Raw genomic sequence first — 57,671 nt, 5'->3', positions numbered from 1 at the left:
ATCATTGTTTTTAAAGGTTTCCCAAACACTCTCAGCCATGGCCGGACGCAGTGATTCAAAGTTCTCCTTGGTTACTGTACCCACCACCATGTGGTAGATGTCCTTGGTGGCCACGATTTTCACCTTCATTTTGTCGATAAAGGTGTGCGGCACATGGCAGTCGGCACAGGTGGCGGGAATGGTTTGGCCGTCGCCGTAATGGGCAGAGGCCTGGTATTCCTGGACTATGGTGTCCATTTTCAGGTGACAGCTGAAACAGAACTCGTTGCGGTTGGACAGCACCATCATTCCCTGAAATGATGCCCCCGCCGCGACCAGCACGAAGACCCCGATGGGGACTCCCAATGCCAGCGGTCGTCTCAACCAGCGCCACAGGCGCTGCACCCGAGTGGGTTTTCCCTGTTCACTCACGAGGAAATCCTCCCTGTGAAGAAGGGGCGGGCTGCCGCCCCTTCAGGCCTTATTTACTCTCGCCCAAATAACGGGCTTTAAAGGCTTTTTGGGCCTCGAGACGGGCTTTCTTCAGCTCTTCCGGTTCATTGCCGGTAAACCAGGCGTGTTCAGGGCGTGACAGGATCTCATCCAGCACCTTGCGGGCACGCTCGGCGCCTTCCTTATTGCCGGCGTGTTCGGCCTTTTCGACAACTTCGAGGTACTGAGGCACCATTTCAACATAGAAACGCTCAGCCACTTCAAACATGCCGTGCCACTGGGCGTAGTCCGGTGCCTGCATGGCGGCGCCGTGACGGGCGCGGCGACCTTCGTGATGCCACAGGTAGAACCAGGTCCACTCGATTTCTTCATCGAAACCTGTGTCAGTGAGCATGCCTTCGGCCTTGAGCGTGGCCATCAGCTTCTTACCGGGAGAGGCAAACTTGTCGTTATACAGGTTCACCAGCGAGTCAAACTGCTGATAGAAGCTGTCGACCATCGACTTGGTGTGGCAGGCCTGGCACACATCCATCATGTCCTGGCGGCGCTCTTCCCATGGCTTAACCTGTTTGCCCTTGGCTTTGGCGGCGGCATCGACCTTTTCAGACACTGCAGGGCGCAAGGTCCAGCTGATCCTATCGCCCACATCGTGGGTAACCGGCTGCTCGCGGGTGGCAGACATATGGCAGGTGGCACAGGTAGGCGCGGCGTCGTAGTCTTCACCCACGATCCATTTGGCGGATTCGAGGTTCATCCTATCGACGTTGGCATAGAAGTTAATACCGTGCTTGGACTCGTCATAGACTTCTTTTTGCGGATGATCCGGGCCAAGGTGGCATTTGCCGCAGGCCTCGGGACGACGGGCCTGTACCATGGAGAACTCGTGACGCTGGTGGCAGGCACTGCAGGCGCCGATGGAGCCATCGGGGTTAATCCGGCCAATACCTGTGTTGGGCCAGGTGGTAGGATCCAGATCGCCGTTTTCCAGCACCTTAACTTCGGAACCGTGGCATTGCCAGCAGCCATTGACTGCCGCAGGGGACTTACCGTTGAAGGTCATGGCGCCTTCAACCACTTCGGCAAGGAAGTTGTCCAGTGAGCCCATGATTTTACCTGCGTCGGCGTGGTGGCTCTTGGTGAACTCTTCCACTTCCTGGTTGTGACACTGGCTGCAGTCTTTGGGGGACACAATCACCGCAATGCTGAAGCCTTCGTGCTTGATGGCATCTTTATCCGTTGGGTCTGCTTTGTGGCACTCGTAGCAGCCAACATTGGCGCCGTAGTGTTTGGAGCGGCCCCACTGGGCATAAAGGGAAGGGTTCTTTTCTTTGTGACATCCTGCGCACTGGGCGCTTTCGTCACTGAGGGTTTTGAAGGGTTTGAGCACCAGCGCCTTGGGTTCGGCCTGACTGGCGGGGGACAGACTGAGGCTTAGCGCGGCTATCGCCGGCAGGAGCAGCGACAGGCACCGTCGCAGGTTTCGCGAATAATCCATATACAGTTCCTCAAATGCATTCCTGTTAACTCACTGTTTTATTTATATCTTGCTAATACATTGCTAACTCTGTGTGGCAGCAATGTTGACAATGTAAACCTGCAAAAAAATTGCATCTTGATTTAAATCAATGCGGACTGGATGAGGGGGTGAGCGCGATCACAAAAGGGTGATTATTTATGCGCATTAGCATGGAATGCGGAAAACTTTGAGCCAGCGTTGGTATTGGCCTGCACTGTGATGTCAGGCGACATGGTCTGTGCAGAAAGGATTTGCCTAAAGTTGGCTAAGATAATGCTTGTTAAGCAAAAAAGTTGAGTAAAAGTTGTGGGTGGCTTTTTGGCAAAAGGCGCGAATTAATCAAGAAAAGCCGTGCCCTCATCAGAGTGGAACTGAATAGGGCGGAGCTGAAAGAGCTTAACAGCACTGAGCTAAATGAGCAGACCAGGTCTTAATTGAGCAGACCAGAGCTGAACAAGCGCCATCAACCAATGGCGACACAGGACATGGCGGCACAGATAAAGGTGGCACAGATAAAGGTGGCAAAGAATACGGCAGCAGAGAAACAAAAAACCGCCGCAGATGCGACGGTTTTCACCTCAGCAGTATTAACTGCCGTCGGCAGGGGTTAGCCTGCGGGGCTTAGAGCACGCCGCGGCGGACCTGATCGCGCTCGATAGACTCGAACAGCGCTTTAAAGTTACCTTCACCGAAGCCCAGGTTATTCTTACGCTGGATGATTTCGATAAAGATAGGACCAAACAGGTTCTTGGTGAAAATCTGCAGCAAATAGCCAGACTCATCGCCGTCTACCAGAATTTGGTGATGCTTGATGCGTTCACGGTCTTCAGTGACCTGGGGCAGTTTTTCGAAGATGGTGTCGTAGTATTCAGGAATAATGTCCAGTGTCGCAATGGACGAGCCTTCCATTGCATCCAGCGAGGCCACGATATCGCGGCTGCGGAACGCCAGGTGCTGAACGCCTGGGCCATTGTATTCACGCAGGTATTCGTCAATCTGGTTACGATCGTCGCCTTTACCTTCGTTGATGGGGATGCAGAAGCTGCCGTCGGGTGAACGCAGCGCGTAAGAGATCAGTGCAGTCTGCGAGCCCTTGATGTCGAAGTAGCGCACTTCGGTAAAGCCAAACACGTCTTTATAGAAGTTTGACCACTGCTCCATGGTGCCCTTGTAGACGTTGTTGGTCAGGTGGTCGACTTCCATAAAGCCTTTTTCCTGCACAATCACAGGCTCATCCAGGTCTACAAAGTCGGTGGCGTAGATGTTGTCATCACCGAAACGGTCGATGAAGTAAATCAGGCTGTCACCAATGCCGTAAATGGCTGGGTAGGGCAGGTCTTTCACTTCATCCGGGGCGGCCTTGGCGCCACGCTCAACCGCGTGCTTGTAAGCGTACTCGGCATCTTCCACGCGCCAGCCCATAGAGGTGATGGCCGGGCCGTGAGACTTGGCAAAACCGGCCGAGAAACCGGCGCGGTCGCGGTTCATCAAAAAGTTGATGTCGTTTTGCTGGTAATAGTAGATGTCCTTTTCCTTGTGCTTTTTCAGCATGGAAAAACCAAAGTCCAGAAACACCTTGTGCATGAAATCGTTATCGGGCGTTGCAAACTCGGTAAATTCGATGCCGAGCAGGCCCAGTGGATTGGTTTCGCTTGCCATTGTCTTGTCCTCTTTCAATGGAATGCTGCCTGGAATTGTTCTGATTAGTCTTCGAGCCAGGAGCGGTTGTAATCGGGTGCCATGCAGTTTTTCACGTGTTCGGTTAGCTGCAGTGGCGCAAAGGTGTCTACCATCACGGCGTACTCGTAGGTGTCCTTCTTACCGATGGACGCCTCGGTGCGGCCAGGCTGCGGGCCGTGGGCCACGCCTTTCTGGTGCAGGGTGATGTAACCGGCTTCAATGCCGGTGCGGCTCATAAAATCACCGTCGACGTAATAGAGCACTTCGTCGCTGTCGATGTTGTTATGGTAGTACGGGGCCGGGATAGCCTGCGGGTGGAAATCATAGGGGCGCGGTACAAAGTTGCAGATAACGAAGTTTCTGGCCACAAACAGCAGGTGATCCGACGGCGGCAGGTGGATTTTGCCCACCTTGGGCGCGTATTCGGTGATGTTGAAGGCCCAGGGATAGACAAAACCGTCCCAGCCCACCAAATCAAAGGGATGCCATTCGAGCTGAGTCAGCTGATACTTATCGCCAAACTTACACACCAGCGGGAAGTTTCCGCGCTCAACCACGGCGTCTTTTAGCTCGGGCACGCGGATATCGCGCTCGCAGTAAGGGGCAGATTCCAGCAGCTGACCGTATTCGTTACGGAAATGCTTAGGGATCTCCACCATGGTGAAAGATTCAATCACGAACAGGCGTACATTGCTGTAATCGTTGAACTTGAGCTGATAAGTAGTGCCGCGCGGGATAACCAGATAGTCCCACTTTTTCACTTCAAGCTCGCCATATTCCGACAGCAGCACACCGTCGCCTTCATGGACAAACACCACTTCATCGGCATAGGCGTTGCGGTAAAACTCATCCGTGTCAGCAGTTACCTTGGCGGTGTAGAGCGCCACGTCTGAGTTAAAGAAAATCTTGTTGCGGGCAGAGAAGAAATTGCCTTCACCATCGGCCAGACGTGAGTCCAGCTTATAGTTCTGTACCAGCGAATCGACCCAGGTATCGCCGTGGGTCAGTGACATGGGGGCCACTTCCAGCGCCTTGGTGGGCATATTGTGGTGGTACTTGTTGGAATAGATGTTCGAAAACCCGTGGGTAGAGAACAGCTCTTCGCGGTAAAGCTCTCCATTTTCCTTGGCAAACGCGATATGGCGCTTGTGCGGGATCTGACCTTGCTTCACATAAAATGGCATTTGTTTTTATCCTCTGTTGGGCTCGCAGTGGCCCATTTACCCGCCGAATTGGCGCTATATGTGATCTGGGTATCAATTTAGTTGCCGACTTGTGCAAAAAAAAGAATAATTAATCGGTAATCACCATCTAAAAATTAGATGGTAAATTTGGCGTTACGCTTTTGTTCATTGTCTGACCCGGGAGAGGGCCGATGCGCATCGATGTGGATGCCTTTAAGGTATTGGAAGTACTGGTGGAAGAGGGCAGCTTTGCCAAGGCGGCAGAGCGGCTGCACAAGGCCCAGTCGGCGGTGAGTTACCAGATTAAAAAGCTTGAGCAGCATCTCGGGGTTAGCCTGTTATCCCGGGAGCAATACCGCGCAGAGCTCACCGCCGAGGGGCGGGTGATTTTGGCCGAGGGGCAACGGCTGTTATCGCATCTTGCCAATATTGAGCATCTGGCGAGCCGTTTCAGTGAGGGTTGGGAGCCCAAGCTTGAACTGGTAATCGATGGCGCCTTGCCGATGGAGCCGATTATGACCGCGCTCAAGCGCATGGCCGAGCATCAAATTCCCACCAAAATTCAGCTTAATATGGAGTTCCTTGGCGGGGTGCAGCACAGATTTGAGCGCGACAATGCCGACTTGATGCTGGTAAAAGACTATCGCACCGGCCCCTATTATTACGCCAAACCCCTGCCGGCGATCACCAGCGTGTTGCTGACGGCGCCCCATCACCCGCTGGCGGGCCGTAAAGCCCTTACCCTCACCGAGCTGCAGCAACACGTAGAGCTGACCATCGAAGACTCATCGCCAGCCAAAACCTACCGTGACGAGCTGCAGTTTGGTGGCGATAAAGTCTTTTATCTTTCTGGTTTTATTATGAAAAAGAACGCGCTGCTGAAGGGGCTTGGTTTTGGTTGGATGCCAGACTTTTTGGTGCGCGATGAGCTTAAAGCGGGTCTGCTTACTGAAATTGATTTTGTTGGCGGCAGCCGTTACACCTTCGTGCCGCAGTTGGTGTCGACCCTGGAGCGCCCTCTGGGCCGTGCCGGCCGGCTGTTTACCGAGTTGATTTTGGAAGAGTTTGCCAAGGAGCCCATGGGGATCCCCGAAGGCCTGGGTTAACAGATTGCAAAGGCTGCATACACAGTTATTTACATTTCCTCGCTGACAGGTGACATATTATGTCGTATGGTGAGCCACATCAGTCAAACGTCATATGGGGAAAAGGATGATGAGACGTTGTCACGAAGTGGACTATGAAATTCGCGGCGAAAGCATGCAGCTGGTGGAAGTGGAGCTGGATCCCGGTGAAACCGTGATTGCCGAAGCGGGCGCTATGACCTACATGGAAGAGGGCATTCAGTTTGAAGCCCGCATGGGCGATGGTTCGCAGCCTGAGTCCGGCTTTTTCGGTGCCCTGATGGGCGCGGGCAAGCGTATGCTCACTGGCGAGAGCCTGTTTATGACCCACTTTACCAACCAGGGTCATGGCAAGCGTCGGGTGGCGTTTTCAGCGCCATATCCCGGTACCTTGCTGGCACTGGATATGGCCGAGCTTGGCGGCGAGCTTATTCTGCAAAAAGACAGCTTTCTGGCAGCAGCCTTGGGAACGCAAATCACCATGACCTTTAACAAGCGCCTGGGTACCGGTTTCTTTGGTGGTGAAGGCTTTATCATGCAAAAGCTCAAGGGCGATGGCATGGCCTTTGTGCACGCCGGAGGCACCCTTATCAAGAAGGAACTCAGGGGCGAGACACTGCGGGTGGATACCGGCTGTTTGGTTGGCTTTACCCCCGGCATTGATTACGACATTCAGCGCGCAGGCTCGCTTAAATCCATGGTGTTTGGCGGTGAAGGGCTGTTTCTGGCCACACTGCAAGGCCATGGCACCGTATGGCTGCAAAGTCTGCCGTTCTCGCGCATGGCCGACCGTATTATTGCCCATGCGCCCTCGGCTGGTGGTTCGAGCCGTGGTGAGGGTTCGGTGCTTGGCGGTCTTGGCCGCATGCTGGATGGTGATTGATACCCTGGAGCGCAGATATATAAAGGGAGCCGGATGGCTCCCTTTTTACCTTGGTGTGATAGGCAAGCTATCGATATTACTCGTTGATAATATCTATAATTTTGCGGGTTTTATCGTGGATCTTAAACAGCGAATCGTCGATACGGATGGTCACGGCGCCATCGATACCGATTGGGCCAACCCGCACGCCACGGTCATAGATGTCCAGATCCAGAATATCGCCGCGGCTATACTTTTTCTGCCAACCGGGAGGCAGTGGCTCGCCCTTGGCAACCTTCTTTTGCAGGCCGGGAGGCAAGTCCTTTCCATCTGAGCGGTACTCATTGTAGGACTTATCTTTATGATCCTTGTGCTCTTTATGGTCCTTGTCATTTTTGGCCATCGCACCTGTGCTGAGTGCTGTCGCCAGCATCAAAAACATCCATTTGTTTTTCATCGGGACTCTCCTGAACCTCAATTGAGGGACTGATTAAAGGGATTCACCAGCCATCTGGTGGATTAGCTGCCAGTGAACCTCATCCACAGGCTGTATGCTCAGCCGCGACCCTTTTTGTACCAACAGCATATCGGTAAGCGCCGGGTGGGCCTTAATGGCGCTTAAGGTAACGGGTTTGGCAAAGCGCTTGATAAAGCGAATATCCCGCTGCAGCCAGCGGGGCGACTCTGGTGTGGATTTGGGGTCGTAATAGGGCGACTCGGGATCCCAGGCGCTGGCATCGGGATAGGTTTCTCCGGCGACTTCGGCAATGCCGACCACCGCCGGCACCTTGCAGCTGGAGTGGTAGAAAAATACCCTGTCGCCAATTTGCATTGCATCTCGCATAAAGTTGCGGGCCTGATAGTTGCGAATGCCATTCCAGCCTTCGGTTTGATTCGGTCTGGCAGCCAAATCATCGATGCTGAACTCATCGGGTTCGGACTTCATCAGCCAATAATTCATCAAAAATCTCGTCGCTTTTTTACTTAAGCTCCCAGTTTACGGCGGCTTTGGGCAACGGCAAGGTTTTTTGTTCCGTTCAGCCAATGTTCAGTCCTTTTAGCCGATGCTGGCGCTGGTACGAATTATGCCTGCTTTAGATTGAGCGGATAACACTGTTGACCGGAGGTATGTATGAGACTCGAATTCAACAGCAATGGTTTTGGTCTGTATCGACCTTTTCTATCCTGGCTGGCGGCTGGAGAACACGAACTGTCCGGCGGCGATGCCAGCGCCTTTCTGTCGGCCCTGCGGGCTTCTTCCCTTGAGCTGGTGGGGTTTGACTGGAAAGACTGGTACGAGCGCACTCATCTGGTCGACAACCCGACCTACCTGGAAACGGCGAGCTTGCACGACTGCCGGGTGATTTTGAGCGCCATGCTGAGGCTTGAGCGATTCAGCCCCGGCGTTGTGGAAAATCTGCGCCGCCAGGGAGTACTCTGTGCCCTGATGGCGCGTTTGGATGCCCTGTGGCAGCTTGAGTCGGCCCACGCCTGAACGCTTCGCGCTTAAAGATGTTGGCAAAGCCGACCGGCTTCGCCGCTTTTGGGCGATTCGCCTGACAAGTCAGACAATCGCTTTCTCGCAAACCTTTATTCGGCAACGAACGGCAGCGGGCGCGGGGTGGCGTTGTTACTTGGCGGCAGAATGGGCATCTCAATTTTTGGCTGCTCACCGGTCAGAGCGCGCAGGAAGGCAACCATCTGGCGGGTTTCGTCCTTGCTGAGTGCCTGCCCAAGCTGAATATCGGCCATGGTGTTCACGGCTTCCTCCAAGGTCCAGACACTGCCGTCATGGAAGTAGGGGTAGGTAAGCTCGATATTACGCAGTGTAGGCACCTTGAATACGTGCTTATCGGTATCTTTGCCGGTGACCGCCTTGCGCCCTTCTGCCGGGTTATTGGTGTGGAATGGCTTGATTAGCCCCATCTTCATATACATGGTGCCACCAACCGCAGGGCCCTGGTGGCAACTGATGCAGCCTTTGCTCTGGAACAGCGCATAGCCTGCTTTGGTATCGGCATCAATGGCGTCCTTGTCGCCACGCAGGTAGTTATCAAACGGGCTGTTGGGGGTGACCAGGGTCTTTTCAAACTCGGCAATGGCGTCAGTGATGCGGTCAATATTAACCTTGTCATCGCCATAGGCCTGCTTGAAGCGGGCGCGGTACTCAGGCATGGAGGCAACGGTATCCACCGCCAGCTCATGGGTAAAGCCCATTTCACCAGGGTTGGCGATAGGGCCGCCAGCCTGCTCTTTTAAATCCTTGGCGCGGCCATCCCAAAACTGCGCCAGGCCATATTCTGCATTCAGCACAGTTGGGGCATTGATGGGGCCCTGGTGCCAGTTGTGGCCGATGGAGGTGGGCAGGGCATCGACGCCGCCCATGGACAGGTTGTGGCAGGAGTTGCAGGAAATAAACCCTGACATCGACAACCTGGGCTCGAAATAGAGCATTTTGCCAAGCTCGACTTTCTCAGGTGCGCTGATAATAGGTGGGTCAATCGGACTGATAAGTGAACTGCCTTCAGCGGGGGCATTGCTGGCGGATGCTGCGACCGACAGGGAAAGCGGTAAGGCGAGCAGCGCGAGGGACAAGGGCGATAATTTCATATGACACTCCTTAATATCCATATTTTTACTGTGGTATTTGTGATGAGCGTAAATGAAAGTATCTCTTCAATAAAAACAATAAATTACGATTGCCTCTATCGTATATTTGGATGCTTGAACTGTGATCTGCTCGCTGTTATTTCGGCTCGAATGCTGGCAGTAATATGGTGTTGTCATTTAGGCCTTTTGCTTGCAAACGATAAAAGCGTTCAGGAAGGGGCTCTGGCTGTCACAATCGGCGGAAAAAAGCTTGCTATACTCAACCCAAAGACTGGCTTTCTGAGCGTCATCCACCATGTTTACCCCCCGGCGACTAGCCTTTGCCATGCTGATCCTTGCTGGCTGCATTGCAAGCCAGGGCTGGGTGTATGCCGAAACGGTTCGCCTCACTTCACTGCATTGGCCTCCTTATTCGGGTAAGAATCTGCCTGCAGAGGGGGCATCCATCGCCGTCGCCAAAGCGGCTTTTGCCGCCATGGGCCATCAGTTAGAGGTGGATTTTTATCCCTGGAGCCGCGCGGTCAAATTGGCCCATCAAAACAATACGCCCTACGTGGGTTACTTCCCAGAGTATTACTACGACACCGTGGAGTTTGTGTTTTCCTTGCCGATGGGTATGAGCCCCCTTGGCTTGGTTGAGCAGCGCAAATACCCCATAAGCTGGGTATCGGTAAAGGACTTACGTGCGTACCGACTTGGGGTGGTGCAGGATTATGTGAATACAGAGGAGCTGGATAGGGCCATCGCCGACGATTTGCAGCCAGCCGAGGTGGTGACCTCAGATGAATACAACATCAAGAAGGTGGCGGCGGGCAGAATAGATGCAGCTGTGATTGATGTGTACGTGATGCGTTTTTTGCTGCGTCAGCCCAAGCTAGGCTCCCTTGCCGACAAGGTACAGCTCAACAGCCAGCTGCTGGCCAATAAGAATCTGTATGTCGCGTTCAAGAATACCCCGGAGGGAAGACGCTGGCAGGCCATCTTTAACGAAGGCCTGCAGCGGATTGATGTGGCAGAGATAATGGCAGATCATCTGCCGGAAGAACTGGATTAGCGCTAGCTGCCCGGGCGCTTATGCGCGGGCAACCACGGTACGGCCAATGGGTGTCAGGCTCAAAAGCGCAAGCTTAAGGTGCTGAATACCAAATGGAATACCTATAATGGTGACAAAGCACGCCAGCGCATGGGTGATGTGACCTATAGCCAGCCAAATGCCAAACAGTAAGAACCAGAGAATATTGCCGACCATACCCATAGGGCCGGTGCCAAAATCTTCCAGTCCGGTCAGCTCTCTGCGGGAAACATGATCCTGTCCAAATGGCCAGAATGCCAGTTCTCCAATCACGAAGCAGGCGCGGCCAAATGGAATACCGATAATGCTGATAAAGCACAGAATGCCGGCAAGCCACCAGGCAAGGCCCATCACGAAGCCACCCAGAATAAACCAGGCGATGTTAAAGATGAGTCGTAAAACGCCCATAAAGTCTCCTTGTTACACGTCGTTATATATTTTATAAGCAAAACCAAGGCCAAAATTTATATTCATTTAATTCAATAGGATATGTCGGCTGTGATTTGGGAGAGTCGTCCATCGCACTTTAAAGTGGTGATTTTCACCATGGATTGCAGCTGCCTGAGAAGCTGAGAAAGGGTACACTGCGCCATCAGTAACCTGTGTCAAGAATCTGTGTATGAGCAGCCCAAGCCCGGTCGAACGGATTTCGTTTTTTGGACGCCCGCTGTGGCTTAAGCGGGATGACCTTTTGCCTGAGCCTTTCAGTGGCAACAAGGCGCGTAAGTTTGCATCGCTCAGAACTGGCGACTTCCCCGCTGTGACCACTCTGATAGGCTACGGCTCGCCCCAGTCCAACTCGCTGTTTTCCCTGGCAGCGCTTGCCCATGAAAGGGGCTGGCAACTCGAGTTTTATGTTAGCCACATCGCCCAGGCCATCGATGCCAGCCCCGGCAGCAACTATGGTGGCGCCCTTGGCTTAGGCGCCAGGGTGTTGCCGGTTCCTGTCGAGGGCATGTCTGCCAGAGACTACATCGAAACAGTGCGTCTGAAGGCACCGGATGGTGCGCAGTGCCTGTATGTGCCCGAGGGCGGGCGCTGCGCTTTGGCAAGGGAAGGGGTGAGGCAACTTGGCCAGGAGCTTTGCATCTGGGCTAATGGGCAACAGATAGATGCGTTTCGGGTGTTTCTCCCTTCAGGCACTGGCACCACCGCACTGTATTTGAGTGAATATTTTATCGAAGCTGCGCCTCAAATTAAGGTGTATACCTGTCCGGTTGTAGGCGATGAGGCTTACCTAAGTGCCCAGTTCAGTGAGCTTATTGCTGATAGTTCTGTGCATCCGCAGGTGGTTGGCGGCAAGCATCATTACGCCGGGCTTAAGCTCTGCGAGCTTGAAATCTGGGGGCAGATGTTGGCGCAGGGCACTGAATTTGAACTGCTATATGACCCATTTGGCTTGCAGGTGTTAAAGACGCTGATGCAGGTTGATGCGATGTGTGCTGACCAGCGTGCGCCCTGGCTTTATTTGCATCAGGGCGGGCTTAGGGGCAATGTGTCCATGGCGGCCAGGTACAGGCGCAAATATCCGCAGTGGTTTGAAAAAAATAAGGCCTGGGCCGGAAAATACCTGTGAAATTGTATTTCCAGCTCAGGCTATCGGTGAAATGGAACGGAAAAATGAGAGGATTGAGACGTTCCAGTTTCGGTAGTTTACTTGTTGGTGCTCAGCAGCCACTTCATAAACTTCAGCGCTTCGGTGCGCTTTGAGAAGGTTCGCCGGTTCTTACCGTGTTTATCGGTGAAGGCGATAGAGGTCTTGTTGAGTGAAATCGAATTTACCGGGAATGCCACGCTGATTTCATGGCCATCCAATTTGTATGACATAAGCCACACTCCTTATCTGTTTATGTCGCCTGAATGGGGCGAATCAAATCTAACTATAAAATATCCTTAGCAATTGTTTGCAAAAGACGGTTGTGAGGACCATCGAGACTAACGGATTGCTTTATGGATTTCAAGTTAGCAGCGAACGATAGTGTTAATAGAGAAAACAATACGTCCGCTGGTATGCCTTGCATTTGAGCAGCCTTGAGTGACAGTCCCATGACAGCATTGAGAAACTTCTGTGATCGCGGCACTTTTATACGGCATTGCTGAGTGTTTATCAGCTTAACCTGATTGAAAACATGCCCTTACAAGGATGTTAAAACCCGTTGTTGGTGATAATATTTAGTCTGTTTATTTCACAGACTGGAATTTCCCGATGAACAGGACAAGGTGGTCTTGGTTATTTTTGCTGCTGCTTGCCGCGCCCCAGGTGTTTGCCAACAGCACGCTGACCGTGGTGCAGGCGCTGGATAAGTCCAGCGAGCAGGCCGGAATCGAGGCTGAGGTTGATGAGCGCTACCCCTATCGGGACGAGCTGGAGCGGGATACTCCCCGCGGTGCCCTGCAGGGCTTTTTGAAATCGGCCTGGGATCAGGACTATCAGCGGGCCGCCCGCTATCTGGATATGCGCTTTCTGCCTGATGGTATGAACGAGGCCAAGGCTCCCGGATATGCCCGGGATCTGCAGGCGATTATCGACCGCAACCTATGGATAGACCTGGATACCGTCAACGACACCCCCGAGGGCAACAGCGCCGATAACCTGCCTTCTTATCGCGACATGTTTGCCCGTATTAAGGTAGCCGATTACGATGCCATCCTCTATTTGCAGCGGGTGCCAGACCCCACCATCGGCGCTGTGTGGAAGGTTTCCAACGCCACGGTTTCGCAAATCCCGGTGCTGTATGAAAAGCTCGGTTATGGCCCCTGGATTGAGTGGTTTATCGCCCACATTCCTGAAGGCCGGCTGTTTATGCTTAACCTGTGGGAGTGGGCATTTGTTCTTGCCTTTTTAACCGCGTCGCTGCTGCTGGTGATCCCTGTGACCTGGATTGCCCGCTGGTTGCTGCTGCGCACCAACTGGCAGCATAAAGAAGAGGTTGGCCATATTATTACCGGGCCACTGCGCTTCTTTTTGGCAATTCTGGTCAACAAGCTGGCGCTGATGCAAACCACCTTGCCGGTACTGACCAAGGAGCTGCTGGATTCAGGACTGTTTTTGATGCTCACCCTGGTTTGGCTGATTTGGGCGCTGCTTGGGCTGGTGCAAAGCCTGCTGCGGGCGCGCTGGGTGGCTAATGGTAATAAACAGGCGGCATCTCTGCTGCGGCCGTTGACCAATTTTGTACGTATTCTGATGTTGATGCTGGCGCTGCTGGTATGGCTGCAGCACCTTGGCTTTAACGTTGGCGCTATCCTTGCCGGTATGGGGATTGGCGGCATTGCCATTGCGCTGGCTTCCAAGCAGTCGATTGAGAACTTTATCGGCACTGTGACCCTGTATTCTTCAGCGCCGCTCAAGGTGGGGAATCTGTGTAAGCTTGGTTCACTGCGCGGCACCGTGGAGGAAATAGGTTTAAGGTGCACCCGCATTCGAACCCTGGACCGCTCGGTTATCCATATTCCCAATGCCAAGCTCGCTGAGATGGAGATTGAAAATATCTCCGAGCGCGAAAAAATCCGTTTTAAAACCGATATTCGCCTCGACTATGACACCAGTGCCGAGCAGATAAAGCTTATCACCGAGGATATCAAGGCCTTGCTGGAGGCCCACGAGAAGATCAATGAAAAGCCGCTACGGGTGACCTTTAAAGGTTTTGGTCTGCATGGCTTGGAAGTGAACGTGTTTGCTTATGTGGGCAGTACCAGTTTGCCGACCTATCAACAGGTGGCCCATGAGCTGAACTTAGGCATTATGGAAATTGTTGCCAGGCACGGCTCCAAAGTGGTCCCCGCGATGGCGCCGGTCGCGCCCTGAAAAATAATAAACGCATTGTAAATGCAGTCGGTTATGACAAAAAAGGTCGCCTTGGGCGACCTTTTTTATTGCTGTCGATTAGCTGGTTTATACTTTGCTATCTAACTCTTCGCTAACGAACTATTTGCTATCTAACTCTTTGCTACCGAACTTGTCCGCAACCAAACTCTCGGCTACTGAGCTTTTGGCTACTGGAGCTGTTGCTGCATGAGTCACTTAGCGAGTTAAAGTAATGCTTAAGACACTTATCCTTTGCACTACTTATCCTTTGCTCTTAGGTATTGGCTCCTAAGCAAATCGCCTAAACAGAGCCGTTTAGTTGCCGTCAGCGCGGAGTCCACTCCTGCCACTTGTCGTCAGCTTCGCTGTAAAGTGGGAACACGGCGCCGTCAGCCAGGCGGTTTTGCACAGTGGTTTTTACCTCGGTCGCCAGGCCAATACCGCCAGCGAGTATGGTTTCCAGTGAGCCAGTTTGTACCTTGGCGCCCGAGAAGAGCCCAAACTCAATGTTTACTCCGGACAAGTCAAAGAACACGCTGCTGCGGTTCACCAGATGACGGTAGGGCTCATCAATGTGGGCGTACAGTTCCACCTTGCTGCCATCTGTGCTTAGGGCGTAGCCATCCACGGCGCCAACGGCAATACCGCGATAGAAAATCTGGCTGCCAACTTTTACTGAACCCAGCGTAGGACGCTCAAGGGTCAGTTTCAGCGCATCGGCAGCGACGGCGGCGTAATGGTCGAGCATTTCGCTGGTAGTGAATTTATTGCTGCGGCTTACGGCCTTACCCGGATGCACTGAAATAAATGCGCCGGTCAACACAGCTTCAGGCGCTTTAATCCCCTGCAGTGAAATTTCGGCATCCTGCACCACATACACCGAATCTGCGCGGGTGAAACTGTCGGCATACTTGCCGTACAGATACGCATGTGCACTGAGGACCTCCAAACTGTCGCCAAGACGCACCTCGGTGACTTCACCCACCTGATGCCCCTGATAACGAATGGCAGCGCCGGCACTCACTCTGGCACTGGCTGGCAGTGTCAGCTCTATGGGATAAGCTTCGGCAAGGGCCAGGGCTTCACTGGCATACAAGTGGCCGGGACTGGTGACCTTGCCCTCTTTTACCAGCGACAGGCCGATGCCGCCACTGAGGAGGCCTGGCAGGGAAGCCACGTCCAGCTTAAGTCCTTTCAGGCTGGCATCCACTGACACGGCACTGTGTTTCCAGTAGAGGGTGTTGGCACCAATCAAGCTGGCAAAGGGTTTGTCGATGGCAAGGCTAATGTTGAAAGCATCGTCGCTGGCTTGCCAGCTCACCTTGGTGACTTCACCAATCTGCATTTTTTTGTAATAAACAGGGCTGCCACTCTCTAGCCCATGGGCTTCGGCGGCGCTCAGGGTTACGGCAAGCCGCTCGGCAATGGTTTTGCTTGCTTGCAGTGCATCGGTCGACGGATACAGCGCAAGCTCAGCGCCATTTTTAAGGGCTGCGCCTGTGCCTTTAATCAGCCGCAGCGCGCCTTTAAGCAGGGTAGAGGTGTCGCCAACGGCCAGTTTTACCCCTTTCAGGGAGGCGTCGACACTGAAGGCCGATTCGGGCACCAGATAGCTGCCTTCAGTCAGCAAGCGTTTGAACTCAGGCTGAATTTCGGCGCTATATACCACAGATCCAAAGTCATCGGCGAGTTTCACTGACGTGATTTGGCCAATGGGTAGGTTACGGTAGCGAATTTCGGCGCCTTGCTGGGCGTCACTGCGCTCACTTCTGACCGTAAAGCGCGCCTTTTCAGCAAACATAAAGTCAGGTGCAACGCTTTCCAGCGGATAGCTGTCCTGTGGCTTACCTTCACCGGGCAGCATGGCTATTACATCACCTGTAATAAGTCGCGAAGCGTGTTTGATGCCACTCAAGGAGACGTCAGCTCCTTCACGCCAGAAACGGCTGTCGCTGCCAAGCAGATGGCCCTGATCGTGATTGATAAATACGCTGATGCGTACACCTGCGTCGGTGAGTTCGGTTTTCACCACTTTACCGATTTCCAGGCCGCGATAGAGCACAGCTGTGCCCGCTCCAAGGCCATCGGCGTTATCTGCAAGCAAGGTGAGGGTAGTGCCACCGAGGGCATCGGTTTCACTACTGTGCAGCACAAAACTGTCGCCGTGGGCTGCGTTTTCGCCGCTGTCCGAGGTGCTGAAGCTGATGCCGCCGGCAAGCAGGGAGGCCAGGCTTTCGCTCTCGACTTTTATACCCGATAAAGAAGCATCAATGCTAAGGCCAGAGACATTCCAGAAGCGGCTGTCTTTCTTCACCAGATGGGCATATTGCTGCTGAATAAAGGCGCCGATAAGGATGCGCTGATTGCCTTCGAGGCGGTAGCTCACAACGTTACCTACGGGGATTTGACGAAAATATAAGGTTGAACCGACATCCAGCGAACCCAGCTTATCTGTGCTCAGCTCCACCAGAATGCCTTCATTACCTGGCGCCAGTGGCGGCGCTTCACGCAGGGCTTCAAAGCTGGTGGCGCTGTCGCCTTTGCCGGGCTGCACCGCAATATAGTTGCCGGAGAACAGCGCATCCAGCCCCGACACCCCTGTGATGGATGCCTTGGGGGATACCAGCCAAAACTGGGTATCTTCGCGCAGGTATGGGCCGGAGCGGTAGTCCATCATCACGGTCACATTCACGCCTGTCAGATCTTCGTCCATGGCGATATCGGTCACTTTACCTACGGTAAGGCCCTGATATTTAACCAGGGTTTTACCCACATCTATACCGGAGGCGCTGGGGAAATGGATAAGGATCTCCACCCCCGACTCGCGAATGCTTTTAATCCCAAGCCAGGCGGCGAGGGCCATGGCTACGAGGGGAAGGAGCCAGACCGGCGAAAAGAGCTTCTTCTTTACCACCTTTGGGGCTTCAATGTTTGTCATTTTTAACTTCCAGTCGATCCCAGAGTAAACGAGTGTCCAATACCTTGGCGGCAAGCTGGGTAAGCAAGATAACCAGGGCAAATGCGGTGGCGGCGGGGGCGGGCTTGGCATCCAGCAATTGCCCCATGTTCACCAGTGCCACCGTCAATGAAATCACAAAAAGGTCGAGCATGGACCAGCGTCCAATCCACTCAATAATATGAAACCCTGCCATCAGTTTGCGTTTGGAAACCGGCAAGTCAAAGCTGATGGCGGTGAGATAGGTTGCCAGGCCGACAATCTTAAGCCAGGGCACCAGAATACTGGCGGTAAACACGATAATCGCGATGGGCAGCATGTCGGAGTGCACCAGATGTTTGATGCCACTGAAAATCGTATCGTGGGTTACCCGGCCCTGATTAACCAGGGTGGTGATGGGGTAGACATTGGCCGGAATAAGCAAAATGGCGGCCGTGATCAGCAGCGCCCAACTTTTTTGTAGGCTGGTGTGGTCCCTGGCGCTGTTGTCGGCGCCGCAGCGGCGGCACTTGGGGGCGCTGATGGGGTTGGTTTCACGGCAAACCCGGCACTGACACAGGCCGATTTGCTTGCCGGTGGTTTCGTGGCCAACGCTCATTTTAAATGGCTCCACATATGCTCAATGTTGTACTCCCGCTGTAAAAACAGAGTGACCAGAAACAGCATGGTAAAGCAGAAGGTGCCTACGCCAAAGTAAATGTCAGAAAAATCAGACAATTGAAACGCTGAGACTAAGAAGCTGATAACGTAGATTTCCAGCATGGTCAGTTGGCTGAAAAGCCCATGGCGCCGTAAAAGCCAGGCATAAGCATGTTTTTGCCAGGGGCGTTGCAAGCCGGATTTTACCAGCAAAATTTGGCCTAAAATCGACAGTAGCAGCAGCCCGGGGCCTATGACGGCTGCGACCAGGACAGCGACACCAACCACCCAATACCCTAAATCCATCACGGCCATTGCGCCTTCCATTACCGTGGCAGTTCGCACCGAGCCTAAAAAGTGCAGTTCGAGCACAGGGAATAAATTGGCGGGCACAAACAGGGCGAGGGCGGAAAGGCACAGGGCAAGCATGCCATTTACCGAACAGTATGGCGTGTCGTACAGGGCCGTATGGCAACGGGGACACAGGGCCCGCACCCCGCTTGGCAGGGCACGGCGCCGGACCGCCAGGTCGCAGGCGCGGCAGAGGATCACCGAATTGTCGATATCGTCATGATGCATATAAGCGTGTAGCAGATCCGTTGGCTTACCGACGTAATGCCGCATTCAAAGCGGCTTTCCCATCAAATTGAGAAATGTTCAGCGTACGAGTGTATCAGATCCCGTTAAATACTTGCATCTCCGGATAAAAACTGTGACACTTCATCACTGTATAAATAAACAGTGCGAGGGCTATCATGGCGGTAATCACACAGTATGTGGTGGTCAGAGATGGGGTTGAAAAGATGACATTTACATCGAAAAAGGAGGCTGATGCCTACGACAAGATGCTGGATATCGCTGACAGCCTTATTCCTTTCATCAGCAATGCCGACTGCGGTCTGGATGAAGCGACTACCGAAAAACTGGCGTTCTATTTTGCGACCAACAAAGATGATTTATCATCGCTGCTCAAGGGCGCTGCGCCACTAAAGCCAGCGGTCCAACCCAAAAAAGCTGCTAAAAAGGCAGACGCAGAATAACAGGTTGCAGGAAACAGCATGAAACACGCGTTTTACGACACTTTAAACCGCCAGGCAGAGGCGTTGCTGGCAGGGGAAGACGACATGGTCGCTGCCATGGCCAACTTCTCGGCACTGTTAAATGAACATCTGGACTCTCTGAACTGGGTGGGCTTTTATGTGCGCCGGGAGCAGGTTCTGGTGCTTGGCCCATTCCAGGGCAAAGTTGCCTGCACGCGGATCCCCTGGGGTAAAGGCGTATGCGGCACCGCCGCTGCCACCGATACCACCCAGCGCATTGCCGATGTGCATCAGTTTGACGGCCACATTGCCTGTGACTCGGCGTCCAACTCCGAAATCGTGGTACCTGTGCGCCGTAATGGCGAGGTGATTGCTGTGCTGGATATTGACAGTCCAAGCTTTGATCGCTTCGATGAAGCCGATCAAACTGGCCTGGAAGCGCTGGTTCGTACCTTCGAAAAGGCCTTGTTCGGTCAATAAGTCGCCAGTTTTCGCTAAATGCCAGTCGCAATCGCCCAAGCGGTCACTATAATAGGCTGCTTGCGCGTGCGCCTGAGGCAGATACCCGGCGAATGATAAAAATTGTTAACAATGGTTATTAACGCTTTGGCATGCGCTCGGAAGATGCTAATTTGTGTGTTGGCCAATGAGGCTGACAATCAAGAATAACCTATGTTCTGCAAGTGCTTGCAAGCAGGACAGACATACCTAGTAACTGTGGAAGTAAAGATGGAATCAACAGAAAAGTTGACCGACACCAACGCGATTCTCGCGTATTTATATGAAACCTTTCCTTTGTGCTTCGTGGCCGAGGGGGAAGCCAAGCCACTGAAGATCGGATTGTTTCAAGATTTGGCTGAAAGGTTGGCTGATGATTCTAAGGTCAGTAAGACTCAGCTGCGAGTGGCCCTGCGCCGCTACACCAGCAGCTGGCGTTACCTGAAGTGCATCAAGGCCGGTGCGGTTCGCGTCGATTTGGACGGCAACCCCTGTGGTGAGCTTGAGCAGGAACACATTGACCACGCACAGGCTACACTGAAAGAAAGTCAGGACAAGGCCAAAGCCAAGCGCGCCGAGCGCAGCAAGGCTGAAGGCGAGACCGCCGACAAGGCACAGCGCAAACCCAAGCGCAAGCCAGACGCTCAGCCACGCCGTGCTGCCAAGCCTGCTGCGAAAGACAAGCCAGGCCGCGGTGCACCCAAGGCACAACCAGTCGCTGTGAACCTGGTTCCAGCCAAGCTGGAAGAACTTAAAGTGTCACAACGTGTTAATGTAAAACTCGGCCAATCCCCAGTAGCCGGGTCTATCGTGGATATCAACAAAGGAGATGTTCACGTACAGCTGGATTCCGGCTTGACAGTTAAAGTCAGCGCCGATTATATACTGCTGTAATTCATTGAAGTTTAAGGAGTAGCTTGTTGGTGCGAAAACTTTCTCTGGCGGTATCCGTAGCGGGGATCCTGATGGGGTCCTCTGCGTGGGCGTTAGCCCCTGCCATTCAAATCGATGAGCTGCCTTCCTTGGTGCAGGAGCCACAACACAAAGTGGCCTCCAAGCGGGTAGCGGATCTCTTTACCCGCTCGCATTATCACAGATTCAGTCTGGATGATGGCTTCTCTGAGCAAATTTTCGATCGTTTCTTAAAGCAACTTGACTATCGCCGCAATGTGCTGACCCAAGCCGATGTGGCTGATTTCGAGAAATATCGTCATCAGTTCGATGACATGCTGAAGTCTGGCGATCTGACCGCGGCCTACGCCATGTTCGATCTGGCGCAGAAGCGTCGCTACGAAGGTTTTGCATATGCCTTGTCTTTGCTCGACAAAGAGATGGACTTCAGCGTAGCCGGCGATAAATACGCCTACGATCGCGAAGATGCGCCTTGGGCGAAAGATGAAGCCGAAGTGCATGAGCTGTGGCGTCAGCGGGTCAAGTATGACGCGCTGAACCTGAAACTCACCGGCAAAACCTGGCCCGAAATCGTTGAAGTGCTGCAAAAGCGCTACAACAACGCCATTAAACGCCTTGGTCAAACCCAGAGTGAAGACGTCTTCCAAAGCGTAATGAATGCGTTTTCCCGCAGCATTGAGCCGCACACCAGCTATCTGTCTCCACGCAACGCCGAGCGTTTCCAAATGGAAATGAATCTAAGCCTCGAAGGCATTGGTGCTGTGCTGCAGATGGACGATGACTATACCGTTATCAAAAGCATGGTGGCCGGTGGCCCTGCGGCCAGCAGCGAAAAGCTATCCCCTGAAGATCGCATCATTGGTGTAGGTCAGGAAGGTGGCTCTGTGGTGGACGTTATCGGTTGGCGCCTTGATGATGTTGTCGACCTTATCAAAGGCCCCAAAGGCAGCAAGGTCACACTGCAAATTTTGCCCAAAAAGGGCGGATCCAACGCCAAGCCGATGGAAGTGACTCTGGTGCGTGACAAAATCCGCCTGGAAGACCGCGCTGCGACGTCGAAAGTTGTTGAGCCAACCGAAGGCCAGTACGCCAATCGCAAAGTCGGCGTAATCCAAATCCCCGGTTTCTACATGAACCTGTCCCAGGACGTGGCCAAAGAGCTGCAAGCCCTGAAAGAGGCCAAGGTAGAAGGGGTGATAATCGACCTGCGTGGCAATGGCGGTGGCGCTTTGACCGAAGCTGTGTTGCTTACGGGGCTCTTTATCGACATGGGCCCAGTGGTGCAGGTTCGTGATGCCAATGGCAAAGTATCCCAGCACAGAGACAACGACGGCAAGGTGACCTACTCAGGTCCACTGACCGTGATGGTTGACCGCTACAGTGCATCAGCGTCTGAAATTTTCGCCGCGGCTTTGCAGGACTATCAGCGAGCACTGATTGTTGGTGAATCCACTTTCGGTAAAGGTACTGTGCAGCAGCACAAGGGTCTGGCCCGCATCTACGATCTGTACGAAAAGCCCGTTGGTCATGTGCAGTACACTATTCAGAAGTTCTACCGCATCAATGGCGGCAGTACTCAGCTTAAAGGTGTGACCCCGGATATTCCTTTCCCAAGCGCCCTTGAGCCGGGTGAATATGGCGAGGCGGAAGAAGATAACGCACTGCCTTGGGATAAGGTGCCTGTTGCCCAGTACAACACAGTTGCTGAAATTTCATTGCCTCTGGTGGCTGAGTTGGATGCAAGGCATCAGCAGCGCATCAAGAAAGATGTGGAATTCGGGTATATCTATCAGGATATCGAAGAGTACAAGCAGCATCACAAAGAGAAGTCAGTTTCTTTGGTTGAAAGCGAGCGGGTTGCCGAGCGCGAAGCCGACGACAAGAAACAACTGGATCGCACTAACGACCGCAGACTGCGTGCCGGTTTGGACAAGGTCGCCAGCCTCGATGATATCGATAAAGAGCTGGATGCACCGGATCCCTTCTTAGACGAAACAGCCTTTATTACGCTGGATCTGGTTGACGCCGGTAAGCTGGCCAAAAACCAGCGCTGAGCGGCAAATACCCAATAAAAACGCGCTTCGGCGCGTTTTTTTTAACAACAACTTGGCGCCATTTCCCTCTGGATTGAGATGGCCATGCAACAGCTAATTGATGGCTTACAGCGCCCAGCTTTGGGCGGAAGGCAGTGGCCAAAGAACACAGGAATTTTTTATGTCAGATCTTCAGGCAAAGCATTTAAAAGACTACCTTGCTCCGGCATTTACCATTGACGAGTTGCAGCTGAATGTTTCCCTTGCGCCGTCCACTACCCGTGTCGTTGCCACAAGTCAGGTCAGACGTTGCCGGGAAGGGGAGCCGCTGCTGCTCGATGGCGAAGGCTTTAAGCTGATGTCAGTAAAAGTAGACGGCCAGGATGCGCAGTTTGATGTGCTGCCAGGCCAGCTTAAGCTCGACTCGGTGCCCGATAGCTTTATATTGGAAATTGAGACCCTGCTCGATCCGGTTGGCAACACCAGCCTTGAAGGTCTGTACATGTCTGATGGTGCATACTGCACCCAGTGTGAAGCCGAAGGCTTTCGCCGTATTACCTATTTCCTTGACCGCCCGGATGTACTCGCCAAATATCGGGTACGTATCGATGCCCCCAAGGCCGGTTTTCCCTACCTGTTGAGTAACGGGAACAAGGTCGAAGCCGGGGAGCTGGATGGCGACCGCCATTATGTGGTGTGGGAAGACCCCTTCCCGAAACCAAGTTACCTTTTCGCCCTGGTTGCAGGTGATTTTGACTTGCTGCAGGACAGCTTTGTGACCCAGAGTGGTCGCAATGTAGCGCTGGAAGTCTTTGTTGATAAAGGTAACTTGCACAAGGCGCATCATGCGATGGCCAGCCTTAAAAAATCCATGGCCTGGGACGAAAGCCGTTTTGGGCTGGAGTACGACCTCGACATCTACATGATAGTTGCAGTCGACTTCTTCAACATGGGCGCGATGGAAAACAAGGGCCTGAACATCTTTAACACCAAGTACGTGCTTGCCGATACTGAAAGCGCCACCGACGATGATTTCCACGGTATTGAGTCTGTGGTGGGCCACGAATACTTCCACAACTGGACCGGTAATCGTGTGACATGTCGTGACTGGTTCCAGCTGAGTCTTAAAGAAGGGCTGACCGTGTTTCGCGATCAGGAATTCAGCTCCGACGTGGGCTCCCGTGCGGTGAATCGTATTCAGGCCATTAAAGTCATAAAAAATCAGCAATTTGCAGAAGACTCCGGCCCAATGGCCCACCCAATTCGTCCGCAAAGCGTGATTGAGATGAATAACTTCTACACGGTAACCGTATACAACAAGGGTGCCGAAGTTATTCGCATGATGCACACCTTGCTGGGTGAAGCCGGCTTTCAGGCGGGGATGAAGCGCTATTTCGAGCGCCACGATGGTCAGGCGGTGACCTGCGACGACTTTGTCGCGGCAATGGAAGACGCCAGTGGTGTCGATTTGAGCCAGTTCCGTCTGTGGTATAACCAGGCTGGCACGCCCACGCTCAAGGTCTCTGACTGCTTTGATGCCGCGAGCGGTGAATATCGCCTGGTGGTTTTGCAGCAATTGCCGCCACAGGCCGGTGACGATGCCAAGCCGATGCATATTCCCTTTGATGTGGAGCTGCTTGGCGATGATGGCACATCGATTGTCAATAAGGTGCTTGATGTTAAAGAGGCCCGCAACGAATTTGTGTTTGAGGGCTTAAGCGCCAGGCCTGTGCCGTCGCTGCTGCAAAATTTCTCAGCGCCGGTGAAGCTTGAGTATGACTTTACTACCGCGCAGCTTATCAGTCTGATGCGCCACGCAAGCGCTGAAGTGGCCCGCTGGGAAGCCTCGGTAAGCCTTATCAGCCGTGCTATTTGGGATAACGTGAATGTACTCCTTGATGGCGGTGATATGGCGCTCGATACCCGGGTTGCCGATGCCTTCCGCGCTGTGCTGCTCGATGCTGAACTTGATACCGAACTTGCCGCAGAAATTCTCAATATTCCGTCAATCAATGCCTTGATTGAGCAGGTCGACAGCGTGAACTTCGATGCCCTGGTTTCCGCCCGTACCTTTGTGTTGGAAGAGTTGTCAGCCAATCTCGAAGATGAACTGCTGGTGCGTTATCGCGAGCTTCAAAAGGTTGACTCAGCTCCGGCTCGAGCCCTTAAAAATGCCTGCCTCACGCTACTTGCCCGCGGCGGTTTGTGCCCGGAAGAAATGGTCGAGTCTCAGTTCAATGACAGCAATAACATGACAGACTCGCTGGCTGCCCTCGGCGCCGCCATGGCAGGGGAGCTCGATTGCCTCGACAGTTTGCTTGCACGCTTTGAGGCGCGCTGGGTGGATACGCCACTGGTGATGGACAAGTGGTTTATGTTGCAGGCCAGCTGTCAGGATGATGCCGTTCTTGGCCGTATCGATGCGCTGGTGAATCATAAGGCGTTCAGCCTGAATAATCCCAACCGGGTTCGCTCTTTGATTGGCTGTTTTGCTGCCAATAATCCGGTGCAGTTTCACCGCGAAGATGGCGAGGGATATTTGCTGTTGACCCGTTATCTCAAGCAGCTCAATGGGGTGAATCCTCAGGTGGCCGCGCGGATCATCACGCCGCTGATTCAGTTTGGAAAGTTCGATGAAGGCCGTAAGCAAAAGATGAAGGCCTGTTTGAACGAATTGTTGGCAATGCCTGAGTTGTCACGGGACTTGTTTGAAAAAGTGTCCCGCGCGCTGGCACATTAATACCGGTTGCCGGACGGTAACTTTGCCGTCCGGCTTTTTGTGGTTTCGGAGTTCAGGTCGTTGGAACTTTTCTTTAAACTTCGCGTTAGCTATGATGATTTTCTGCCCTACTATCAAGGGGCTGCAACAATGGTTGAAGTCAGGGATCTTCAGGGCAGGGTGCTTTGGATCAATGGACGGCACTTCAGGCCATTTGTTACAAGGGAAGGGGTTAACGGACTCTTTCGGCTCGAGTTGGATAAAAGCGGTAATTTTGTATCGCTGAATAAATTAGAGTAATAACTTTAAACGTTTGATTGATTTGATTTGGCTTATTTACCGATTTTGCAAATTTATAAGCTATTGAAAAAAGCTGACTAATCCTACCAGTTGTCGTTGAATTCGCCGACACGCAAAATAAATTCAAATTTCACCCCTGCGCTCAAGGTCGAAATGACTGCTAAGTGCTCAATTCTTTGGAAAATTTTCTCCGCTCTCGCCTTGCCGTGGCGATGTAATTGCTGTAACAATGGTGTTACCTGTAGGCTAACCAAGTGTTGGTTGCAATACCTATAAAAAAGAATCCAGCAGGTTACGGAGAGAAGCTAACATGAAGATTGTTAAAAAGGGTTTTAACAAGACGGCGCTTGCTTTGGGGGTAGCGTCAGCCCTGAGTATGGGAATACTGCCCAATGCTCAGGCGGTGTCATTTGACTGGGGCGATGTGAAGGGCTCGTTTGACTCTACCTTTACCCTGGGTGCCAGTTGGCGTGTGGATAAGCGCGACTGGAACGACCAAATCGGTAAGGTAAACCACCCCAGATTCGATTGGTCCAATTATTCTGCGTTTGGAAACACCAAGTACACCTCGGCCGAGATTTGGGCTCAGCCTGGTTCGTACTCAAGCAACAACGACTTAAGTAACCTGCTGTATTCTCAGGGCGATACCACGTCCGAAATTTTCAAAGGCCTGCACGAACTGTCGCTGAAGTATGAAAACTTCGGTCTGTTTGCCCGTGGTATGTACTTCTACGACCGCAAACTCAATGATGGCAGCTTTGGTTATTCCGACCCTATCACCGGCAAAGAGTTTGATCCCTGCGCCGACAAGCAGGCCAAAGAAGTGCAATGTAAGGATATCCGCCTGCTGGATGCCTTCGTATACGCCAACTTCGATTTCAACGATGGCCAGAACCCACTGTCAATTCGCGTGGGTGATCAGGTGGTGTCCTGGGGCGAAAGTACCCTTATTGCCCACGGTATCGGTGTTATCAACCCGGTTGACCTGAACATCCTCAATGCCCCAGGCGCTGAGCTGAAAGAAGCCTTCCGCCCACAGGGTATGGTATGGGCATCGTTCGGTATCAATGAAAACCTGAGCGTCGAAGCCTTCTATCAATACGATTGGGAACCCATTTGGGTACCGACGCCGGGCTCCATTTTTGCCACCAATGACTTTGCCGGTTACGGCGGTTATCAGCAAAATGCCCAGCTGGGCTTTAACTCCAACCCTGATATCAACCTTGATTTCGTTCAGGCCGAGTACGAGCGTCTGGCACAGATGATCCGCGGCGGCGCCTTCGCCAACGACACTGCGGCTCTGGTTCGTGCGGCACTGGCTTATCCAACCAAGGTAACCCTGGTTGAAGATGAGGCCGAGGCGAGCGACGATGGTCAGTACGGCGTCAAGCTCAGCTACTATTCACCAGAGCTGGGTGATACCGAGTTTGGTCTTTACTACATGAATTACCACAGCCGCCGTCCGCTCATCAGCGGTACTGCTGCCAACTTTGATGTGGTGCCACTGCTGACCGACATGGCTACAGTGGGCATGAACGCCGGTAATATCGATCGCGACCTGCTGCTGGGCCTTGAGAGCTTCTCCAAAGCGCAGATTGTGTATCCGGAAGATATTCAGCTGTACGGCTTCAGCTTTAACACCACAGTGGGCGAAACCTCGGTTGCCGGTGAAATTGCCCACCGTCAGGATGAGCCGCTGCAGATTGATGACGTGGAATTACTGTTTGCCGCCATGCCGCAGCAGCTTGCCAACTCTGACGTTGTAGGTGGTGATTACAGCTACTTGGATGGCCTGTCACAGTATACTTCGTACTTTGGCAAAAACGTCGAGCCAGGTGATTACGCCGAAGGCTTTATCCGCGTGGATACCACCCAGGCGCAGTTCACACTGACCCACCTGTTTGGCCCAACTTTGGGTACCGATAACCTGACCATGCTGGCGGAAGTAGGCGGCATCTGGATCCACGACATGCCTGAGCACGATGAGCTGCGTCTCAACGGTCCGGGTACTGCTCGCAGTGGTGGTAAGGAAGGTTACGAAGCCATTATTCAAATTCTGCACAATGGCCCTGAAACCAACCCATTCCCAACCGACTTCGCCTGGGGTTACCGTTTGGTGGCCAAGGCCGATTACAACAACCTGTTTGCCGGGATCAACGTGTCGCCACGGGTTATTTGGTCACACGACGTGGACGGTATTACTCCTGATCCACTGTTCCTCTTCACTGAGGGACGCAAGTCAGTGGCCTTTGGCATTAACTTTGATTACCAGAGCCGCTGGGGCGCCGATTTGTCCTACAGCAGCTTTTTCGGTGGGGTAGGTACCACCAACGCCATGAACGATCGCGATTATGTATCGTTCAATATCAAGTATTCTATCTAAAGGACAATAACAATGAAGAAACTTGCGATATTGTCTGCAGCGGTCATGTTTGCCTTGGGCAGCGGCGCTGCTATGGCGAAAGTCTCCGAGGCCGATGCGGCAAAATTGGGCACCAGTCTGACGCCACTTGGCGGTGAAATGACTGCCAGTGCTGATGGTTCCATTCCTGCCTGGAATGGCGGCATTACCGCCGCACCAGCCGGTTACAAGAAGGGCGACCACCATCCAGATCCCTTTGCCGGTGACAAAATCGAATACACAGTGACCAAGGCCAATCTGGAGCAGTACAAGAGCCTGTTGACCCCTGGTCAAATCAAGATGTTTGAACTGTATCCCGATACCTTCAAGATGAACGTGTATCAGACCCGCCGCAGCGCCTCTGCGCCGCAGTGGGTTTACGATGCCACCAAGGCCAACGCCAGCCGTGCTGAACTGGTACAGGGCGGTAACGGTGTAATTGGCGCTGCCGTGGGCATTCCGTTCCCAATCCCGCAAAACGGCCTGGAAGCCATCTGGAACCACGTACTGCGTTTTCGCGGTGTGGACATCGAGACCCAGCGTAACCAGGCTGCTCCTGCCAAGGGCGGCGGCTATACCCTGGTTGAATTGTCTGAGCAGCTGCGTTTCGAATACTCGCAGCCAGAAATGACACCTGAAAAGCTTAAAGAAAACAACACTCTTGCGCTTTTCAAACAGGTTGTTACCCAGCCTGCACGTTTGGCCGGAACCGCGCTGCTCGTAAAAGAGACTGTGGATCAGGAAGCTCTGCCACGTCAGGCCTGGACCTACAACACAGGTCAGCGCCGCGTACGTAAAGCGCCTAATGTTGCCTTCGATACCCCAGGTACTGTATCCGATGGTCTGCGTACCACCGACGACTACGATATGTTCAACGGCTCACCCAGCCGCTACAACTGGGAACTGGTCGGCAAGAAAGAGATCCTTATTCCGTACAACGACTATAAGTTGCACTCAGATAAGGTGAAATACGATCAGATTTTGACGCCTGGTCATATCAACCCTGATCTGGTCCGCTGGGAAAAGCACCGCGTTTGGGAAGTGAAAGCCACCCTCAAAGAAGGCATGCGTCACATCTACAAGACCCGCGTGTTCTATCTGGATGAGGACTCCTGGCAGGTGTCGGCCACCGATATGTACGACAACCGTGACGAGCTGTATCGCGTTGCTTTTGCCCACGGTCTGAACTACTACGAAGTGCCAACCCACTGGAGTACGCTGGAAGTGTTCCACGACCTGCAATCCCGCCGCTATCTGGCCATAGGTCTGGATAACGAAGGTAGCATGTACAACTTCGACGCCAAGTTGTCTGCCTCCGACTTTACCCCAGACGCGCTGCGCCGCGAGGGTGTGCGTTAATTCCGGTCTACCCGAGACAAGGGGCGCTTCTGGCGCCCCGATTTTTCAGCATTAGGACGTTTTTATGTTGCTGCGAACCCTGTTGCCCCTTTCGCTTCTTTCTCTGGCCATGACCGGTGCTATGGCACAGTCACCTGTTTCCCATCAATTGCAGCCCAATGCCGTCAAGAGCCTGCTGCTGGACATCGGCCGCGCCGGTGATCACATGGTCGCAGTAGGGGAGCGCGGCCACGTGCTTCTGGGCAATGGCAGCTGGCAGCAGGTGGAAACCCCAACCCGCGCACAGCTGACCAAGGTGTTCTTTGTGAACGATAACCTCGGTTGGGCGGTGGGCCACGACGCCACCATTATTCACACCCGCGATGGCGGTAAAACCTGGGAGCTGCAATTTTCTGCTCCCGAGCTTGAGCGTCCCTTTATGGACGTACTCTTTATCAATGAGTCCGAAGGTTTTGCCATTGGCGCCTACGGACTTTTTTATCAAACCCGCGATGGCGGCAAGAGCTGGCAGGACGTGTTTCACGAAGAACTGCTGTTTGATGAAGACAAAACCTATTTGAATGAGCTGAAAGAAACCGATCCTGACGCCTATGCCATCGAAAAGGCATCCTTGCTGCCGCATTTTAACCGTTTGATTAAGCTTGAAGATGGCCGGTTGCTGATGGTGGGCGAGCTCGGGCTGGTGTCAGTCTCCGACGATGGCGGCGCGAGCTTTAACCGCTTGCCTTTCGATTACGAAGGCTCGATGTTTTCCGCGATGCAAAACGGCGATTCCGTTTATGTGATGGGGCTTCGCGGGCACGTGTTCAGCAGTGGACTGGCTTTGGATGACTGGCAGCAGGAATCCTTGCCGGTGGAGTCCAGCATCAATGGCGGACTTGCCCGCAATGACGGCACCCTCTACTTTGTTGGCAATGCTGGCGTGGTACTGCAAAAATCCGGCAGTGATATCAAGCTGATTGCCCGCCGCCAGGGCGAAAACATTGTCGCCGCCGCCCAGGACAACCAGGGTGAAGTCTGGCTGGTCGGTGCCAAGGGGGTATTTGCCCTCAGCAGTGCCCTCGGAAAATGATCCGTTTACGCTTTTATAACGATAAAAACAGGACCTAAGCGATGTTGGAAAAACTGGTCAACGGCTTTGAAAGCTTTCTTTTTCGTCACCGTGGCTGGGTGATAAGCCTTTTTGTGCTGCTGACGGCCTTCCTTGGCTATCAGGCAAGCCAGCTGAAAATGGATGCGGCTTTCGTTAAGAACATTCCGCTCAACCACAGTTACATGCAAACCTACCTCAAGCACCAGAAGGATTTTGGCGGCGCCAACTCCATCATGGTGGCGGTGGAAGACACCAGCGGCAATATCTTCAATCCGGTGTTTTTTGATGCCCTGAAGAACGTGCACGATCAGCTGTTCTTTATACCCGGAGTCGACCGCTCACAGGTGAAATCGCTGTTTTCGCCGTCAACCCGCTTTACCGAAGTGGTGGAGGATGGCTTTGCCGGCGGCCCGGTGATCCCCGCCGATTACGTGAACGATACGATGGGCCTTGCGGTGGTGCGCGATAATATCGAGAAAGCCGGTATTGTCGGACGCCTGATTGCCGAAGATTACAGTGCTGCCATGGTGTCGGCACAGCTGATGGACTTTGACCCGCAAACCGGCGAACCGCTGGATACCATTGCGCTTGCGGCCAAGCTTGAGAGTGAGCTCAGGGGCAAGTTTGAAACCGATACCATTAAGGTACATATCATCGGCTTTGCCAAAATGGCCGGTGATGTGGCCGATGGCGCCAAAGGCGTGGTGCTGTTTTTCCTGATTGCCATTGCTATTACCGCGGTGATGGTGTTCCTGTTCAGCCGCTCTGTTGTGCTTACCTTGCTGCCGCTGGCGTGCAGTTTGATGGCGGTGGTTTGGCAGCTTGGCTTGCTGACCGTTGTCGGGTTTGGGCTCGATCCCATGTCGATTCTGGTGCCGTTTTTGGTGTTTGCCATCGGCGTAAGCCACGGGGTGCAAATCATCAATGCGGTGCGCCAACGGGTGCTAGATGGCCAGCAAACCAAGGCCGCAGCCGCATCGGCCTTTCGCAGTCTGCTGGTGCCAGGTGGCGTGGCGCTGCTGTCCGATACTGTCGGTTTTATTACTCTGCTTGCCATTGATATCGGCATCATCCGCGAGCTGGCGATTTCGGCGTCGCTGGGTGTGGCAGTAATTATCTTTACCAACCTTATTTTGCTGCCGGTGGTGATTTCCTTCTTTGATATCAAAGCCAAGGAAGACAGTGGCCGCGCCGAGCGTGCCAAGGCATTCTGGCAGCCATTCTCACGCTTTGCCGATATCCGCGTTGCTGTAGTGGTACTGCTTGCCACTGCCGGGGTGTACATGCTGGGGCTAAAGGGCGCCAGTGAGATGAAGATTGGTGACTTGCAGGGCGGGGCGCCGGCACTCCATGCCGACAGCCGTTACAATCAGGACACCTTCTTTATCACCGACCATTTCAGTATTACCACCGACGTGATGACCATTATCACTGAGGCCTACCCGGAAGCCTGTACTTACCACGATGCCCTTGAGCGCATCAGTGAGTTTGAATGGCAGGTGGGTAATACCCCGGGTGTGGAGTCCACCGCCAGCCTGGCGTCCATTGCCCGCAAGGTTAACGCCGGTTTTAACGAAGGTAACCCCAAGTGGGAAGTGCTGCCGCGCAACACTTCAAGTCTGGTGCAGGCTGTGGGGCAAATTCCAACCACGTCGGGGCTTTTGAACGGTGACTGCTCTGTGATGCCTGTGTATCTGTTCCTTAAGGATCACAAGGCCGAAACCATTGAAGCGGTTGTTGCCAAGGTGAAGGCTGTGTCGGCTGAGCTGGATACCGATAAAATCCAGTTTAAGCTGGCCTCAGGCCCGGTGGGCGTAATGGCGGCCACCAACGAAGCGGTGGCAGAGGCACAAACGCCAATGATGCTGTATGTCTATGGCGCTGTGTTTGTGCTGTGTCTTATCAGTTTCCGCTCCATTCGCGCCACCATAGCGGTAATTTTGCCGCTGTATGTGGTTTCTACTCTGGCGCAGGCCCTGATGACCAAGCTGGAAATTGGGCTTGCGGTCAGTACCTTGCCGGTGATTGCCCTCGGTGTGGGGATTGGTGTGGACTATGGCATTTATATTCTGTCCACCATGGCGGTAAAACTGCGTGATGGCATGGCAGTACAGCAGGCTTATCTGGAGGCGTTGCAGGAGCGGGGTAGTGCGGTGATCTTCACTGGTCTGACCCTGGCGATTGGGGTGAGTACCTGGTTCTTCTCGGCACTTAAATTCCAGATGGATATGGGAATTTTGCTGACTTTCATGTTCCTGGTAAATATGCTCGGGGCCATTATTATTCTGCCGGCACTGACGGCATTGTTCTGGCCCAAGCGCCGATAAACCGTGAATTTGGGGAGCTTTGCTCCCCAATTGTTTTAAACAGCAGACTGCATAGTTACTCTTTTGATGTGAATCCTTGTTCTTAACATTCCGTTAAAGTCCCGCCATTACTGGATTTCTACAGGATCTACCACTAAAATTTTCCTCGAAAATCGCATGGTTTAGTAATAAACTGCGCGCCATGACCTTGGTCACAATTTTTCGCCCGGGGTCATACGTCGGAAGCATCCATAAAATGAATAAAGCGCTGCCATAGACGCTTAAGGAAACAGCAACATGGCCTTGAAAGATGCAATGCCTTCAGTACTGCTCGAAAACGTAGTCAGTTTGATCCATTCCAAAGTCCCCAATTCACAAGCAAAACAAGTCGAACAGTTTGCCTCCTGTCTCTATGCCCACATGTCTAAAGACGACCTCCACGCCCGCACCGACAGCGACCTCTACGGTGCCGTGCTGAGTCTGTGGAATGCCCTTGGCAAGACCAACACCGGCGAAAGCCATGTTCGCGTGTACAACCCGACTCAGTCCAAACACGGTTGGCAGTCGTCGCACACCATCATCGAAGTGATCCAGACCGATATGCCATTTTTGACCGACTCCCTCGGTATGGCGCTGAATCGTCTGGGTGTTACCACTCACATGATGCTGCACACGCCACTGGCGATTGGTCGCAGCGACAAAGGCATCGACAGCGTTGGCTTTGTTAAAGACAGCCCGGATGATGCCGACAAGGTTGCCGTATTCCTGATTGAAATCGACCGTCAGAGCTCTGAGGCCGATTTGAAAACCCTGCTGGGCGAAATCCAGTCGGTGCTGTCTGATGTGAGCGCTGCGGTGAACGATTGGCAAACCATGTCTGCCAAACTGCGCTCAACCATCGAAGAGCTGCCAAAGCGTCCATTCCCGGGTACCAAGGAAGAGCTTGATGAAGCCGTCGCCTTCCTGACCTACCTGAATAACCACCACTTTACGCTGCTTGGCTATCGTCAATACGACCTTAAGCGCGTGGAAGGTGACATGGAGCTGGTGCCAAACCTCGAATCCGGTTTGGGTCTGATGAACCGCCCCGGCAAGCACAAGGTCGAAGGCCTGATGCTCTCCACCCTGTCAGACAACGCCCGTAAAGAAGCCCTGGACGACTCGCTGCTGATCCTGACCAAGAGCAGCACCAAGAGCCGCGTGCACCGTCCGGCCTATGTCGATTACATCGGCATCAAGCGCTTCGACAAGAAGGGTAATGTGGTCGGTGAAGACAGATTCATCGGTCTGTACGCCTCAAACCTTTACAACCGCAGCCCACGTGAAATCCCGCTGCTGGCGCAGAAGGTGCAGCGTGTGCTGGATAACTCCGGCCTGGTGCCCAAGTCGCACGACTATAAGGCGCTGGTAAACATTCTTGAAAACCTGCCGCGGGATGAAATCATCCAGGCGAGCGAGCAAGAGCTGGCCCACGTGGCCCATGGCGTGCTCGAAATGCAGGATCGCGACAAGCTCAAGCTGTTTGTTCGCAAAGACGGTTTCGGCCGCTTCCTGTCCTGTCTCGTGTATGTCTCCAAAGACAGATACAACACCAAGCTGCGTCAGGACACGCAGCGCATTCTGGCGCAGCACTTCCAGAGCAAGGAAGAAGTGGAATTTACCACTTACTTCTCTGAGTCCATTCTGGCCAGAACCCACTACATAGTGAAAGTTGATAACAATAATATGGATGTAGATGTGGCCGCCATTGAAAACAACCTGATTGAAGCCGCCCGCAGCTGGGAAGACAAGCTGTATACCTCGCTGAACCATTCCATGGGCGAAGAGCAGGGCAACCGCTTGTCCAAGCGTTACCTGACTGCGTTCTCACGTTCTTACAAAGAAGACGTGTTGCCAAACGCCGCTGTGGTGGATATACAGCAGCTCGAAGCCCTGGACGAAGAACACAAGCTTGGCATGCTGTTCTATCAGCCACAGGAAGCGGCCATCAACAGCAACAAGGTACGCCTGAAGCTGTTCCACAAAGACGAGCCAATCCACCTGTCTGACGTACTGCCGATGCTGGAAAACTTCGGTCTGCGGGTGATTAACGAGCGTCCATACGAAGTGAAAACGCCAGACGGCGCCACCTTCTGGATCCTCGACTTCCTGATGATGGTGACCGGTGGCAACACCGAAAACCTCGCCGACAGTCAGGACAGATTCCAGACTGCACTGGCCCAGGTGTGGAACAAGAAGCTGGAAGATGACGGCTTTAACCGTCTGGTACTGTCTACCGGTCTGGCCGGCCGCGAAGTGTCTATCCTGCGCGCCTATGCCAAGTACATGCGTCAGATTGATGCCACCTTCAGCCAGGCGTATATCGAGCAAACCTTTGCCCGTTATCCTGAAATTGCCGATTTGCTGGTGAAAATGTTCATCCGCAAGTTCAATCCAAAACTGAAGACCCGTACCCTGACCAAGTTCCAGGAGCAGCTGAACCTGCGTCTGGAAGATGTGGCGAGCCTGGATGATGACCGCATTATCCGCCGTTATCTGGATCTGATTAACGCCACTGTGCGGACCAACTTCTATCAGACCAACGCCGCAGGCGAGGGCAAGGATTATATCTCCTTCAAGTACATCCCACGGATGATCCCTGAGATGCCAAAGCCGCTGCCGGCCTTTGAAATCTTCGTCTACAGCCCACGGGTTGAAGGCGTGCACCTGCGTGGTGGCAAGGTTGCCCGTGGTGGTCTGCGTTGGTCCGACCGCCGTGAAGACTTCCGTACCGAAGTACTGGGTCTGGTAAAAGCCCAGAACGTGAAGAACACCGTAATTGTGCCTGTGGGTGCCAAGGGTGGCTTCGTATGCAAGCAGCCTCCAATGGATGGCAGCCGTGAAGCCTTCTTCACCGAAGGTCAGGAATGCTACCGCATCTTTATCCGCGGTCTGCTGGATGTGACCGACAATATCATCAACGGCGAAATCGTACCGCCTGTGGATGTAGTGCGTCACGATGAAGACGATGCCTACCTGGTAGTGGCAGCCGACAAAGGCACGGCCACCTTCTCAGACATCGCCAACGCCATTTCTATTGAGTACAACCACTGGCTGGGTGATGCGTTCGCATCAGGCGGTTCAAACGGTTACGACCACAAGAAGATGGGTATCACCGCCAAAGGTGGTTGGGAATCGGTCAAGCGTCACTTCCGTGAAATCGGTATCGACTGCCAGACCACCGACTTTACCTGTCTGGGTATCGGTGACATGGCCGGTGACGTATTCGGTAACGGCATGCTGCTGTCGGAGCACACCTGTCTGGTGGCGGCATTCAACCACATGCATATCTTTATCGACCCAACGCCGGATGCCGCTGCGACCTTCAAAGAGCGTCAGCGCCTGTTCGATCTGCCACGCTCCAGCTGGGATGATTACAACCGTGAACTCATCTCCAAGGGCGGTGGTATCTTCCTGCGCAGTGCCAAGTCCATCACCCTGAGCCCTGAAATGCAGGCGATGCTGGGTACTGACAAGACGGCCATGAACCCAACTGAGCTCATCAAAGAGCTGCTGAAGATGGAAGTGGACCTGATTTGGAACGGCGGTATCGGTACTTACATTAAGTCTTCCCGCGAAACCAACGCCGAAGTAGGCGATCGTGCCAACGACGGTCTGCGTGTGAATGGCGGCGATGTGCGCGCCAAGATCATCGGTGAAGGCGGTAACCTGGGTTGTACCCAACTGGGTCGTATCGAGTACGCCATGAACGGCGGTCGTATGAACACCGACTTCGTGGACAACGTAGGTGGTGTGGACTGCTCTGACAACGAAGTGAACATCAAGATTTTGCTGAACGCCATGGTGGCCGAAGGCGAAATGACCCTCAAGCAGCGTAACCGCCTGCTCGAGGAGATGACCGATGAAGTGAGCGAGATTGTTCTGCAGGACTGTAAAGATCAGACCCGCACCATCTCTGTGACTCAGGTTCGTGGCGCCGAGCAGCTCAAGGAGCAAATTCGCTTTATCCATTACCTGGAAAAAGAAGGCAAACTCGATCGCGCGCTGGAATTCCTGCCAACCGACGATGAACTGGCCGAGCGTCTGGCTGCCGGTAAACCGCTGACTCGCCCAGAGCTGTCAGTACTGGTTGCCTACGCCAAGATGGTGCTGAAAGAGCAACTGGTTACCGCTGAAATCACCGAAGACAGCTTCCTGTCCAAACTGCTGGTGAGCTACTTCCCGCAGAAACTGCAGGAGCTCTATGCCGACAAGATGACCAGCCACCCACTGCGCGGTGAAATTATCGCGACATCACTGGCCAACGAGCTGGTGAACGACATGGGTCTGAACTTCGTACAGCGTATGCAGGATGAGACTGGTGCCACAGTGGCCGAAGTTGCCATTTGCTACACTATGGCTCGCGAAGTCTTTGGTTTGGCTCAGCTTACCATGGCCATCAGCGCGCAGAATGGCGTGGTGCCTGCCGTGGTTCAACTGGAAATGCTGCATCAGTTGCGTCGTAACGTGCGCCGCGCCTGTCGCTGGTTCCTGCGTCACAGAAACCGCAACAACAGCATCGAGCAGACAGTTGCCTTCTTCAAGCCGGTGTTCGACGAACTCAAGGCCAACGTTCACCAGTACATGGTGGCCGAAGAAGTGGAAGCCATCAGCGCCGAAGTAAGGGCGTTGGAGAAAGAGCTGGTAGACACCGATGTGGCCAAGGTTGTGGCTAACATGAGCACCCTGTTCTCGGCGCTGGACATTGCCCAGATAGCTCAGAACGAAAACAAGCCGGTAGCCCTGGTTGCCGAGACTTACTTCAAGCTGGGTGCCAAGGTTGAACTGCACTGGTTCCTCGAGCAGATCAGTGCCCAACCTGTGGCCAACCACTGGCAGGCTCTGGCCCGTGCCGCCTTCCGCGAAGAGCTGGATTGGCAGCAGCGCGCCCTGAGTTCTGTGGTACTGCGTACCTGCAGCGAAACCTGCAGCGCCGATGCCATCATCGAAGGCTGGATCGATGTTAACCGGGTACTGCTGGAACGCTGGTTCCACATGCTGGCTGACTTCAAGACAACGCAAAGCCATGAATTTGCCAAGTTCTCGGTGGCTCTGCGTGAGCTCAACCTACTGATCCTCCACTGCGAAGGTCACCAGTAAGCTCATAGCACCCAATCAAGCCCTGGCAGTTGCCGGGGCTTTTTTTGGCTAAAAACACAGTGCTGCTGTAAACTGTGCGCCTTACCCTGCAGGCAGCCTGGCCTCATGACCAACAAACATTAAAATCCAAGGAGATCCAATGTTTTACAAAATCGCGCAGTCAGTCATGTTCCAAATGGATCCTGAGCGAGCCCACAATCTGGCCATAGGCAGCCTCAAACGTACCGCCAATACGCCACTGACTGCGTTTTACGCCCAGTCTATCGCCAGCAAGCCTGTGACTTGCATGGGGATCAGCTTTCCAAACCCCGTTGGTCTGGCCGCCGGTTTGGATAAAGACGGCGAGGCCATTGATGCCTTCCACGCCATGGGTTTTGGTCATGTCGAAGTGGGTACAGTGACTCCACGTCCACAGCCTGGTAACGATTTGCCGCGCCTGTTCCGCCTGAAGCCAGCCAAAGGCATCATCAACCGCATGGGTTTCAATAACAAAGGTGTCGACAATCTGGTGGCCAATCTCAAGGCCAAGAAAACCGATATCCTGGTTGGGGTGAACATCGGGAAAAATAAAGATACCCCGGTAGAAGAGGGGAAAAACGATTACCTGATCTGCATGGAAAAGGTGTATGCCTATGCGGCATATATTGCGGTAAACATTTCTTCGCCAAATACCCCCGGCTTACGGACCTTGCAGTATGGCGATCTACTGGACGATCTGCTCTCATCCCTTAAAGCAAAGCAAACAGAGCTGGCAGAAAAGCACGGCAAATATGTGCCAATCGCGCTGAAAATTGCACCGGATCTGACCGAAGAAGAAATCGCCAGTATTGCGGCATCACTTATCAAAAATAAATTTGATGCGGCCATTGCCACCAACACTACCTTAAGTCGTGATGGGGTAAGCGGTCTTGCCAATGCCAATGAAACCGGTGGTCTTTCCGGTAAACCTTTGACTGAATTATCAACCAAGGTGATCAAACAACTCGCCACTGAATTAAAAGGTGCGATCCCGATCATCGGTGTTGGTGGGATCAATTCAGCGCAGGATGCACTGGCTAAATTTGATGCAGGTGCAACCTTGGTTCAAATATATTCGGGCTTTATTTATCAAGGGCCCAAATTAATAAAAGATATAGTCGCGAGTTACAGCGCAAAATAACAGCAAAAGGATCGCGAAAGCGATCCTTTTTTCTTCAAGTCGATCCAAAGCGATCGTTTTATGATCTGATTGATCTCTCTAACGTGTTGTTAACTAAGTCATATCGCAGGAAAAAGTTTTTGATATTGCGTAAATAATCATCTATGATGCGCTTGATAAACTAATTTGCAGGTATACGTTATGTTATTAATGCCACAAACGGATTGGCAATGGAGATATAACGATGCTTACGGTGTCTTAAGCGTTTCGTTAGGTTCGGAAATGGAATTTCTGACTCCTTACAAAGCCAAGCTCCTTATTCCGGATGCATTGGGTGATATGGAATTTAGCGTCGAGCACGCCAAGTTCTATATAGACCTGCTCGACCGTGTGCAAAAACGCCTGAAAATTACCGATGCTGCGGCTGTACAAATTACACTCAATGCAACGGCAGCCCATTTTATGCTTAAACCTCAAATGCCCAAATCCTGGTTTTTCGAAGCCAGTGATATTTGTGTTTTCGCCGATATGGGCAAGGTATTTGAACTTAAATGCCATGGCGAACGTCACTTGGTGATGGTCGTTGAAAATGGTTTGCAGGCCGCACTGGTCATGTTGCTGGGTAAAGAATGTGATTTGGGTGACGGTAAGCGTCTCGGCCAATTTGAAACCATTAAGGTAATGCATAACAGACTGCACGAGCCTCGCATTAATCGCCAAACTGTTGCGGCCTGATTAAGCTTTATCCGATGGGATAAAAAAGCGCTTGGTAGTGTATATATCCTAAAGGACGCCATTGGCGTCCTTTTACTTTTCTGCCGTTTTTGTCAGTCACTCTCAAGCGCATGCCTGGTAAACAAATGACCTTTGTCACTGGCATGGTGTTATCGGGCTCGCCATAATAGGCCAAGACCAATGGAAGGTGCGAATAAGTCCCGTGCTTACTCTGCGTGAACTTTCATCGGATAGATGTAAGGTGCAGTTCGCAGTGAATGGCCTTAGCCCTTCGCAAAAGCTGTAACCTAGCAGATACCGCTGTAAGCCACGCCCTACGGGGCTTTGATAGCGACACCATTTCGGCGTTATTCAACTTCACCATGCCTCGGCATGCCTTCTGTTGAATGCCTTGAACTGTCGTCGCTATCATAGCCAGAGCTGTGCGAGGACTTGTCCGCACCTTCCCAAGAGAGGGGAGCTGTTATGAATGTGGGCATGTTGGCGTTACTTATCCCGATTATCGCGGTAACTGGTGGGTTTATACTGCAATTTATGCGGCTGCGGGAGCGGCAACAACGCCTCGGCAGTGAGCAAAGGGCCGAATTTGAGGCGTTGCAGGGTGAAATCCGTGAACTCAAAGAGCGAATTCAGGTATTGGAAACCATAGTCACCGATGAAGGTTTCGATGTAGGGCGGCAAATCAATCGGATGAAGGGTCAGCAATAACATGATTGCCTGCTACGCAGAGGGGTTAAGCGACTGAATGCAACTTGAGCGTATGGGGCGGGCGCAGGCAAGAGTCCGTCAGGGGCCGGATCATCGTGATGGTGAACAGGTGACCTTTCTTGACGTAAAACAGTATTTTGGGCTCGGGCATGTGCGGGTAGGCCGCTGGGTCAGCAGCAGTGAGTCGCTGATAGCCGCTAATATGGTATTCGACGCGCTGGCTGATTTGGCCCTGGTGCTTGGGCTGCCACCAAAAGCATTGGGGCTCAGGGAGAAACTGAACCTTGCCTTTGGCCATGGCGGTCAGCAAGGGGTAATGGCCCATTATTCGCCTTGTGAGCGCACCCTGGCGCTCGCCAAACATGCCGGAGCGGGCGCACTGGCCCATGAGTTCTGGCATGCGTTCGATCACTACATTGGCGATGTCGCTATGGATGTCGGCAGCGTAATGGGCCGGGGCAAAAGCAGCAGATTCGCCAGTGAACTTTGGCTTCAGGATGTGCCGCTGCTGTGCCATCCACTTAATGACAGACTGGATGCGCTGTTTCAGTGCGTGCTGTTAAGCCTGGATGGCGAGCAGCCAAGTGACTATGTGCGCCGTGCTATTCAGTTGGATAAATCCTTTGGCAGGCTTTATTTTTCCCATCCGTCTGAGCTGATGGCGCGTGCGTTTGAGGCCGCCATTGAAACCCATGCCCTGTTCGAAGATGTCGATTTACAAAGCGGTGAAATCAGCCTGAAGCGGCTTATCAATCCCTATTTGGTAACAGGCACCCAGGACTTAACCGCCGCCAATGGCGCTACCAGTCGCCAATGGGGCGCAATGCCAACGGGCGCGTTTCCAAAACCTTCACACCGCGACGCCATTATGGGGCACATTCAGCAATATTTCGGGCTGCTTGGCAAAGCCCTTGAGAAATACCAACAAGGAGAAACATGATGCAAGTGGTGATCACCGGCGCCAATCGCGGCATAGGCCTTGCGCTGACCAAACTCTATTTAGCGGCCGGCTGCGACGTTGCGGCCTGCTGTCGAAACCCCGATGACGCAAATGCGTTGCATGCCTTGATGGACAGCCACGAAGGGCTGGAACTCTTTGAGCTGGACGTGAGTTCGAGTGATGCGATTGCCTCTCTGGGAGAGGCGCTTCATGGGCGACCAATTCATCGATTAATCAATAACGCCGGTTATTACGGGCCCCGCGGCGTGATGCTCGGCAATACCCCGGAAGATGAGTGGCAGCAGCTGTTCGCTATCAACTGTATAGGTCCGCTTAAGTTGGTGGAAGCCCTGACCGAAGGCCTGTGTCAGGGGCAGGGCATTATTGCCAATTTGACCTCTAAAATGGGCAGTATGGCCGACAACGGCAGCGGCGGCGCCTACCTGTACCGCTCCGCCAAAGCGGCGCAAAACGCCGTGACCAAATCTCTGGCAATTGATTTGGCTCCCTTTAACGTTAAAGCGGTGGCCCTGCATCCCGGCTGGGTACAAACCGACATGGGTGGCCCCGGCGCCCTGATTGACACAGACACCTCGGCGCAAGGCTTATATCGGGTTATCGAAGGTTTGAGCACCGCCCAAAGCGGTGGCTTTTTCGACTATCAGGGAAATGCTATCCCTTGGTAATATTGCCATCTTATTGATGTTAATCAGATTCCTTTATTGAGTCTCGCGGCTAGCTATGTCAAACTCAAGACTGAATTTACATAAGATTAACAAAATGGGAGGCAACCATGGGACCTTGGTCAATGCGCGCCGGGAAAGGCGGCAGATTGGGTGTGTCAGCTTTGCTGGCGCTGGGACTGGGTTTGAGCGGGCAGACGCTGGCAGGACCGGGGGATTTTAAGTCCGGCCCTGTGATTGAAGGCTACGGCGAGGTCGCAAGCCGGGTCAAACAAACGTATCCGGTGCCAAAGGATCAACACTTTAAAGTGGCATTTGATATTGGCAACCAAAGTGAAGCCGGTCAGCTCAACCGCGGCATTGAAAGCCTGGCGCGGTTTCTGAACATGCACGCTGCTGTGGGCGTTAATCCCGACAACATCAAGCTGGCACTGGTGGTTCATGGCAAGGCAGTATTTGATGTGCTGAATGACGATGCCCATTTTAAGAAGCTTGCCCGTGGCAACAGCCATTCCTCGCTGCTCAAAGCACTGATGGATAATGGCGTACGCATTATGGTGTGCGGACAAACCGCCGCCTACTACGGCATAGATAATAATTTGCTGTTCCCCGGGGTTGAGATGTCCCTTTCGGCAATGACTGCCCATGCGCAGTTGCAGCAGCAGGGTTATAGCCTGAATCCGTTTTAACTACTGAAGCGTAGCTGTTACTCCCAGGAGCACTGGCCCCGGCCAGTGCTTTTTTGTTGGCTAGTCCCCGACGGATTGCCGTCTCTCACAATGTGTGAACATCAGATCGAGCAAAAAAGAGAAAATGTGCCAATACCACGGATAAATAAGAATACTGAAGGAGGGAGTAACAAGGCGTGGCTTTGAGATCCGGAGCTGAACTGGATGTCACAAGAGGGCGACCTTCGAGCTTATTGGATACAACAAGTCTATCGAACTTTGAGCCTTAGCAAAGGGATAAGTAAAAGTGATGAGAGGGTTTTACTTTAGAAAAGTGGTTGCGGGAGCCGGATTTGAACTGGGCGTCACACGCCGACGACCTTCGAGCTTATAGGGTACAACGAATCTATCGAACTTTGAGCCTTAGCATAGGGATCAGTAAAAGTGATGAGAGGGTTTTACTTTAGAAAAGTGGTTGCGGGAGTCGGATTTGAACTGGGCATCACACGCCGACGACCTTGGAGCTTATAGAAAACAACGAGTTCTATTAAACTCAGAGCTTTAACAAAGAGATAAGTAAAAATAATTGGAGTGGTTTACTTCAGAAAATTGGTTGCGGGAGCCGGATTTGAACCGACGACCTTCGGGTTATGAGCCCGACGAGCTACCATGCTGCTCCATCCCGCGTCCGGATGTTGATGCAATCAGTTTTAATTCTTAATTGAGGAATTGGTTGCGGGAGCCGGATTTGAACCGACGACCTTCGGGTTATGAGCCCGACGAGCTACCATGCTGCTCCATCCCGCGTCCGGATGTTGATGCAATCAGTTTTAATTCTTAATTGAGGAATTGGTTGCGGGAGCCGGATTTGAACCGACGACCTTCGGGTTATGAGCCCGACGAGCTACCATGCTGCTCCATCCCGCGTCCGATTATTTGCTGTTTGTTTTGAGTCTTTCTGTCAGCCAGAAAGTTGGTTGCGGGAGCCGGATTTGAACCGACGACCTTCGACTCTATTATTAAGAGTGAGCCCGACGAGCTACCATGCTGCTCCATCCCGCGTCCGATTATTTGCTGTTTTTTTGAGCCTTTCTGTCAGCCAGAAAGTTGGTTGCGGGAGCCGGATTTGAACCGACGACCTTCGGGTTATGAGCCCGACGAGCTACCATGCTGCTCCATCCCGCGTCCGATTTTTTACCGCTTCATCTCTCGTTAAAGAGCGCATTCAGGCCCTGTGTTTCAGCCCTCAGCGTCGAAGCGGGGCGAACTATAACTATCCTGAAATCCAATTACAAGGGAAATTCCCGGATTTGTGTGTAACTGCCCAAATATCCTGCAAGCTGAGGGGGATTTGAACAGAAGCTGTAGGAAATTGCCGCAGCGGGGTGGAACCTGCCTGATAATGCGCCGTTTTAGGTGTCGCGGCCCCAAGATTGCTTATCTTTTAAGGGGCTAAACGGGTATAATGTGCCCTTTGATTTTCTGCAGGCGTAATTTCGATGTTTAACTTTTTTGCCGCTGCCCCCAAGGGCTTTGAATATGCACTCGCCAAGGAGCTTGAAGCCCTGGGCGCCTCTGAGGTGCGTGAGAGCGTAGCCGGTGTTTATTTCAGTGCCAACCTGGAGCAGGGCTACCGTATTACCCTGTGGAGCAGACTGGCAAGCCGTATTGTCATTATCCTGTTCAATGGCGAATGCGAAACCCCTGAGCAGCTTTATAACGCGGCGTACAGCATCGATTGGCCTTCCCATTTCTCGAATCGCTGCACATTCAGCATCGATTTTCACGGCACCGGTGGCTTTATCAAAAACAGCCAGTTTGGTGCGCTCAAGATTAAAGATGCCGTGGTCGACCGCTTCCGTGACGATGACCAGGCCCGTCCGGACGTGGTGAAAGGAACCCCGGACATTCGCATCGATGCCCACTATGGCCGAGGCAAAATCACCATTGGCCTTAATTTCTCAGGCCCTGCACTGCACCAGCGTGGCTACCGCGGTAACACGGGTGAAGCGCCGCTGAAAGAAAACCTGGCGGCCAACATGTTGTATCGCAGTGGCTGGGCCGAGACCCCAACCGCTTTGCTTGACCCTTTCTGTGGCAGCGGCACTGTGCTGATTGAAGCGGCCATGATGGCCTGCGATATTGCGCCTGGTTTGCTGCGCGAGCGTTTTGGTTTTGAGCATTGGAACCGCCATAACTCCGCGGTCTGGACTCAGGTAAAAGAAGAAGCCAAGGCCCGCGCCTCTTTGGGTAAAAGCCGCTGTGAGCTTAAATTCTACGGCTCGGATATCGACTCGCGGGTGGTCGCCCTTGCCAAGCGCAACGCCAATGCCGCCGGTGTGTTCGAATTTATTGAACTCAAAGTCGCCAATGTGCTGAATATCGAACCGCCGGTCGAAGGCGGTATGCTGCTGACAAACCCTCCCTATGGCGAGCGTTTAGGCAACGTGACCAGCTTGCTGCAGCTTTACTTCCAGCTTGGCGAAAAATTCAAGCAAAGCTTCGGTGGCTGGAAACTGGGTCTGCTGTGCAGCGATATGGAGTTAGTGTCATCACTTAAACTGAAAGCAGACAAGCAGATGAAGATGTTTAACGGTGCGCTGGAGTGTGCCTTTAACCTCTACACCCTGCATGCCAACAGTACCCGCCGTGAAGTGGCCCCTGAGCAGGCAAGTCAGGGCGGTGAAATTGCCGCACCCTTTGCCAATCGCCTGAAGAAAAACGTTAAGCAGCTGGAGAAGTGGGCCAAGCGTGAAGGAATCGACAGCTATCGCCTGTACGATGCCGATATCCCCGAATATAACGTGGCGGTGGATAGATACCTTGATTACGTGGTGGTGCAGGAGTACGCCGCGCCATCGTCTATCCCTGAAGCCGTGACCAAGCGCCGTCTGACCGACGTGCTGCTGGCCTTGCCGCGGGCGCTTGGAATCGACCCCGACAAGATTGTACTTAAGACCCGTGAGCGCCAGAAGGGCACCAACCAGTATCAAAAGCTGGACGCGGAAAAGCTGGAACTGACCACCACAGAATACGGTTGCCTTTTCAAGCTGAACTTAAGCGATTACCTGGATACCGGGCTTTTCCTTGACCACAGACTGACCCGCAAACTGGTGGGTGAAAAGTCCAGAGGGCGGGATGTGCTGAACCTGTTTGCCTACACGGGTTCAGCCTCGGTGCATGCCGGTAAAGGCGGCGCCAAGTCGGTAACTACAGTGGATATGTCCAATACCTACCTTAACTGGGCAAAAGATAACTTTATGCTCAATGGGTTGGTTGGACGCCAGTACAGGTTCGAGCAGGCCGACTGCCTGCAGTGGATCCGTGACTGTCAGCAGACGTTTGATTTGATTTTTATCGACCCGCCGACTTTCTCGAACTCCAAGCGCATGGAAGACTCTTTCGATGTGCAGCGCGACCATGTGGCGTTGTTGGTGTCACTTAAGCGCTTGCTGAATCCCGGTGGCGAAATCGTATTCTCCAACAACAAACGCAAGTTCAAGATGGATATGGAAGCGCTGAACGCCGAAGGGCTCAAGGCTATCAATATCGACGATAAAGTGCTGCCGATGGATTACGCCCGTAACCCGCAAATCCACAACTGCTGGGTAGTGACCCATGGCTGAGTTTATTTTGTATCACACCGAGGGCTGCCACTTGTGCCATCAGGCCGAGGCATTGCTGTTGGACGCAGGGCTGAATTATGCCTTGGTGGATATCTGTGACGATGACACCTTGGCTGAGCGTTACGGCGTGCGCATTCCGGTTGTGCTGCGCACCCTGGATTCGGCAGAGCTTGGCTGGCCCTTCAACAGCGAAGCGCTGGCCTCTTTTAAAGACGCTGCATTTAATTCAGCTGCATCTTAATCGGTTGCATCTCATTCGGTTGCATCTTAAATAAGGTGCACCTTAGCAGTTTGTGACTGAAGCGAAGCGGTCCGATAAACAGTGTTTTAACCGAATTTGAGTTTCTTAAAGAAACAGTGTTCCCGGGAACACCAGTGTAAAGGATGTTGATGTGAGTCTTGTTCGTATCACCAATGGCTCTTTGGCCTATGGCTACATTCCCCTGCTTAAAAACGCCGACCTCAGTATCGAGGCCGGTGAGCGCGTGTGTATTGTGGGTCGTAATGGCGCCGGTAAATCCACCTTGCTCAAGCTTATCGACGGTGAATCCCATCTGGACGATGGCGAGCTGAATATCGCCACCGATGTGCGTATCAGCCGTTTACAGCAAGACCCGCCCAAGGCCGAGTCTGGTACTGTTTACCGTTATATTGCCCAGGGCCTGAAAGAAGTGGGCGATGTGCTGGACAGGTACCATCAGTTGTCGCACGATCTGGCTTCTGCCGATGCCGTTGCCCAGGAGCGAATGCTCAAAGAAATGGAAGGTTTGCAGGGCAAGCTTGACCATTTGAACGGCTGGCAGCTTGATAGCCGCATTCAGGCGCATTGCAAACGTCTGGGGCTGGATCCGGATAAACCACTGAGCGAACTTTCCGGCGGCTGGCAGCGTAAAGTGGCTCTGGCCCGGGCGTTGGTGAGTGAGCCGGATCTGCTGCTGCTCGATGAGCCGACCAACCACCTGGATATAGATACCATCGAGTGGCTGGAGCAGTTTCTGCTTGGCTTTAAAGGCGCCATCGTGTTTATCAGTCACGACCGTGGCTTTATCAGCCGCATGGCAACCCGCATTCTGGATCTCGACCGCGGCGTGGTAACGTCCTGGCCGGGCTCCTATCAGGCTTACCTTGAAGGCAAAGCCGAATGGCTGCGTCTCGAAGCCGAGGCCAACGCCCAGTTCGATAAGAAACTTGCCGACGAAGAAGTGTGGATCCGTCAGGGTATCAAGGCACGTCGTACCCGTAACGAAGGCCGGGTGAGGGCACTCAAGGCGCTCAGAATGGAGCGTAAAGAGCGCATCAACCGCCAGGGCAACGTCCGTATGGCGGTGTCTGAAGGCGAGCGCAGCGGCAAACTGGTGTTTGATGTCGACAGCCTGAATTTCAATCTGGCCGACAAAGATTTGGTGCGCGATTTTTCCGTGAGTGTGATGCGTGGTGACCGTATTGCGTTGATAGGCCCCAACGGCTGCGGTAAATCGACCCTGATCAAGTTGCTGATTGGTCAGTTGGAGCCTCAGTCCGGCAACCTCAAAACCGGCACCAAGCTGGAAATTGCTTACTTTGACCAGTACCGTGAAAACCTCGACGAAGAAAAAACCGTTGAGGAAAACGTGGGCGAGGGCAAACAGACGGTGACAGTCAATGGCAACGACCGCCATATCCTCAGCTATCTGCAGGACTTCTTGTTTTCGCCAGCCCGTGCCCGTACGCCGGTAAAAGCGCTTTCGGGCGGTGAAAAGAACCGTCTGCTGCTTGCCCGGCTGCTGCTGCGCCCGGCCAACCTTATTATTCTCGATGAGCCCACCAACGATCTGGATATTGAAACTCTGGAACTGCTGGAATCCATGCTGGCCGATTACGACGGCACCTTGCTTATCGTCAGTCACGACCGGGCCTTTATCGACAATACAGTGACCAGCAGTTGGTGGTTCACTGGCAATGGTCGCTGGGCCGAATACGTGGGCGGCTATCAGGATGCGGTGGCACAGGGCGCGAAATTCTACGCCGCCTCTGCGGAACCCGAAGGGCAAAAGAGTGTCCAAGCTCAGGCACCTGTGGTAAAACAGCAGCCTGAAGTGAAATCGCAGAAGAAGCTGTCTTACAAATTGCAGCGGGAGCTGGATGCGCTGCCGGAGCGGATGGAGCAGCTCGAAGCCGAGATTGAGGCGTTGCAACAGGAAGTGAATACCCCCGAGTTTTATGGGCAGCCTCAGGATACGGTCAACGCCCGTCTGAGTTTGCTCGGCGAGAAAGAACAAGAGTTGGAGCTTTGCTTTGAGCGTTGGGAAGAGCTCGAATCAATGAAGTAAACCTATTAAAATTAGGAAGTTATTAATGAAGTTACAGTTGGAAAAGGCATTGTCCCTGGTGGCTTTGGGTGTGCTGGGTGCACTTGGAAGTGCTCAGGCCGCACCGGTTTACGAAATTAAAAACCTCGAAGATTTTGACCTTAAAGGTACCCTCGAAGGCACCCGTACTGGCTACGCCATGGGCGTAAACGCCAACAATGAATTGGTGGGTATCGCCAAGGGCCGTAAGAAATTGTCCAGTGATGACGTGGAAGGCGGCATCATCGACGTGGACGACGGGATCTCCGACGAAGAGAAGATCACCTACTCTGTGCTCAAGCCGATTGTGGCGAATAACTTTACCTTCTCGGCGGGCGCCAACGGCGCGGCCGGTGCCTGGGTTCCCACCTTTGAAAGCATCAACGGCACCACAGATCCCAAAGATACTGATGTCAATGTGCCTGAAACCGTGAACTCGGTGGATACCTTCTACTACGGGATCAATGATGACGGCCTGAAAGTTGGCGCCATGACCGCGCCAGAGAAGAAGCTTGAGTACACAGGCACAGATACCGAGCAGGATTATTGGTACTACCGCGACTATGAAATCCGCGGCGTGGTGAAAACCCCGACCGCTGAGATTGAGCTGACCCCACCTTATGTGGAGTATACCAGCACCAAGTCCGGCGAGACCGACAAGAAGGCGTATTTGGGCGGTACTTCTGCGGCCACCGCGATTGCCGGTAACTTGATCACAGGTTATGCGAGCACTGATATTTCCCGCTACGGCGGTGAGCGTGCCCAGCTGTGTTTGGACAACGTTGGCACCACAAATGCCACGCCGCTGGATATCTGTATCCAGAACGAGCAGTACCCCAATACCTCGGGCAACCGTAACATCCAATACCAGACCCGTGCCTATGTCTGGCAGCTGGAAGGCGACGCTGCCACCGGTACTGCGCTGCCTCTGGGGCTGACTCCGGCATCTGATTCCACCCTGACCTATACCGCTCAGGGCCTGGGTATCAACCTTGATGGCACAGTTGCCGGTCGCTCCCACGTGAACCGCAACGGCAACGATGACTACTTCCGTATGGATGCCGCTTACTGGACCCGTAAGGATGATGGCAGCTACGAGTACCACTGGGTACCCGTGGTGAACCTGGATGATGTGCGCAGCTCCATTGCCTACGACATCAATGACAACGGCATTCTGGTTGGCTCTTACAACAGCTACATTCAGGGTTATACCCGCGATAAGTTCTTCTATTTTGATACCAAGGCGACCGATGCCAAGCCTGTTGTGCCGAACGATTTCTACTCAACCCAGTCGGATCTGTCGAGCCGTGGCAAGGCCATCAACAACAAAGGCCAGGTCGTTGGTTTTATTGAAACCACCCACGACAAGGAAAAGCCACGTCCGAAAGCCGGCTTCCTGTTCGACATGAATGCCAAAGAGGGCGGTGAGTTCTCCAACCTCAACAGTCTGCTCACCTGTGAGTCAAAAGGCTTTGAGAAGGCCTCTGACGGCACCTGGGCACGCCATAAGGTGCAGGTGGAAGACGGCAGCGGCAAGACTCTTAGTTACGACTCTGACATCCAGATTGTCGAAGCCAACAGCATCAACGAAGAGGGTGTTATCGTAGGTACTGCGTTTATTCGTAAGCCGGTATACAAGACCGATGAAAATGGTCTGCCTATAGTAGAAAACGGCAAGTTTGTGTTTGAACTGGATGGTAACGGTAACCCGGTAACCTCTTATCTGCCTCGTGCAGTGGTGCTGGAGCCTGCAGCCGGCGCGGAAGCCTGTACCGTGATTGATGGTGATACCGGCGGTGAGAAATACGAACGTCAGGGCGCTGCAACCCTGCTTGGCCTGTTGCTGCTGCCACTGGTGTGGCTGCGCCGCCGGGTTCGCTGAGCAAAGAGTGCGAACTGCTCCCGGTCAGATCTGACCAAGCAAATTTGGGGCCCATCTGGGCCCCAAATTTTTTTCCGCATTGTCTCAATAGCTTAATATTTGCGCGCTAAAATCGATGGATTTTTCGATTGATCTTGGCCCGGAAAAGCCTTATTTCTACATATGAAGCTGTTGCTTCTTGTTTTATGTAGAACAGAGGACGCTTGCATGAAGAGACAAAAACGAGATCGCATGGACAGAGCTTTTTCCAAGGGGTTCCAAGCCGGAGCCGGGGGACGCTCAAAAGAGATGTGCCCTTACACTAATCTTGATTCACGCTCACAATGGCTAGGAGGCTGGCGTGAGGGGGTAGATGGCCGAATGTCCGGGCTCTTTACCAAGTAATGCACAGCAAATCTTGCCCTCCCTGAGAAGAGGGCATTTTTATAGCAGTATTCTTCAGGCAGTGATTAAGACTGCATCAGCAACAAAAACACCGGCCTTGGCCGGTGTTTTGTATTTTAAGCCACCTTGGCTTCTAAGGTTAGAAGCTTAGAAGGTTGAGGTGTCGGTAAACACGCCCACTTTCAGATCCGTAGCTGTGTAAATCTCGCGGCCATCCACTTCCAGGCTTGCATCGGCAATGCCCATCACCAGTTTGCGGTGAATAGTACGCTTAATGTTGAGGCGGTAAGTTACCTTCTTGGCGCCAGGCAGTACCTGACCGGTAAACTTCACTTCACCTACACCCAGAGCGCGGCCTTTGCCCTGAGCGCCTTCCCATGCCAGGAAGAAACCAACCAGTTGCCACATGGCATCCAGGCCCAGACAGCCTGGCATCACAGGATCGTCAACGAAGTGGCAACCAAAGAACCAAAGATCCGGATTGATATCCAGCTCGGCTACGATTTCCCCTTTACCGAAGGCACCGCCATCGTCATTAATGGTGGTGATGCGGTCGATCATCAGCATGTTGTCGACGGGCAGACGGGGAGAATTCTTGCCAAGAAGCTCGCCATGGCCACAGGCGATCAGTTCTTCTTTGGTGTAGCTGTTTGCTTTAGTCATTGTAATAGTTACCACTCCATCATTAAGAGTGGCCAAGATTAGCGAACACCTGTACGCCAAACAAGTCCAACCACCTTTTCAGTTACGTGAAAATGGCCATTTTGCGAGCAGTCCTGCAAAAAAGCCCTGGGGCAATTCGTCGGGCTCGTCACCGGCAAGCTTATCCAGCCTGGCCTGAACCAGGCCATAAAGGGTGTTGTCGGGGAAGTTATGCTCTTCATCGGCGACACCTGCGGGCAGCGACATCAACAGCTCAACGGCTTCATCCATATGGGCAACCTGATACACATGGAATAAGCCCTTGGAGACCGCGTCTATCACCTTGGGGGCCAGATTCAGCTGCAGCATATTGGCCTTGGGAATGATAACCCCTTGCTCGCCAGTGAGGCCCCGGCGCTCACACAGATTGAAGAAGCCCTCAATTTTTTCATTCACGCCGCCAATCGCCTGCACGTTGCCGAACTGATCCAGTGCACCTGTTATTGCAAGTGATTGTTTTATTGGCTGCTCTGCAATGGCAGACATCAAACAGCAGTATTCGGCCAGTGAGGCGCTGTCGCCATCAATTTCCTGATAGGACTGCTCAAATACGATATTGGCATTGAGGTGCAGCGGCGCATCACGGCCAAAGATCCGGTACAGACAGGCCGAGAGGATCATCATGCCCTTGGCGTGAATGTTACCGCCAAGCTCGGACTTGCGCTCGATATCGGCCACTTCACCATCACCATAGTGCACCGTAGTGGTGATGCGTGCCGGTTCGCCGTAGGCATAGTCGACACTGTCGATAACGGTCAGACCATTAATTTGACCAACCATTTCGCCACTGGTGGGCAGGTTGATAAAACTGTCGTCGAAACTTTGTGCCGAGAAGCGCTCAGAGCTGTTGTGGCGGCGCTGCAGCTGGCGCAGTGCTTTGTCGATGGCCGCGCCGCTGATGTCATTGCTTTGGCTATAAGCCGCGGCTTGAGCGAACAGCTGTACCATGTCCTGGCTCGCCAGAGACAGGCGCTGCTGATGCTCACATTCTCGGGCCGAGAAGCTAAAGAGTGGCGCCATGGCGCAATCCTGCAGGGTAAAGCCTGCATTAAAAGCCAATGCCTTGAGCCAGAGGCCATATTCCTGCTCGGACTTTTGGGTCAGATCCAGTTCATGGGCCACTTCGCCCAGAAGGGGGAAGTGCTCGGCAAAGCTGCTATCGTGGCTTCTAAGCTCCACATATTGCAGGGCGCTGCCTACCAGGATAATGCTGGATTGCAGTGGTACCAGCGTATCTTTACCCACCTTGTAGCTGCCACGCTCGAGGATCTCTACCAGCAGTTGCCATAAACCTTCGCGGCGATACACGGCTTCCACATCAATAAACACATAGGCAAAACTTGCCAGGGCACCTGGCTGATATTGGCTCTTGCCTTTGCCATCGTCTTCAATACGACCAATCAAATCGGCGCGGGTCAGGCGACTGCCGAGCAAGGTGTGCAGGCCACGTTCTTTGGCAATACAGCCATGGCTACCGGCTTGGATCTCCTGCCACTGCAGCTCAGTGCTGTCGCCGTCGCGGCGTGCAACCAGCTCTTGGAGCGGCCTTGGGAATGCCTGTGCCAATGCTTTAAACAAAGAAGGGCGGTGAACACCGGCAAAGTCTGCCAGAAACATTTGCTGGTTGGCGATTTTACCGGTGAGCGCAAAGGCATCGGTCACTCTGTCCTGACACAGCAGCAAATGGCCAATGCCGGGATTGTCATTTAATCCACTTGGCAAGGTAAAAGATGGGGAGAGCCGCTGGACGGGAATAAAAGAAGGGTGCATAAAAGTCATTGAAAAATCATCGTTGGGCGGATTTTAGCATATCCTGCGCCTTTGTAATCAGCGTCTATATGCATGGCGGTGGTGAAAAGGAAAACAGTTTGCACAAAGCCTAAGCAATCGATTGTTTTTTTAATAAAAGAGGTTTACAGCGCGAATAGCCGCAGCTATTATGCGTCTCGTTCGGAGGGGTGGCAGAGTGGTTTAATGCACCGGTCTTGAAAACCGGCGTGGGTTTATAGCCCACCCAGGGTTCAAATCCCTGCTCCTCCGCCATATTCAAGGGAAAGGCGCTGCTCACAAGGCAGCGCCTTTTTCGTTTGCGTCTCTTTCTTCTGTGCTGCATTTTGAACTGATCTGGACGAATGTTTCCCAATCAGCTGCTGTGGCTGTCCGCTTGCTCACGGGTAAGCTTATCCTCCAATTGCAATCGCGATGCTTATGCTTCGATGGCAGCTACAGTTCTTTGGCATCTGCCCTTCTTTGGCATCTGGGCATCTGGATACTCTGAAGCTTGAGCCAAAGGTTTAAGAAGGCTCAGCAGAGTCGAAGTTCGGTATTTTCAGCGATTTCAGGCCGATTTTTCGCCCGTCTGGCGCGCAAATGAGCAATCGACACAAAAATGCAAAATTGGGGTTTACAGCGCCACGGCTCACGGATATTATGCGTCTCGTTCGGAGGGGTGGCAGAGTGGTTTAATGCACCGGTCTTGAAAACCGGCGTGGGTTTATAGCCCACCCAGGGTTCAAATCCCTGCTCCTCCGCCATATTAAGGAAAGGCGCTGCTCACAAAGCAGCGCCTTTTCGCTTTTATGGGCTGTTGATTGCGTATGTTGATTGCGTATGTTGATTGCGCATCTTTTGCCCACATTTCCTCAGGCCATCGGCCGCCATCTATCGCTTACTAAAGTTACAGACATCAGACCTGTTAAATCATCCTAATAACAGTGCTATAGCGTCAGTCATTTACTGTGGTTTAACACCGATTTTGCGAGCGGAATGCTTTGCCAGCGGGCGGTAGTTGGGATAAATTAACGCAGCTGGGCCCAAGGACCGTGGCCGGTAATGCAATAACAAAAACCAACAGGGTGGTGTTAACTTGATTTCTGTATATTTGGTCGACGATCACGAACTGGTTCGCACCGGGATCCGCAGGATTTTGGAAGACGAACGGGGCATCAAGGTAGTAGGTGAGGCGCCAGACGGAGAAACTGCCGTCAGCTGGGCCAAGCAGAATGAGGCCGACGTCGTGCTGATGGACATGAACATGCCCGGCATTGGCGGTATTGAAGCGACCCGTAAAATCCTGCGCTACCAGCCCCATTCGCGGATCATTATGTTGTCGATGCACACCGAAGATCCGTTTCCAACCAAGGTGATGCAAGCCGGTGCTTTCGGCTTTTTAAGTAAAAGTGCCAGGCCACCGGAAGTGATCCAGGCTATTCGCCAGGTTGCCTGCGGCCAGCGTTATCTGGCGCCTGAAATTGCGCAGCAAATGGCCTTAAGCCAGCTGACCCAAACCGATGAGAACCCCTTTAAGCAGCTGTCTGAGCGTGAGCTGCAAATCGCCATGATGATCATCAACAGCATGAAGGTGAACGACATCGCCGAGCAGCTGAATCTGAGCCCGAAAACCGTGAACAGCTACCGTTACCGTCTGTTTGCCAAGCTGGGCATTGGCAGTGATGTAGAGCTCACCCGTTTGGCCATTCGTCATAAAATCATCGACCCCGGCAAGTTCTGAGCGTGTTCGACAGCAAAACCTTCCTTAAAACCGTCTCCAGTGCCAGCGGCGTCTATCGTATGTACGATGCCGCCGGCGAAGTGATTTACGTCGGTAAAGCCAAAGATTTAAAAAAGCGCCTGTCCTCTTATTTTCGGACCAATCTGCCCAATGTAAAAACTCAGGCGCTGGTGAGTAATATTGCCAATGTGGATGTCACCCTGACCCACAGTGAAACCGAAGCCCTTATTCTTGAAAACGACTATATCAAGCAGTACATGCCTAAATACAATGTGCTGCTCAGAGACGACAAGTCGTATCCCTACATTTTGCTAAGCCGCCACACCCATCCCAGGCTTGCGTACCATCGCGGCGCCCAGCGTGAGAAGGGCGAATATTTTGGTCCTTATCCCAATGGCGGCGCCGTGCGCGAAAGCCTGAATTTGATGCAAAAGCTGTTTCCCATCCGCCAATGTGAGGATGCCTACTATCGCGCCCGTTCGCGGCCCTGTTTGCAGTATCAGATTGGCCGCTGCTCAGCGCCCTGTGTCGGAAAAATCAGTGATGAGGATTACAACGAGCAGGTGCGGCTCGCCACCTTATTTCTGCGCGGTAAAGATCAGCAGGTGATTGCAGCCCTGGTGGCCAAAATGGAAGCGGCAGCCATGGCAATGGAATATGAGTCCGCAGCCCGTTACCGCGACCAAATCCAGGCGCTTCGTAAGGTGGCCGAGCAGCAAAATGTGTCAGGGCAACAAGGGGATATGGACGTTATCGGGGTGCATTACGCCTCTGGAATTGCCTGTTTTCATATTCTGTTTATCCGCGAAGGCAAGATTTTCGGCAGCCGCAGCTATTTTCCGGCTGTGCCCGATGCCACCGAACTTGCCGAAGTGCTGCGCGCCTTTATGCTGCAGTTTTATTTGGGTAACGAAGCCCACCGCAGTATTCCCAAAGAAGTGGTGCTGGGGGATGACTTTGAAGATTTGCACGAGCTTGAAGCTGCGATGCAGGACTCCCTCGGTCATAAGCTGGAAATTAAAACCCGGGTGAGGGCGGAGCGAGCGGCGTTTTTACGCCTCGCCAGTACCAATGCCGCCAATGCGGTTGCCACCAAGCTTGCCCACAAGAGTACCGTTGAGCAGCGGATGGAGCTTCTTGAAGAAGTGCTGGGGCTTGGCGCGCCTATCCAGCGGATGGAGTGCTTCGATATCAGTCACACCATGGGCGAAAGTACCGTGGCTTCCTGTGTGGTGTTTAACCGCGAAGGGCCTTACAAGAGTGAGTATCGCCGTTACAACATTACCGGGATCACCGGCGGCGACGACTATGCCGCCATGGCACAGGCACTATCGCGCCGCTTTGATAAGATTGAACGTACCGGCAAGGTGCCGGATGTGCTGTTTATCGATGGCGGCCTGGGGCAGCTGCGCGCCGCCATGGCCATAGTGAAAGACAAGTTTGCCGATATGGATCGTCAGCCGCTGCTGGTTGGCGTGGCCAAAGGGGAGAGCCGTAAACCCGGGCTTGAAACCCTGATTTTCGGTGGCAGCGAGGCCGAGTTCTCGCTTGAGTCCGACAATCCGGCACTGCATTTGATCCAGCATATCCGGGACGAGTCTCATCGTTTTGCTATTACCGGACACAGAGCTAAGCGACAACAAACCCGCAATACCTCCAGTCTGGAATCCATCCCCGGCATAGGGCCAAAAAGACGCAAGGCGTTGCTGCAATATCTTGGTGGATTACAGCAGGTTAAAAATGCCAGTGTGGCTGAGCTGGCCAAGGTTCCCGGGATCAGCGCAGAAATGGCGCAAACTATCCATGACGCATTGCGGGGGTGATAAAAATCAGGCAAGATTGGCGCTGCTTTTGAATTCCAGGGTCTCCCATGCCGTTTAACTTACCCATCGCCTTGACCTTCTTCCGGCTGTTGCTGTTGCCGGTTTTCGTGGTGTTCTTCTATTTACCCTACAACTGGGCGCCCTTTGCGGCGGCATTTGTGTTTTGGCTGGCGGCTATTACCGATGCGCTTGATGGCTATGCCGCCCGTAAATTAGGCCAACTCACCCGTTTCGGTGCCTTTTTGGACCCCGTCGCCGATAAGGTGATGGTGGTAACGGCCCTGGTGCTGCTGGTTGCAGACTACAACTCGCCCTGGATGACCCTACCGGCACTGTTGATGATTGGCCGCGAAATCGTGATTTCAGCGTTGCGTGAATGGATGGCGGAAATTGGCAAGCGCGGCGCCGTTGCCGTGTCCTGGATTGGTAAGTATAAAACCGCTGCCCAGATGGTGGCCATTATTGGTCTTATCTGGAAACCCAATGCCTTTTTGATTGATTTGGCCTATGGTCTTTTCTATTTCGCCGCCATTCTGACCTTCTGGTCGATGATGAGTTACATCATGGCAGCCTGGAAAGATCTCACCGCTGAATAAGAACTGCACGCTAACTGCATGTTTCTGATACAGGTCGTTTATTTAGTGTGCATACAGGATTTTAAGTGAAAATAAGCGTTTGACAGTCGGGGTTAAATCGGTAGAATGCCAATCCGCAGTCAGGGGAAACTTTGAAAGCAAACGCTTTAAAAGCACGTATTTTTGAAAAAATACTTTTAAAGTAAAACACGCGACATTAGCTCAGTTGGTAGAGCGATACCTTGCCAAGGTATAGGTCATCGGTTCGAACCCGATATGTCGCTCC

At 53.1% G+C, this 57,671-nt stretch carries 45 protein-coding genes and 8 tRNA genes (1 of these 53 running past the window's edge); 34 read left to right on the top strand and 19 right to left on the bottom strand.

The features are described 5' to 3' along the window. From MJ923_RS19180 to MJ923_RS19165, 4 genes are all read right to left on the bottom strand, one after another. Positions 1–411 carry the 5' portion of a NapC/NirT family cytochrome c gene (locus MJ923_RS19180; protein ID WP_240592467.1) on the bottom strand. 156 nt of this gene lie to the left of the window's left edge, so only the first 411 of its 567 coding nucleotides appear in the window; its start codon is at positions 409–411; the stop codon falls past the left edge of the window. A 49-nt stretch (positions 412–460) separates the two neighbouring features. Then, positions 461–1,927: a multiheme c-type cytochrome gene (locus MJ923_RS19175; protein ID WP_240592466.1), complete on the bottom strand. Its 1,467-nt coding sequence runs from the start codon at positions 1,925–1,927 to the stop codon at positions 461–463. Positions 1,928–2,569: 642 nt separating this feature from the next. Further along, on the bottom strand, positions 2,570–3,607 hold the full coding sequence (hppD, locus tag MJ923_RS19170; RefSeq protein WP_126166729.1) for a 4-hydroxyphenylpyruvate dioxygenase: 1,038 nt from the start codon (positions 3,605–3,607) through the stop codon (positions 2,570–2,572). A 44-nt stretch (positions 3,608–3,651) separates the two neighbouring features. Next, positions 3,652–4,812, bottom strand: a complete 1,161-nt coding sequence (locus tag MJ923_RS19165) for a homogentisate 1,2-dioxygenase (protein ID WP_126166730.1) — start codon at positions 4,810–4,812, stop codon at positions 3,652–3,654. Between the two features lie 191 nt (positions 4,813–5,003). Between MJ923_RS19165 and MJ923_RS19160 the strand changes: the two genes are divergently transcribed. After that, positions 5,004–5,918 (top strand): LysR family transcriptional regulator, encoded by a 915-nt coding sequence (locus tag MJ923_RS19160; protein WP_240592465.1) that lies wholly within the window; start codon positions 5,004–5,006, stop codon positions 5,916–5,918. Positions 5,919–6,024: 106 nt separating this feature from the next. Then, complete coding sequence (locus tag MJ923_RS19155; protein ID WP_126166732.1) at positions 6,025–6,819, top strand: TIGR00266 family protein; 795 nt, start codon at positions 6,025–6,027, stop codon at positions 6,817–6,819. A gap of 76 nt (positions 6,820–6,895) precedes the next feature. Here MJ923_RS19155 and MJ923_RS19150 read toward each other — a convergent pair whose 3' ends face one another. Next, positions 6,896–7,255, bottom strand: a complete 360-nt coding sequence (locus MJ923_RS19150) for a hypothetical protein (RefSeq protein ID WP_126166733.1) — start codon at positions 7,253–7,255, stop codon at positions 6,896–6,898. Positions 7,256–7,288: 33 nt separating this feature from the next. Beyond that, positions 7,289–7,759 (bottom strand): EVE domain-containing protein, encoded by a 471-nt coding sequence (locus tag MJ923_RS19145; RefSeq protein ID WP_240592464.1) that lies wholly within the window; start codon positions 7,757–7,759, stop codon positions 7,289–7,291. Between the two features lie 171 nt (positions 7,760–7,930). Here MJ923_RS19145 and MJ923_RS19140 point away from each other — a divergent pair, with 171 nt between their 5' ends. After that, on the top strand, positions 7,931–8,293 hold the full coding sequence (locus MJ923_RS19140) for a DUF6508 domain-containing protein (protein ID WP_240592463.1): 363 nt from the start codon (positions 7,931–7,933) through the stop codon (positions 8,291–8,293). Between the two features lie 95 nt (positions 8,294–8,388). Here the strand turns inward: MJ923_RS19140 and MJ923_RS19135 are convergent, their stop codons facing one another. Then, positions 8,389–9,408, bottom strand: coding sequence for a cytochrome-c peroxidase (locus MJ923_RS19135; RefSeq protein WP_240592462.1), 1,020 nt, complete (start codon positions 9,406–9,408; stop codon positions 8,389–8,391). A 295-nt stretch (positions 9,409–9,703) separates the two neighbouring features. On the opposite strand from MJ923_RS19135, the gene MJ923_RS19130 reads away from it, so the two are divergent. After that, on the top strand, positions 9,704–10,462 hold the full coding sequence (locus tag MJ923_RS19130) for a substrate-binding periplasmic protein (protein WP_420854497.1): 759 nt from the start codon (positions 9,704–9,706) through the stop codon (positions 10,460–10,462). Positions 10,463–10,480: 18 nt separating this feature from the next. Here the strand turns inward: MJ923_RS19130 and MJ923_RS19125 are convergent, their stop codons facing one another. Further along, positions 10,481–10,888, bottom strand: coding sequence for a YccF domain-containing protein (locus MJ923_RS19125; RefSeq protein ID WP_240592461.1), 408 nt, complete (start codon positions 10,886–10,888; stop codon positions 10,481–10,483). 211 nt (positions 10,889–11,099) lie between these two features. Here MJ923_RS19125 and MJ923_RS19120 point away from each other — a divergent pair, with 211 nt between their 5' ends. Beyond that, the gene (locus MJ923_RS19120) at positions 11,100–12,056 is read left to right on the top strand and encodes a pyridoxal-phosphate dependent enzyme (protein ID WP_240592460.1); all 957 of its coding nucleotides are present in this window, start codon (positions 11,100–11,102) and stop codon (positions 12,054–12,056) included. 77 nt (positions 12,057–12,133) lie between these two features. Here the strand turns inward: MJ923_RS19120 and MJ923_RS19115 are convergent, their stop codons facing one another. Then, entirely contained in the window at positions 12,134–12,307 is a 174-nt protein-coding gene (locus MJ923_RS19115) for a hypothetical protein (protein ID WP_126166740.1), read from the bottom strand. A 379-nt stretch (positions 12,308–12,686) separates the two neighbouring features. Here MJ923_RS19115 and MJ923_RS19110 point away from each other — a divergent pair, with 379 nt between their 5' ends. Continuing rightward, the gene (locus MJ923_RS19110; protein ID WP_240592459.1) at positions 12,687–14,288 is read left to right on the top strand and encodes a mechanosensitive ion channel family protein; all 1,602 of its coding nucleotides are present in this window, start codon (positions 12,687–12,689) and stop codon (positions 14,286–14,288) included. 325 nt (positions 14,289–14,613) lie between these two features. On the opposite strand, the gene MJ923_RS19105 is transcribed toward MJ923_RS19110, so the two are convergent. From MJ923_RS19105 to MJ923_RS19095, 3 genes are read right to left on the bottom strand one after another with little or no spacing between them, the layout of a single operon-like run. After that, entirely contained in the window at positions 14,614–17,226 is a 2,613-nt protein-coding gene (locus MJ923_RS19105; RefSeq protein ID WP_240592458.1) for an MlaD family protein, read from the bottom strand. Then, the gene (locus MJ923_RS19100) at positions 17,213–17,842 is read right to left on the bottom strand and encodes a paraquat-inducible protein A (RefSeq protein ID WP_240592457.1); all 630 of its coding nucleotides are present in this window, start codon (positions 17,840–17,842) and stop codon (positions 17,213–17,215) included. The genes MJ923_RS19105 and MJ923_RS19100 overlap by 14 nt, the downstream gene beginning before the upstream one ends. Continuing rightward, the gene (locus MJ923_RS19095) at positions 17,839–18,462 is read right to left on the bottom strand and encodes a paraquat-inducible protein A (protein ID WP_240592502.1); all 624 of its coding nucleotides are present in this window, start codon (positions 18,460–18,462) and stop codon (positions 17,839–17,841) included. Before MJ923_RS19095 ends, MJ923_RS19100 begins: the two co-directional genes overlap by 4 nt. Positions 18,463–18,638: 176 nt before the next feature. Between MJ923_RS19095 and MJ923_RS19090 the strand changes: the two genes are divergently transcribed. From MJ923_RS19090 to MJ923_RS19010, 17 genes are all read left to right on the top strand, one after another. Then, positions 18,639–18,923, top strand: coding sequence for a YebG family protein (locus MJ923_RS19090; protein WP_240592456.1), 285 nt, complete (start codon positions 18,639–18,641; stop codon positions 18,921–18,923). Between the two features lie 18 nt (positions 18,924–18,941). Further along, positions 18,942–19,403 (top strand): GAF domain-containing protein, encoded by a 462-nt coding sequence (locus MJ923_RS19085; protein ID WP_240592455.1) that lies wholly within the window; start codon positions 18,942–18,944, stop codon positions 19,401–19,403. Positions 19,404–19,652: 249 nt separating this feature from the next. Continuing rightward, on the top strand, positions 19,653–20,315 hold the full coding sequence (gene proQ / locus MJ923_RS19080; protein ID WP_240592454.1) for an RNA chaperone ProQ: 663 nt from the start codon (positions 19,653–19,655) through the stop codon (positions 20,313–20,315). Positions 20,316–20,344: 29 nt separating this feature from the next. Next, a complete protein-coding gene (gene prc / locus MJ923_RS19075; RefSeq protein ID WP_240592453.1) occupies positions 20,345–22,387 on the top strand; it encodes a carboxy terminal-processing peptidase in 2,043 nt (680 codons plus the stop codon). 160 nt (positions 22,388–22,547) lie between these two features. Continuing rightward, positions 22,548–25,106, top strand: a complete 2,559-nt coding sequence (pepN, locus tag MJ923_RS19070) for an aminopeptidase N (RefSeq protein WP_240592452.1) — start codon at positions 22,548–22,550, stop codon at positions 25,104–25,106. A 60-nt stretch (positions 25,107–25,166) separates the two neighbouring features. Further along, the gene (locus tag MJ923_RS19065) at positions 25,167–25,385 is read left to right on the top strand and encodes a DUF2835 domain-containing protein (RefSeq protein ID WP_126166749.1); all 219 of its coding nucleotides are present in this window, start codon (positions 25,167–25,169) and stop codon (positions 25,383–25,385) included. Positions 25,386–25,695: 310 nt separating this feature from the next. Next, the gene (locus MJ923_RS19060; RefSeq protein WP_240592451.1) at positions 25,696–27,768 is read left to right on the top strand and encodes a DUF1302 domain-containing protein; all 2,073 of its coding nucleotides are present in this window, start codon (positions 25,696–25,698) and stop codon (positions 27,766–27,768) included. A gap of 12 nt (positions 27,769–27,780) precedes the next feature. Further along, the gene (locus tag MJ923_RS19055) at positions 27,781–29,145 is read left to right on the top strand and encodes a DUF1329 domain-containing protein (protein ID WP_240592450.1); all 1,365 of its coding nucleotides are present in this window, start codon (positions 27,781–27,783) and stop codon (positions 29,143–29,145) included. Between the two features lie 64 nt (positions 29,146–29,209). Then, positions 29,210–30,217 carry a WD40/YVTN/BNR-like repeat-containing protein gene (locus MJ923_RS19050; RefSeq protein ID WP_240592449.1) on the top strand — a complete coding sequence of 336 codons (1,008 nt, stop codon included), beginning with the start codon at positions 29,210–29,212 and terminating at the stop codon, positions 30,215–30,217. A 41-nt stretch (positions 30,218–30,258) separates the two neighbouring features. Next, the gene (locus tag MJ923_RS19045; RefSeq protein WP_240592448.1) at positions 30,259–32,565 is read left to right on the top strand and encodes an efflux RND transporter permease subunit; all 2,307 of its coding nucleotides are present in this window, start codon (positions 30,259–30,261) and stop codon (positions 32,563–32,565) included. Positions 32,566–32,841: 276 nt separating this feature from the next. Continuing rightward, a complete protein-coding gene (locus MJ923_RS19040) occupies positions 32,842–37,683 on the top strand; it encodes an NAD-glutamate dehydrogenase (RefSeq protein ID WP_240592447.1) in 4,842 nt (1,613 codons plus the stop codon). A gap of 139 nt (positions 37,684–37,822) precedes the next feature. Further along, positions 37,823–38,842, top strand: coding sequence for a quinone-dependent dihydroorotate dehydrogenase (gene pyrD, locus MJ923_RS19035; RefSeq protein WP_240592446.1), 1,020 nt, complete (start codon positions 37,823–37,825; stop codon positions 38,840–38,842). Positions 38,843–39,022: 180 nt separating this feature from the next. Then, positions 39,023–39,556: a cell division protein ZapC gene (locus MJ923_RS19030; RefSeq protein ID WP_126166756.1), complete on the top strand. Its 534-nt coding sequence runs from the start codon at positions 39,023–39,025 to the stop codon at positions 39,554–39,556. Between the two features lie 465 nt (positions 39,557–40,021). Beyond that, entirely contained in the window at positions 40,022–40,264 is a 243-nt protein-coding gene (locus MJ923_RS19025) for a hypothetical protein (protein WP_240592445.1), read from the top strand. A gap of 52 nt (positions 40,265–40,316) precedes the next feature. Further along, positions 40,317–41,204 (top strand): CLCA_X family protein, encoded by an 888-nt coding sequence (locus MJ923_RS19020; protein ID WP_420854498.1) that lies wholly within the window; start codon positions 40,317–40,319, stop codon positions 41,202–41,204. Then, positions 41,201–41,890 (top strand): SDR family oxidoreductase, encoded by a 690-nt coding sequence (locus tag MJ923_RS19015; protein ID WP_240592443.1) that lies wholly within the window; start codon positions 41,201–41,203, stop codon positions 41,888–41,890. The genes MJ923_RS19020 and MJ923_RS19015 overlap by 4 nt, the downstream gene beginning before the upstream one ends. A gap of 107 nt (positions 41,891–41,997) precedes the next feature. Beyond that, entirely contained in the window at positions 41,998–42,576 is a 579-nt protein-coding gene (locus tag MJ923_RS19010; RefSeq protein WP_237158766.1) for a DsrE family protein, read from the top strand. A 589-nt stretch (positions 42,577–43,165) separates the two neighbouring features. On the opposite strand, the gene MJ923_RS19005 is transcribed toward MJ923_RS19010, so the two are convergent. The 5 genes from MJ923_RS19005 to MJ923_RS18985 all read right to left on the bottom strand — a co-directional run bounded on the left by MJ923_RS19005 (position 43,166) and on the right by MJ923_RS18985 (position 43,740). Beyond that, positions 43,166–43,242 (bottom strand) — tRNA-Met (locus tag MJ923_RS19005). A gap of 43 nt (positions 43,243–43,285) precedes the next feature. Continuing rightward, positions 43,286–43,362 (bottom strand) — tRNA-Met (locus MJ923_RS19000). 43 nt (positions 43,363–43,405) lie between these two features. Next, a tRNA-Met gene (locus MJ923_RS18995) sits at positions 43,406–43,482 on the bottom strand. 47 nt (positions 43,483–43,529) lie between these two features. After that, positions 43,530–43,617, bottom strand: a tRNA-OTHER gene (locus MJ923_RS18990). A 46-nt stretch (positions 43,618–43,663) separates the two neighbouring features. Continuing rightward, positions 43,664–43,740, bottom strand: a tRNA-Met gene (locus MJ923_RS18985). 314 nt (positions 43,741–44,054) lie between these two features. Between MJ923_RS18985 and rlmKL the strand changes: the two genes are divergently transcribed. From rlmKL to rmf, 5 genes are all read left to right on the top strand, one after another. Continuing rightward, positions 44,055–46,181, top strand: a complete 2,127-nt coding sequence (gene rlmKL, locus MJ923_RS18980) for a bifunctional 23S rRNA (guanine(2069)-N(7))-methyltransferase RlmK/23S rRNA (guanine(2445)-N(2))-methyltransferase RlmL (RefSeq protein ID WP_240592442.1) — start codon at positions 44,055–44,057, stop codon at positions 46,179–46,181. After that, positions 46,174–46,422 carry a glutaredoxin family protein gene (locus MJ923_RS18975; RefSeq protein WP_240592441.1) on the top strand — a complete coding sequence of 83 codons (249 nt, stop codon included), beginning with the start codon at positions 46,174–46,176 and terminating at the stop codon, positions 46,420–46,422. The genes rlmKL and MJ923_RS18975 overlap by 8 nt, the downstream gene beginning before the upstream one ends. A 151-nt stretch (positions 46,423–46,573) precedes the next feature. Then, positions 46,574–48,490, top strand: coding sequence for an ABC transporter ATP-binding protein (locus tag MJ923_RS18970; RefSeq protein WP_240592440.1), 1,917 nt, complete (start codon positions 46,574–46,576; stop codon positions 48,488–48,490). Between the two features lie 25 nt (positions 48,491–48,515). Continuing rightward, positions 48,516–50,390: a DUF3466 family protein gene (locus MJ923_RS18965; protein WP_240592439.1), complete on the top strand. Its 1,875-nt coding sequence runs from the start codon at positions 48,516–48,518 to the stop codon at positions 50,388–50,390. Positions 50,391–50,597: 207 nt separating this feature from the next. Next, positions 50,598–50,774 carry a ribosome modulation factor gene (gene rmf / locus MJ923_RS18960; protein ID WP_126166764.1) on the top strand — a complete coding sequence of 59 codons (177 nt, stop codon included), beginning with the start codon at positions 50,598–50,600 and terminating at the stop codon, positions 50,772–50,774. 147 nt (positions 50,775–50,921) lie between these two features. Here rmf and fabA read toward each other — a convergent pair whose 3' ends face one another. Together fabA and MJ923_RS18950 are read right to left on the bottom strand one after the other, a co-directional pair. Continuing rightward, the gene (gene fabA, locus MJ923_RS18955; protein WP_126166765.1) at positions 50,922–51,437 is read right to left on the bottom strand and encodes a bifunctional 3-hydroxydecanoyl-ACP dehydratase/trans-2-decenoyl-ACP isomerase; all 516 of its coding nucleotides are present in this window, start codon (positions 51,435–51,437) and stop codon (positions 50,922–50,924) included. Between the two features lie 78 nt (positions 51,438–51,515). Continuing rightward, positions 51,516–53,246: a S16 family serine protease gene (locus tag MJ923_RS18950; RefSeq protein ID WP_240592501.1), complete on the bottom strand. Its 1,731-nt coding sequence runs from the start codon at positions 53,244–53,246 to the stop codon at positions 51,516–51,518. A 182-nt stretch (positions 53,247–53,428) separates the two neighbouring features. Here MJ923_RS18950 and MJ923_RS18945 point away from each other — a divergent pair. The 6 genes from MJ923_RS18945 (at position 53,429) to MJ923_RS18920 (ending at position 57,669) form a co-directional block, all read left to right on the top strand. Then, positions 53,429–53,519, top strand: a tRNA-Ser gene (locus MJ923_RS18945). A 400-nt stretch (positions 53,520–53,919) separates the two neighbouring features. Further along, positions 53,920–54,010 (top strand) — tRNA-Ser (locus tag MJ923_RS18940). A 332-nt stretch (positions 54,011–54,342) separates the two neighbouring features. After that, positions 54,343–54,987 (top strand): UvrY/SirA/GacA family response regulator transcription factor, encoded by a 645-nt coding sequence (uvrY, locus tag MJ923_RS18935; RefSeq protein ID WP_126166766.1) that lies wholly within the window; start codon positions 54,343–54,345, stop codon positions 54,985–54,987. Further along, positions 54,984–56,810, top strand: a complete 1,827-nt coding sequence (gene uvrC / locus MJ923_RS18930; protein ID WP_276313183.1) for an excinuclease ABC subunit UvrC — start codon at positions 54,984–54,986, stop codon at positions 56,808–56,810. The genes uvrY and uvrC overlap by 4 nt, the downstream gene beginning before the upstream one ends. A 47-nt stretch (positions 56,811–56,857) precedes the next feature. Then, positions 56,858–57,406 (top strand): CDP-diacylglycerol--glycerol-3-phosphate 3-phosphatidyltransferase, encoded by a 549-nt coding sequence (gene pgsA / locus MJ923_RS18925; RefSeq protein WP_240592438.1) that lies wholly within the window; start codon positions 56,858–56,860, stop codon positions 57,404–57,406. A gap of 190 nt (positions 57,407–57,596) precedes the next feature. Then, positions 57,597–57,669, top strand: a tRNA-Gly gene (locus MJ923_RS18920). The last annotated feature ends 2 nt before the right edge of the window (positions 57,670–57,671 follow it).

The organism is Shewanella zhuhaiensis, from assembly GCF_022484835.1.
In the GTDB taxonomy this organism is placed as follows: Bacteria; Pseudomonadota; Gammaproteobacteria; order Enterobacterales; family Shewanellaceae; genus Shewanella; species Shewanella khirikhana.
This window is presented reverse-complemented; position numbering and strand designations above follow the sequence as displayed.

Excerpts from the sequence above, each read along its gene's own strand:
- MJ923_RS19040 (WP_240592447.1), top strand. The coding sequence starts at position 32,842 with ATGGCCTTGAAAGATGCAATGCCTTCAGTACTGCTCGAAAACGTAGTC.
- MJ923_RS19140 (WP_240592463.1), top strand. The coding sequence starts at position 7,931 with ATGAGACTCGAATTCAACAGCAATGGTTTTGGTCTGTATCGACCTTTT.
- MJ923_RS18975 (WP_240592441.1), top strand. The coding sequence starts at position 46,174 with ATGGCTGAGTTTATTTTGTATCACACCGAGGGCTGCCACTTGTGCCAT.
- MJ923_RS19050 (WP_240592449.1), top strand. The coding sequence starts at position 29,210 with ATGTTGCTGCGAACCCTGTTGCCCCTTTCGCTTCTTTCTCTGGCCATG.
- MJ923_RS19020 (WP_420854498.1), top strand. The coding sequence starts at position 40,317 with ATGGGGCGGGCGCAGGCAAGAGTCCGTCAGGGGCCGGATCATCGTGAT.
- MJ923_RS19015 (WP_240592443.1), top strand. The coding sequence starts at position 41,201 with ATGATGCAAGTGGTGATCACCGGCGCCAATCGCGGCATAGGCCTTGCG.
- MJ923_RS19055 (WP_240592450.1), top strand. The coding sequence starts at position 27,781 with ATGAAGAAACTTGCGATATTGTCTGCAGCGGTCATGTTTGCCTTGGGC.
- MJ923_RS19145 (WP_240592464.1), bottom strand. The coding sequence starts at position 7,759 with ATGAATTATTGGCTGATGAAGTCCGAACCCGATGAGTTCAGCATCGAT.
- MJ923_RS19165 (WP_126166730.1), bottom strand. The coding sequence starts at position 4,812 with ATGCCATTTTATGTGAAGCAAGGTCAGATCCCGCACAAGCGCCATATC.
- fabA (WP_126166765.1), bottom strand. The coding sequence starts at position 51,437 with ATGACTAAAGCAAACAGCTACACCAAAGAAGAACTGATCGCCTGTGGC.
- MJ923_RS19060 (WP_240592451.1), top strand. The coding sequence starts at position 25,696 with ATGAAGATTGTTAAAAAGGGTTTTAACAAGACGGCGCTTGCTTTGGGG.
- MJ923_RS19130 (WP_420854497.1), top strand. The coding sequence starts at position 9,704 with ATGTTTACCCCCCGGCGACTAGCCTTTGCCATGCTGATCCTTGCTGGC.
- MJ923_RS19105 (WP_240592458.1), bottom strand. The coding sequence starts at position 17,226 with ATGACAAACATTGAAGCCCCAAAGGTGGTAAAGAAGAAGCTCTTTTCG.
- MJ923_RS19085 (WP_240592455.1), top strand. The coding sequence starts at position 18,942 with ATGAAACACGCGTTTTACGACACTTTAAACCGCCAGGCAGAGGCGTTG.
- MJ923_RS19150 (WP_126166733.1), bottom strand. The coding sequence starts at position 7,255 with ATGAAAAACAAATGGATGTTTTTGATGCTGGCGACAGCACTCAGCACA.
- MJ923_RS19160 (WP_240592465.1), top strand. The coding sequence starts at position 5,004 with ATGCGCATCGATGTGGATGCCTTTAAGGTATTGGAAGTACTGGTGGAA.
- MJ923_RS18950 (WP_240592501.1), bottom strand. The coding sequence starts at position 53,246 with ATGCACCCTTCTTTTATTCCCGTCCAGCGGCTCTCCCCATCTTTTACC.
- MJ923_RS19125 (WP_240592461.1), bottom strand. The coding sequence starts at position 10,888 with ATGGGCGTTTTACGACTCATCTTTAACATCGCCTGGTTTATTCTGGGT.
- pepN (WP_240592452.1), top strand. The coding sequence starts at position 22,548 with ATGTCAGATCTTCAGGCAAAGCATTTAAAAGACTACCTTGCTCCGGCA.
- MJ923_RS19120 (WP_240592460.1), top strand. The coding sequence starts at position 11,100 with ATGAGCAGCCCAAGCCCGGTCGAACGGATTTCGTTTTTTGGACGCCCG.
- pyrD (WP_240592446.1), top strand. The coding sequence starts at position 37,823 with ATGTTTTACAAAATCGCGCAGTCAGTCATGTTCCAAATGGATCCTGAG.
- MJ923_RS19100 (WP_240592457.1), bottom strand. The coding sequence starts at position 17,842 with ATGAGCGTTGGCCACGAAACCACCGGCAAGCAAATCGGCCTGTGTCAG.
- MJ923_RS19110 (WP_240592459.1), top strand. The coding sequence starts at position 12,687 with ATGAACAGGACAAGGTGGTCTTGGTTATTTTTGCTGCTGCTTGCCGCG.
- MJ923_RS19090 (WP_240592456.1), top strand. The coding sequence starts at position 18,639 with ATGGCGGTAATCACACAGTATGTGGTGGTCAGAGATGGGGTTGAAAAG.
- pgsA (WP_240592438.1), top strand. The coding sequence starts at position 56,858 with ATGCCGTTTAACTTACCCATCGCCTTGACCTTCTTCCGGCTGTTGCTG.
- hppD (WP_126166729.1), bottom strand. The coding sequence starts at position 3,607 with ATGGCAAGCGAAACCAATCCACTGGGCCTGCTCGGCATCGAATTTACC.
- MJ923_RS19030 (WP_126166756.1), top strand. The coding sequence starts at position 39,023 with ATGTTATTAATGCCACAAACGGATTGGCAATGGAGATATAACGATGCT.
- MJ923_RS19175 (WP_240592466.1), bottom strand. The coding sequence starts at position 1,927 with ATGGATTATTCGCGAAACCTGCGACGGTGCCTGTCGCTGCTCCTGCCG.
- MJ923_RS19135 (WP_240592462.1), bottom strand. The coding sequence starts at position 9,408 with ATGAAATTATCGCCCTTGTCCCTCGCGCTGCTCGCCTTACCGCTTTCC.
- rlmKL (WP_240592442.1), top strand. The coding sequence starts at position 44,055 with ATGTTTAACTTTTTTGCCGCTGCCCCCAAGGGCTTTGAATATGCACTC.
- MJ923_RS18965 (WP_240592439.1), top strand. The coding sequence starts at position 48,516 with ATGAAGTTACAGTTGGAAAAGGCATTGTCCCTGGTGGCTTTGGGTGTG.
- rmf (WP_126166764.1), top strand. The coding sequence starts at position 50,598 with ATGAAGAGACAAAAACGAGATCGCATGGACAGAGCTTTTTCCAAGGGG.
- MJ923_RS19155 (WP_126166732.1), top strand. The coding sequence starts at position 6,025 with ATGATGAGACGTTGTCACGAAGTGGACTATGAAATTCGCGGCGAAAGC.
- MJ923_RS19095 (WP_240592502.1), bottom strand. The coding sequence starts at position 18,462 with ATGCATCATGACGATATCGACAATTCGGTGATCCTCTGCCGCGCCTGC.
- proQ (WP_240592454.1), top strand. The coding sequence starts at position 19,653 with ATGGAATCAACAGAAAAGTTGACCGACACCAACGCGATTCTCGCGTAT.
- MJ923_RS19115 (WP_126166740.1), bottom strand. The coding sequence starts at position 12,307 with ATGTCATACAAATTGGATGGCCATGAAATCAGCGTGGCATTCCCGGTA.
- MJ923_RS19025 (WP_240592445.1), top strand. The coding sequence starts at position 40,022 with ATGAATGTGGGCATGTTGGCGTTACTTATCCCGATTATCGCGGTAACT.
- MJ923_RS19010 (WP_237158766.1), top strand. The coding sequence starts at position 41,998 with ATGGGACCTTGGTCAATGCGCGCCGGGAAAGGCGGCAGATTGGGTGTG.
- MJ923_RS19045 (WP_240592448.1), top strand. The coding sequence starts at position 30,259 with ATGTTGGAAAAACTGGTCAACGGCTTTGAAAGCTTTCTTTTTCGTCAC.